A 41948-nucleotide genomic window follows, 5' to 3' on the forward strand; every position below is an offset into this window, starting at 1 on the left:
TAAACAGTTCTCTTTAGAATTGTCCAATAAAGTGTAACCTATCCATAATCATTCCCTAATCTTTTTCTATTTTAATCACATTATACCCCTTCACCACAAAAACGAAGTACCCAAACTTCATACAAAGTCCAAATACTTTTCTAGATATCTTATAAGAATCTAAATTGAAAATAATATTATCGTTTTCTTATCAATCTTGACACACGAAGTCAATTACATATAATTTATTTAAAGGTAATTATTACCGAACAGTACGGCTCCTACCGCCATAAGTGTAGGGCGTTAAAGTATAGAAGGACATGTTCCTTCTTTTTTATTATCTTAAATTTTATAATAACTTTCTATCTTATATTCTTTATCGACAATATTTGATATAATTAGTTTGTTATCGTCCTCCCTGAAAGGAGGTGATGTTAATTGTTTTCTGATTTAGTTGTATCTGTCATGGCAGGTGTTTTAGTTTACTACATATGCAAATGGTTAGACAAAAGATTTAAGCGATAACTAGCCTAGTGTTAGACCACTCTAAAAGTTAGAAAAGGTAAGGATCTTACTCATCCTTACCTTTTCGTTTTGATGCAATTGTTTTCTGATTTGCAACCAAATTATAGCATTTCATATTTTAATATGCAAGTTCATTTCAAAACACAATAAACATTGTACTCATTTTCATTTTACAAAAAAACCCAAATCGAAATATCGACTTGAGTTTTTTGAATTTCTCTGAATAAACGTATAAATTAACGTTTTGAGAACTCCGAAACCTTATAAAATAAGGGTTTTAAAGCCATTTTGTCGCTTACTTGTTGCATTGCCAATGCAACACAAAACATCTTAAATCAATTCTTCCTTATTATCATTGAAAGATAATACAGCTTCAACTTGAGCAATTAATTGTTCCTTATCAGGCACATATGTTACATATTTTGAAGCAAAAATATTATTACTTAAGCCCCCTAATGCATACTGCATATCCACATTACCTTTATCAGTACATAAAATCAACCTAATTGGAGGATTATCATTTTCATCGTTAATCTCTGCTGCATAATAATTCAAATACATATTAAGTTGACCAACTACTTCAGGCATCAATTTAATTGTCTTTAATTCAATTAATACATATGATTTTAGAATCTTATTATAAAAAACCATATCCACATAATAATGCGTATTTCCAAACGTGACTCTTTGCTTGTTCCCACAAACATAAATCCTTTTCCTATTTCCAAAAAGAATTTTTCGATTTGCCTAACAAGTGCTTCTTCTAAATCATATTCCATCATCGGTTTATATTCTGGAAGTCCAAGAAATTCAAAAACATATGGATCTTTTACTATATCTTCCGGTTTAGCAATTTCATTTCCTTTCAACGCTAATTCAAAAACATTCTTTTTATTTGCATCACCATTTGACAACAATAATCTTTCAAATAACGAAACGCTAATCTGTCTCTTTAATTCTCTTACAGACCAATTTGCATTTATTGCTTCTTTTTCATAGAAATTTCGTTTATCGTCATCTGCAATATACAACAATTCACAATAATGTGACCAACTTAATTTGCTAGACAGTGTTTTTGCAATTTGGATATTTCAAATAAAGCAATTTCATAGTTTGAAGATTCGCTCAGGAAAACCCTTTTCCAAATTTATTTGTAAGAGTTTTTGATAGGATAAGTAAATGCTTTTTTCCATATTTACCACGCCCGGATTTTAACTCATTCTCAACTATGATACGCCCTATATTCCAATATGCATTAATTAACTCATTATTTACATTTTAAATAACATTATTTCTAGCATTTGTGATAATACTAGTGATTTCTTTTACCAATACTTCATTGTTTAACAAATTATTCTCCACCACACTCAAATACTCCTTTCAATATGAATTATCACTATTATACTCTTAATTCTAAAAAAAAAAAGAAGTACCTAAACTTGCTCAATCCTCTAGAATACTTCCTAAGATAGGTTGGATTAACATATAAATGTAGAACCGTATACGAGACCAGTACGTATGGAGTAATGAGAGAGGTGAAGATTAAGTTCTTTCCTCTACTCTATTATTGTGTTGATTGCCTTTCAATTATACATGGTGATAACATGATTGTTTCAGGAATTGTATTTTCATAAATCATTTCATGAATTCTTTTTATAGATTTTTTTGCGATGATTTGCCTATTAACTTCTAATGTAGAAAGTGATGGAGTTATACGAGAAGAAAATTCCATGTTATCAAAGCCAATGATTTTAATATTTTGAGGAACTTTATATCCATTGTACTGCAAAGCTTTTATGACCACTGCAGCATTACGATCATTCACACAAACAAAAGCTTCAGGCATTTTCCTATAAGTTAATAGCATCTTTTGAATATACTGATAATCATTATTTAAAACAGCTTGTTCAATACCTTTTGTTAAATATATAAGTTCATATTTTTTAGGATAAAAGTGATTAATCATACATTGTTTATATCCATAGAATCGTTGTTTAAAATTAGGTGATTTTTCAATGTCACCAATAAACCCAATGTTCCTACAACCTTTTTTTATTAAATAATTACAACTTAAATAACCACCTAAAAAATCATTTGTAATAATATAATCTATATTCATATAAGGAATAGAATGATTGATACAAAGAATGTGTTGAGTATACAGTTTGAGCTGATATATGATTTCTTGTGATATTTTTCCTAATAAAATAATTCCAGCAATATGTTGTTCACTGATACATTTAGGTATGATAAAATTATCAAGTGAATAATATTCCTCTAAAATACGATATCCAAAGATATTAGCTTCCTTTTTTAAGTTTTTGAGTATATCCAAATAATAATATTTATCATTTTTCTTCTTATTTTCAATCATAACGCAGATAGTTTTATTTTTCAGTATTGTTTTCGCGTTTAATTTTTTTTGTGAATATCCCATTGTGACTGCTAATTCCAGAATCTGCATTCTCAATTCTTGAGAAACACCATCTTTATCATTCAATGCAAGTGAAACAGCATTAATAGAGATATTTAATTTTTTTGCTATATCTTTCATCGTTGTTTTACTCATCTTATCACATCCTATTTATTATTATAACATTAAAAAGAAAATATAATCAAGAAAGAGGATTAGACTAATTAATTCAAAATTATTATTGTAAAAGCAATGATGATTTTTTAAAGTTTATACATTGTTTTTATAGTGGGGTTTTAATCAATATCATCAAACATTTTATACATGAAGAAAATAAATGTTTCTTCTGTCATGGTTTAGAGTATATTCTTTTTTTAAAGATAATTTGTCAAATTAAATATAACTTACATTAGGTGTTATATTTAAGACATTTTCTTGGTCGATAATTCATGATGGTTAAATAATAGGACAATTCATTTTCATCCACTTTTGATAAATCCATACCTTTAGAATAAAATTCTCTAAGGAAACCATTTGTATTTTCATTCATCCCTTTTTGCCATGCACAATATGAGTCACAAAAATATCTATTACAGTCTAATTGTTGCTCTATTTTTTCACAACCCGAAAATTCCTTTCCTCTATCAAATGTGATGGTTTTAACGAGTTCATCAGGAAAATTTTTTAAGGGTTCGATAATTGCTGAACTTACATGTTTTTCCTTTCTATCAGGTAATAATAGCGCTATATAGTACCTTGATTTACGCTTGGTTAATGTGATAAAACAATATTTACTTTTTCTTTTATGATCAATTTTTCTGGATTCAACAGTATAAGCTTTACAATGTCCTAATTCTTTACGTCGATATACTTCTTTAGGACGTTTTTTATAGTTCTTTCACCATCATTGAATTTGGTACTATGGCAAGATTTCGGACAACTTAAATGGAAGAATTTAATTATTCCAGTAATATTTTTGCTCATATTCATTTGGTGACAGGTAATCACAATGTGAGTCTTTTCAAACAGTGTTGTAGAAACCTTCTATATATTCAAATAAGAGTCGATATGCATGATTCCAATTCTCTATTTTTTGCCTATTTAACCATTCTCGTTTAATTAATGAGTGAAATGATTCTATGCAGGCATTATCCCATAGATTTCCTTTTTTTGAATAACTAGATATCATTCCAACTGTTAGATTATAATATGATTTTGATGTAAACTGGACTCCTCTATCACTATTATACTGAATTCGATATAATTCGGATAGAGGAGCACACTACCGATGGCTAGAATGGATAAAACTTATGGAAGAAAATTCACTAATAAGATTAATGTCCAAAAAGGATGTTCACCAGATAACTCAGCATTGTGAAGGTTTTTTTGGCAGATTGAAAAACGAATTCTATTATCATAGAGACTGGAGAAATATATCAACTGAAGAATTCATGAAACAGTTAAATGAATATATCATGTGGTATAATTCCAAGAGGATTAAAAGCTCTCTAGAATATAAAAGTCCAAAAGATTATCGAAGAGAAGATTACTGGGTTTAAAGTATTAAATTAGTCAAAAAAATATCCGCATCCCCGATTGACAATATCAATAAACTCAGTACGATTGTTGGTTTGCAAAAATTAGGAAACACTCTAGAATCCTGGAAGAAAGAAATTATCAATTCATTCATAAAATATGATAACAGGAAATTATCTAATGGTCCAATAGAAGGAAGAAACAAATATATTCATATTATTTTAGAATTAGCTAATGGATATTCCAATTTCAAAAGATTTAGAAATAGGGCAATGTACATACTCAACAGATTAGAAACATACAACGAAAAAATATTGGATGTGTTTTCTGTAAGAGGAAAAGGAAAAGAATGAGGAAAATACAACACAAAAAAAGCGAGCAAAAAGTGAATCAATTATCTGATTCACTTTTTTAAAACCATATAATAATTTTATAAATTTCTGGCAAATAACTATAAATAAATTTAAAGATTTTTCAAATCCACCTTATGATTATTTAAATTACCAAAATACTCCACTATGAATTAAAAGCTTTTTAGGTTAGACCCCTTCTAAAGATGATTAGACCGTTTTATCAATACAATGTAATAATTTTTAATTTTTTAAAATCATAATATATGAATCTTAAAATAATTTAGAATCTACATGTGAAATTTCAAGATATCATAAAAGCCAATCGTTCAAAAGTAACCAAATTTAAATTTTAACAAGTGATTTTTTTATTTATACTTTATTTTTAAGAAATGCCTTTTTATTTCTTTTTAATTTTAGAATTACAAGTCCAGAAATTGCAATAGCAATTATACCAGGGATAATGATTGAAGAATCACTTGTATCCACTGTATCTCCATTGACATTACGGTTTTCACTATCAGTTTGAATAGAGTCAGAAGGTTTTAGTGGTTTGTTTGAGTCATTTGGATTGGAAGGTATTGCAGGGTTACCAGACTCATTAACTTCAACTTTCTTTAAACCATCATAAGCATCTTTGAGTTGTACATATGACTTTTGAACGTCTTCTTGAGTAGCCTTTTCATTATCGTAAGTTTTTTGAGCTTCGATAAGTGCTTCATTCAATGTCTTGAAAGTTTCAGGAGTATAATCTTTAGAGTTGAGTCCTTTAGCTTTCTTGATTAGTTCTCCTAACTCTGTTTTATTAGCTTTTAAAACAAGCTTTTCAATGGCATCTTTCAATGTTTTTTCTACTTCTTGCACTTCTTCTTGAGTGGCATTTTCATTATCATAGACTTTTTGTGCATTGGACAATACTTTTTTAAACTGAGCATAGCTATTTGGTGTATATTCAGATTCTTTTAAAGTATGAGCTTTATCCAATTGCGTTTTTAAATATGTTTTATCAGCTTTATATTGCAATTGTTCATTAGCTGATGTTAAAGCATCATAAGCTTCTTTAACTTCTTGTTCAGTGACTTCTTCTTTTTCTAATACAGCTTTTGCTGTATCTAAAGCTTTTTTAAATGCTTCAAAGCTTTTTGGTGTATATAATGCTTCATCAGTATCTTTGACTGCATCATATAAAATACGTAAATCTTCTTTTAAAGCTTTTCCATAAACTTCAAATTCATAAATAGAATATCCATATTGAGTAGCTCTTTCAATTCCTTGCATTCTTACATAACGTAAAAGTTTGCTATCAAAATAAATATTGTCTATCTCTCCATCACCATCAGTAACATGTTGAATCTCAAAAAATTCGTTACCATCTAGTGATCCTTCAATCTTATATTCTTTACCATAAGCATCTTCCCAAGCTAAAGAAACTTGATTGACATAGTATAAGCTTCCTAAATCTATAGTTATAGATTCATCGTTGTTTGCATTTGATGCCCAACGTGAGATGTAGTTTGCATCAATAGCATCTATTGCCTGATTACCTCCATCTTCAGATGTAGCAGTTATATTTTTGTTTAAAGCAATATTTTGTGCATCTTGACCAGTTATTTTAATTTCAATACTCTTTTCAACTTGACTTCCATCTGTTGCTTTTGCAACAACTTTAACAATTCCATTTTCTTTAGGAATAAGTTTACCATCAGCAGTAATTGTTGCTAAATCTGTTTCACTACCATCTTTATTGTAGACAGACCATTCTACAGTTTTAACAGTTGCATCATCAGGATTTATAATTGCACTCATTTGCAATGGCTTGTTTTTCGTATTAATTTCATTTTTTCCAGTTTCTGTTCTAATTTCAATATCTTGTACATATGTTTTTTCATATAATGTTCCATATAATTGGAATTCCCAGAGAGAAGGTCCATAATTTGTACCTCTTTTTATACTTTGAATTCTTACGTATCTAGTTGGTGTATCATCAAAGACGATCTCTTCTACTTCACCTTTACTATTATTTTGAACGTAAATATCCTGGAAATGTACATTATCCATTGAGCCTTGGATTTTATATTCACTTAAATATGAATTTTCCCAATATAAAACAGTTTTATTAATATTGTATATATCACCTAAATCAACTGTAATCCATTGATTGTCATCTTGTACGCCTGCAGCCCATCGAGTGTTTGTATCTCCGTCAACTGCATTTTGACCTGGATTACTACCTTCAGAGTTTGAAACATAGACTTTTTTATTTAATGCTAAATTCTCTTTGTCTTGATTTTGTAATATGATGTCCATGCATCCTTCTTTATTGCTTCCATCAACAGCTTTTGCAGTGACTCTTACAGTACCATTTTTTAAAGGAATTAATTTTCCTGATGAAGTAATCTCTGCCAAATCAGTATCAGATCCATCAACATCCGTTACAAACCATTCAACTCTTTTATCAGTTGCATTTTCTGGTTGTACTGTTGCAAATAGTTGAAGTGGTTTGTTTTTTGTAGTAATAGTACCAACATTATTCTCTGAATTTATCTCAATTGAACCTACAGGTACATCAATGTTATATTTTCCATAAACATCAAATTCATATAATGAAGCCCCATAATTAGATTTCTGATTTGTATAAATACGAACATATCTTCCTTCTGATTGTTCTTCGTTAAATTCAAATCTTACAGTTTTTTCAGAGTTTCCTTCATCATCAACAGTAGCTATTGTTCTCCAATCTTGTGCATCAGATGAAACTTGAAGTTCATATTTTGGAGGACGAGCAGTTTCCCAACTTAAAATAATCAAGTCTAATTTTGCTGTCGTTCCCAAATCTACATAAATCCATGGATGGTCTTCACTTGGATTAGCATTCCAACGTGTTGTAGCATCACCATCAACTGCTAAATTCCCATTATGATTATCATTGACAGAAGATGTAACAGTTGGCTTCCCTTGGGACAAACTTGCTAATGTTTGTCCTGAAATTGTAACTAATTTTTCACTTTTTACACCACTACCATCTATTGAATTTGCAATAACTTTAATTTTACCATTCTTTTTAACAGTAACAACACCATCTTTTGATATCTCTGCTTTATCAGTTGGTTGTCCATTTTCGTCAGTAATGCTCCAAATTATTCTTGGATCCATTATATTATCACTTGGAGTTAAAACAGCATTATACTTAGCAATTTGTCCTCTTTGTGTAATTTGATCAGGTCCTTCGATGCTTATATCTGTAATAAGTTCAGTTCCTTGATCTTCTAGTATTTTGGCATCTGAGTGTGCAACAAGCTTATTATTAATATAAGTTGTATTATCTTGATATTCTACTGTACTATTTGGATCAGTTAATACAATAACACGTGCGGAATCAGCTAACATTTTAAATGTTTGTTTTCCTGTAACATTTTTAGCTAAATACATTCCAGCAGCAGAATCATATATATCATAATATTTGTTTCCTAAATCTATTTCAACTTCTTTAGTTTCCATAAATGGATTGTAATATAAATATGTTTGATACATATTATTTTGATAGTAATCTGTTTTGTTGCAATCTAATTTTAAAATACCTTCAACATTTGTTTCTTTAACTAATGCACCTAAGAAACCAGTATAGAAACCACCATATAATCCAAAATTTGTTGTATTTTCTCCGGCCATCCAGCCTCCAGTTGCATTTTGTTTTGCATCTCCTGTTGCATAAAAGTTTTTCCCTTTATCATTTTTTCTAAGTGATTCATATGCTAAAACACTTTCTTCTAATTGACCTTTAAATTCGCCATCTGTCTGATGTTCAGTGCTCCATTCACTAGGTAAGAAATATTTTGAAGCATTAGCAATATTAATCGCCCATTTACCTGCCATTCTTGCATAACTTGGATCATATTTAGCAGCAGGTAAAATTGATGTTAATGGATAGATAGAATTAAAGAAATATGAATATCCGTTATTAGGTTCACCAGTCATTCCATAAACATCTATTCCATCTTGTGAATAATTAACACTTCCCCAATTTCTTACAGAACTCTTAGAAGTTGTTGTAATCCAATTCCAAAACTTTGAAATATCATAGTTTGTTCCTACTTCAGCGTTCATCATTGCAGCTAAGTATACAGCATCAATGAGCATATTTTCATAATATGGATTTGATTCTAAGTCTTGTAAATAATCCATACATTCTTTGGCATAAGTTAAATATTTATCTTCATTAAATATTTTATAAGCATAATAAAGAATACTTGCTGTTCCAGTTGCAGCATCAGGTTGTCTCCATCCAGGTTCAACGGCTTTCATGTTTTCAAAATCGAAGCATTGGATATCGAATAAACCTTTACCAGTCTCTTTGCTTCTTTGTTTTAATACATCAATCATTTCAACCATTTTATCAGCAATTGATCTTTGAATCTCTTTAACTTCTTCTGGTCGCCATTCAGGATTTAATTCAGATAGTCTAAAGAAATTTTGATTAGCGATTAATAAATACCAGAAATCACCATATGCGTTTGAAACATTTGTGTTTTGTAATTTACTATCAGAACCATTAGGCACATTCGTAATAACGCCATCTTTATTCCAATAATATTTTAATTCATTATCTAAATATGTATTAATTTCATAACCATTTTCAATTGTGCTCTTACCTTTTAATTCTTCTGGTAATTCTTTATTCATATCAATTCCTAATAGTGAGGCAGAGATGAGTGCACTCGTAACAGAAATTGATTCTTGATCATCTTCACCATCATGGATTTTGCCATCAATTTCTCTATCAACAATAGGTCTATTTTCTCCGTAAAATGCTGGAATCATATATCCACCATATTTATCATCACGATAAATCGTTGAAAATTTTCGATTATCTTTTACTGAAAATTCGGTATTTTCATCAAAGTTAGTAGCAGTATGATCAAATACAAACTCAGTTAATTTTTTTCCTCTGTCTTCCCAATCAATTAATTTATAGTTACTGGGAATATTAGGCATATCTTCAACTACTTCTAACAATCTTTGTTCAAGATTTCTTCCGATGTTAGGTTCTTTAGCATGTACAATACATGTATTGGATATTGTCATTAAACAAGTCAAAGAACCTATTAATAATTTCCTTTTTAAATTCATTTCAATCCTCCCTTTCTAATATCAATAATAATCATTCGTAAATAAAATCACAACATATATTTACTTGAAAAATTCGATATTTATCTTGAATATAAGTATAATATATGTTTAGTTCATTTATTTATATGGATTATTTGTTAAATTAAATGCAACACCTAATGTAAGAAACATGATTTCTTTAGGTATTTTATATTGAATGCATTTTCTTGGCCAATCATTCATGATGGTTAAATAATAGGATAATTCATCTTCATCCACTTTTGATAGATCCATACCTTTAGGATAAAATTCTCTAAGCAATCCATTTGTATTTTCATTTGTTTCTTTTTGCCACGCATAATATAAGTCACAAAAATATGTATTACAGTTTAATTCTTGTTATATTTTTCATAACCTGTAAATTCCTTTCCTCTATCAAATGTGATGGTTTTAACAAGTTCATCAGGAAAATTTTTTATGGTTTCGATAATTGCTGAAGTCACATGTCCTTCCTTTCTATCAGGTAATAATAGCGCTATACAGTACCTTGATTTATGTTTTGACAATGTGACAAAACAATATTTATTTTTTCTTTTACGATTAATTCTTCCAGATTCGACTGTATTGATTTCCCAAAGCCCTAATCCTTTACGTTGGTATACTTCTTTAGGACGTTTTTTATAGTTCTTCCACCATCATTGAATTTTCTCTTTTTTCTGCAGGACGTTTAAAATGATCCTTTCTTTTTAAATGTTTCATAGTGATTTGCTTAATTTGTTTTCTATGAATCATCCTATAAATGGTAGAAGTTGAAGGTACACAAATTACCTTTTCATTTCCGTTTGCAATTTGTTCAGGTGACCAGTGCAATTTTATTTTTTCTTCAATATAATTTAATACATTAGTATCAATAATTGTCTTACTATGACATTCTTTCTTTCTTGATTCATATAAGTCTTGTGCCTTATGAGGATAATATATATATAATCGCCCTTTACTGCCAGATTCAATTTTATTTCTATTTATCTCACTTGAAATAGTACTTGGTGAACGATGTAAAGCTTTTGCAATTGCTCTTACTCCCATGCGAGAATTTTTAAATTAATAGATATAACAACGTTCATGTATGGTAAGCTGTTTATAGCTCATAGATATTACCTCCTGTTAATTGTTTGTTTAGTCACTTACATTTTAACATAATAATTTCTGTGGGCCTTTTTATATTGTGTTGCACTTGTTATGATAAATTATCTTAATAAAAAAAGAAGCATATTAGCTTCTCACAAAGTCTAAATACTTCTCTAATCTTCTCACAACATTTATTACTAACGTTTTGAGAATTGTGGAGCACGACGAGCTTTTTTAAGACCGTATTTCTTACGTTCTTTAACACGTGAATCACGAGTTAAGAATCCAGCGGCTTTTAGTTGAGGTCTATAATCTTCCCCAGCTTCTAATAATGCTCTAGCTACACCATGACGGATTGCACCAGCTTGTCCTGAGTACCCTCCACCATAAACATTAACACTAACATCAAATTTGTCTTGAGTAGTAGTTAATTCTAATGGTTGATTAACAATCATTAATAATACATCTGATGGTAAATAATCTTTTGCAGCTTGTCCATTGATTACAAAGTTACCTGTACCTGGTGTTAAGATAACACGTGCTACAGAAGATTTTCTTCTTCCAGTTCCTCTATATTGTACGTTTGCCATTATCTTCACCTCTTACCCTTTCACTTTCATTTCAACAGGATTTTGTGCTGCATGAGGATGTTTATCTCCAGCATATACAAATAATTTCATCCCTTGTTTTCTACCTAATGTGTTATGTGGTAACATACCTTTTACTGCTGCTTCAACAAATCCAGTTGGATTAGTTTCTAAGAATTGTCTAGCTGATTTAACTTTTAAACCACCTAACCATCCTGTATGATGGTAATAATTAACGTTATCTAATTTTTTACCAGTCATAACTACTTTTTCAGCATTGATAATAATTACATAATCACCAGTATCAACGTGTGGTGTGTAAGTAGGTTTATTTTTTCCTCTTAACACAGTAGCAACTTCTGAAGCTAAACGACCTAATGTTTGCCCAGCTGCATCAACTACATACCATTTTCTTTCGATTGTGGCAGCATTTGCCATTGTTGTTTGTCTCATTTTTTCTTTTTCTCCTTTGTTTATCCTTACCGGGGACTTAAAAAGGTTTTTGCCTATGAAACCTTTTTAATTATATGAAATCAAAAACTTAATGTCAACAAAATAATACGACAAAATCATATATTTTTACTATTGCGCTGGTTCTTCAGGAATAATGAATGCTGCAATTAAATAAACAAGTAAACCTGTTCCCGCATACATACATAATAATACAACTGCTAACCTTACAAGTGATGGATCAACTTGAAAATATTTTGCAATCCCACCACAAACACCAGCAATCATCTTTTCATCTTTTGTACGATATAACCTTTTTTCTTGCATTAAGATACCTCCTTAAAACTTACATCTATATTTCCTAAATCACAATTAATCTCAATCTTATTTTCTCCATGAACACCATTTCCACCTTCTATATTAATAGAACTCATATCGCCATCTTTATCAATTGTATAATGTTCTCTGCTCTCTGCCATTGATACTTTCATTGAACCAACACTATTATCTAAATCTAAATCCTTACATAAAATATTATTTATTACTACATCTCCAGCATTATTTTCTACATCCATACCTTGATGACATGTTACTTGGTTTATAGTAAGGCTTCCGGCATTATGTTCAATTGATAAGTTGTTACATTCAATCCCTTCCATATTTAAACTTGTCGCATTGATTTCTAAATCTGCATCTTTAAATTGATAATGGCGAGGAATATAAAGCGTTGCTTTAGGTTTATGAGTCATATTAGATTTTCCTTCTAAAATAATATCAATATCACCATCATCATTATCAAAGGTATAATCTCTTTTTACGTTTTTAGCTTCAACTTTAAGAGTTGCACCATCATAATATACAATTTTCGCTTCAACTGCTGATAATTCAATTGAAATGTCGCTATTTCCATCAATAGCCATTTCTTCATTAACATCACATGTTTTTCCAAATGTAAAAGTACGAGCATATTTTTCAACATGATGCGTATCTAATTTAATCTGAGATAATCCATTCATACTTATCCCAATTAGACCTAGTATAATTCCAATAACTAAAAAACATCCAGCTAATTTCTTATATACTTTCATTTATTTCACCACCTTGTGTAGAATTTGACTACAAGCATCAATAACTGAACGAATTGCTTTAGGTAAAAATTTAACCATCCCTATTGTCATTGATGATGTAATATAACTAAGTGATACAAGTAATAAACCTATCGCTAAAATAACAAGTCCGCCACCAATCAATCCACCAGCAAACATATTAATAGCTGCTATGACACAAACAACTGTCACAACAAAAAGTCCAATCGTACCAAACAAACCAATCATAAGTAAAGCCACAAAGATTCCTATGGCAGCAAGTAATAAATGTCCTATGCGCCCTCCAATTGGTAAAAGCACTGCAACCGCTAAAATAATAACAATCAATTTTAAAATATTGTTATTTCTTTCATTAAAGTTTTCTTTTTGTTTAGTATTTTCTACAACATTGTTTTTATGATTGTAATCATCATTATGAATACTTGATTCACTGTATTCAAAACCTTTTTCAAATGATTGATTAAGACCACCTTTAATCATAGCTGCAACTCTTTCAGGTGAACCTAATTCCTCAATAATATCTTGTTCATGTTCTTTTCCTGCATCTTCAAAATAATCACGATAATAATTAAGTGCATCCTGTCTTTCATCCTCATCAATATCTTGCAATAAATAATCTAATTCTTTTAAAAATTTTTCTTTATTCATTATTATCCCCTCCTTTTAATAATGAATTAATCTTATCGGTATATTTTTCCCATTCTGTTCTATACATTTGTAATGTCACTTTGCCATTACTCGTAATACGATAATATCTTCTATTTCTACCATCAATTTGACGATCATAAGTTTCTAAACTTCCATCCTTTTGCAATCTTCTTAAAACCGGATAAAGTGTTGATTCTGAAACATCTAACCCTTTCCTTACATCTTGGGTTATTTTATAGCCATATGTTCCCTCTTGTTCTTGATCTACAACACTTAAAACAATTGCATCTAACAAAGCCGCACCTGTATTAAATATCATTTTGATCCTCCTATTCTTTGATCAACAATATTATATGTCATATAATATTGTATTGCAACATAATTATAAACAAAAAAATAATGTGTATACACACATTATTCTAAAAATTCTAAAGATGATTTTAAAACATACTTAATATCAGGCAAATGATCAAAATTATGATTACCATTTTCAATCGAAATAAACTTTGTTCGATCATGAAATAGTTTTAAGTATTTTTCACTTATTTGATAAGGAACTGTCGTATCTTTCGTTCCATGAATAATGAGTAAGTCGTTTTGATAAGTGTCTAAATCTTGATAAAAATCACGACTTAAAATATCTTCTACAAAAGCATCCGAAATCTCATAACCATTATGATCATAACTTTCACTTCTTTCAACTTGTCCTGTCAAATATTCTAAAGCTGCAGGTAAGTTAAATGCCGGTGCCCATAATACTAACTTTTTAATCACATTTGGGTAAAGTTTTGCCAGTTCACTTGCAACAGCACCACCCATTGAATGACCTAATACATAAATTTCTGTACAATTTTCCATTTTCATTGTTTCTTCAAGAATAACTCTAGCACAAGCTAATTCATCTTTAAAAGTCATATCAACAAAGTTACCATCACTTTCACCACTACCTAAAAAGTCAAAGCGAAAAGAGGCAATTCCTTTAGCTTCTAACATTCTAGATAATTGAACATAACAAAATTTAGTACCTGTTTTTTGACCTGTAAAACCATGAAAAATCAAACATACTGGATGATGATCACATGCTGGTTTATGAAAAAATCCTCTTAATGTTCCTTTAGGTGTGGGAATTTCACAATAATGTTGCATTATTCGTTAACCCCATATGCTTTCTTTACTCTTTCAATACCACCTTTGACAACATATTGACGAGCAATATCTTTAATATTATCATCAGCAAAATCACCACCAATAAACATACATGTATCCATCACTTCATTAGTAATAATTGTAAGTAATTCATCTGACACTTCTTCTAATAAAATATCTTTAACGATTCCTTTACATCTTTCTAAATCTTTTGTTTTATCTAATTGTACAATTCCTTCCATTTCTATACCTCCATTAATTGTTTTGCTACAAAACCTGCAATCATTAAACCAGCAACACTTGGTACAAAACTGACACTTCCTGGAGTGGCATCACCTGTTTTGATAGCTGGTTCTTTTGAATATAAAACATTGACTTTTTTAATACCTCTATTTTTTAATTCTCTACGCATGACCTTAGCAAGTGGACAAACACTTGTTTTTTCGATTGTCGTAATTTCAAAAAGACTTGGATCTAATTTATTTCCTGTTCCCATAGAAGAAATAATAGGTATATTTAAATGATCACAGTTCTCTATTAAAGCCAATTTAGCTTTAACCGTATCAATCGCGTCAACAACATAATCGCAATCAGTAAACATATATTCTAATCCTTGATCAGGTAAATAGAACTGATCATACGTTGTTATTTTAAGATGAGGATTAATATCTAGGCATCTTTGCCTGGCAATGTCTACTTTATTTTGACCGATTGTAGAATGTAATGCATAAATCTGACGATTTAAATTCGTTATATCTACAGTATCATGATCTACAAGTACCAGTTCACCAATACCTAAACGGCATAACGCTTCAACGACATAACTGCCAACGCCACCTAAGCCAAAAACAGCAACTTTCTTTTGTTGTAATATTTCGATTTTTTCATTACCTAATAATTTTATACTTCTTGAAAATTGTTCCATAAATTCCTCCAACAACGCTATTATATCCTAAACAACAAGGATTATAAAGTAAAGACATGTCTTAATTATTAACTAATAAAAAAAGCTGCTAAGCAGCTTAAAATAAACCTAAATGTTCAACTAGTATTTTAACACCGATTGCTATCAAGATAATTCCACCAACAATTTCAGCCTTACTTTTATAACGTATACCAAAACGATTTCCAACAAAAACACCAATAACAGAACAAACAAAAGTAGTCATCCCAATAATTGCAATCGCAATCCAAATATTAACTTGTAAAAATGAAAAAGTAATTCCTACAGCCAGTGCATCAATACTTGTTGCTATGGCTAAAAGTAGAACTTCTTTTAAATCATAACTGATTCCACTATCATCTTCTTCATTTTCAAATGCTTCAAAAATCATTTTACCACCAATCACACCTAATAAAATAAAAGCAATCCAATGATCAATACTTGTTATATAAGAACTAAAAGTTGATCCTAAATAATAACCAGCTAGAGGCATAATCGCCTGAAAAATACCAAAAGCTCCTGCAATCAACACCATATAGCGATAATCTACTTTCTTCATTTTCAATCCTTTACAAATTGATACCGCTGTAGCATCCATAGCTAAACCAATCCCTAATAAAAATAATTGTAAAATTGTCATCTTTCCTTCTCCTTACAAAAAAGACCCATGCACAGTAAAAAACTGTACATGAGTCTCATCATTTAATGCAAACCAGATTTTTCAATCAGTATGTTGACTTGCCACACTTGCGTGTCGACTACTCCCTCATTACGTAATCAATCTTACATGAAAGTCAACTTTTTGACAAGCATTATTTTATTCATAGTCACAAGTATAACCACGTTGATCTAATTCAAGTTTAACAACTTGCCAATCAGTAAGTAAATCACCTAGTTCTTCTTTTAAACGAACTACACCCATTTTATCTTCCTCTTTAATAACAGCCATTAAAGTAGGTCCTGCTCCTGAAAGATAACATCCTAATATCTTTTCATCTTTTTCTAAAGCATCCATAATTTCATGATACCCTTTGATTAAATCACCACGATAAGGTTGATGTAAACGATCTTTAAAACCAAGCTTTAATCCTTCATCATATCCATTGATTAATGATGCAACCATTAAAGCTAAATGAGATACATTTTTAATCGCATCTTGTCTTGGTAAAGTTTGTGGTAAAACTTTACGAGATTGTTCAGTAGATAAAGTAAAAGGTGGAATTAATGCAACAAAACGATATTCATGCTTAACAGGAATATTTAATGTTAAAACATTATTTTCTTCCATAACTGATACTGTAAGTCCACCAAAGATAGCAGGTGCTACGTTATCAGGATGTCCTTCAATCTTTGTTGCAAGTTCTAGAATCTCTTGACGATCTTGTGCTTTATCAAGAAAAGCAAAGGCACCAACAATTCCAGCAACAATACAAGTCGAACTACTTCCAAGACCTCTTGTATAAGGCACATCGCCACTACATTCAATACGTAATCCGTTAAACTCTAATCCACAATGATTAGCTGCTTCTTTAAAAGCTTGGTAAGTCATATTACTTTCATTACAGAATTGTTCTGGACATCCTACAATATGTAATCCTTCATCAACTAACTCAAATGTAAAAGTATTATATAGCGTTAATGCTAATCCAGCCACATCAAATCCGGGTCCTAAGTTAGCACTGGTCGCTGGAACTCTGACTCTAACTTTCATATAAGCCTCCTACATTTTTTCCATTTCAGATTGAATGAATGGAATAATTTCAGATTTATCAATATGAGTTTTGTGTAATACAGGACGGTCTTTAATTCCTACTAATGGTTGAGGAATTTCAACTCCTGTTTTTTCATTTAATTTTTCAATAGCTTCATACACATCTAATGTTTCACCATAAATAGCTTGATATACAGATTCAGGGAATTTATAAGGTGAAGCTGTTGATAATAAAACTGTTTTAGTTTGATCACCTGATGCTTTTTGATATTCTTTTAAAACTCCATAACCACATGCAGTATGTGTATCTAATAAATATCCTGTTGTGTTATAACATTCTTTAATCGTATCTAATACTTGTTGTTCATTTAAATATCCAGCTTTAAATTGATCTTGAATACGAGCAAATGTTTCATCATCTACTTCATAAACACCATTTTCCTTTAACTTGTCCATATATGATTTAACTTTACCCCCATCTTTACCAGACATAAACCATACTAATCTTTCTAAGTTACTTGATACTAAAATATCCATTGCTGGTGCATTTGTTTTATAGAATTCACGATTAGCATCATATTTTCCAGTAGCAAAGAAATCAGTTAAAATATTATTTTTATTAGATGCTGCGATAAATTTATTAACAGGAAGCCCCATATTTTTAGCGAACCATCCAGCTAAACAGTTACCAAAGTTTCCACTTGGTACACAGAAATTAACTTGATCACCTAATTGAATTTCATTTTGTCTTACTAATTCAAAATAACTATGGAAATAATAAACAATTTGTGGAATCAAACGCCCAACATTAATTGAGTTTGCTGAAGATAAGAAAACATGATGTTGATCACTTACAGCCTTTAAGTTTTCATCACCAAAAGCCACTTTTACAGCACTTTGAGCATCATCAAAGTTTCCTTTAATCCCAATAACTTTTACATTATTTCCTGTTTGAGAAACCATTTGTTGTTGTTGAATGGAACTTACACCATCTAATGGATAGAATACTTTAATACATGTTCCAGGAACATTTTTAAATCCTTCTAAAGCTGCTTTCCCTGTATCACCACTTGTAGCTGCTAAAATCATTACTTCACGATCTTCTTTTAATTGTTTTAAAGATAAAGTCATTAAATGTGGTAATAAAGATAAAGCCATATCTTTAAATGCTGCTGTTTGTCCATGGAATAACTCAGCTACATATACATCTCCTGCTTTTTTTACAGGAACAACAACTTCAGGAAATAAACCACTACCATATGCTTTTTTACAAGCATCGTTAATTAATGCTTTTCCTTCTTCTGGTACAAATGTACTAATTACTTCTGTTGCTAAATCCACATAATTTAATGTTGATAACTGCTTTAAATCTAACTTTTGTAATTCAAAATTAGGAACTAATAATCCCCCATCATTACCAATTCCTTGTACAATCGCTTGATAAAAGTTGATTTCATCTTGCTGATTACGGGTACTAATATATGTTTTATTCATCGTTTAATCCTCCAATAATTTAATTCATTATATTGAATAAAATGTTTTAAGTCAATAATTGTATACAATTTATCTTATATTCTTTTTCATTATACCATGATATAAGAAATAATGATGATTATTTCTTATTTATTTGACTGTTGTATACAATCATGATATTATATCTAAAAAATATAAAGAAAAGGAGAATTTTAGCATGATGACCATAAAAATATCGATTAAAAACATGATGTTTTCGATAAATTTATTATAATCATGGTCTATCTTTCTTGTTTTTATGATAAGTAACATTGACCTTATATATAAGGTCAATTTTTATTAAGGGGGCGCAAATATGAAAATTGGTGTAGTGGGTTTAGGTACTGTAGGTTATGGTGTCGTTGAAATTCTTACTAACGAAAAACAAAGATTAGAAAAAACAATTAATCAAGAAGTGACAATTAAATATGGTTGTGGACTTGAGGAAGTAGATTTACCAGAAGAAATTATTTATACAAAAGATTATCATGATGTGATTAATGATCCTGAAGTTGATGTTGTTGTTGAACTAATTGGTGGTACAACAATTGCTAAAGATATTATATTATCAGCTATCAACAATAAAAAACATGTTGTTACTGCTAATAAAGCTTTATTAGCTCATGATGGTAAAGAAATCTTTAAAGCTGCTAAAGAAAATGATGTTCATATTTTCTATGAAGCATCTGTAGGTGGTGGTATACCTGTATTAGTAAGTCAAAAAGAAAGTTTAATTGCTAATAATACTAAAGAAATTGTTGGTATTTTAAATGGAACAACAAACTTTATTTTAACTTTAATGGAAAATGAAAATCTTGACTTTGATGAAGCTTTAACAATTGCTGATGGATTAGGATACGTTGAAGCTAATCCAGCACTAGATTTAGATGGTATTGATGCTGCTCATAAGATTTGTATTTTAGCACAAAATGGATTCCATCAATACATTGATTTTGATAAGATCAAAGCTGTTGGTATTCGTAATATCACTAAAACAGATATGGATTATGCTAAGAAATTAGGTTATCGTTTTAAAATGATTGCACAAGCCAAAGAAGTCAATGATGGCATTGGTATTGATGTTGCTCCTACTCTTGTTAATCGTAATGAGCTTGTAGCAAGTGTTATGGATTCATATAATGTTGTAGAAATTGATAATGATTATGTTAATAATATTATTTATTATGGTCGTGGTGCTGGACGTTATGTTACAGCTTCTGCTGTTGTCAGTGATATCATAAAAACATCACAACAAGAAAAATGGTCTCATGATTATCCAGACTGTCAACATGTTTACCCTATTACCAAATCTAAGTACTATATTCGCGCTTCTAAGCCATTAGATGTAGATTATGAAACATATTACAGCGAAAAAGCAGATCATATCTATATTACTCATGAAATGGAATTAGATGAAATCACAACACGTTTAAACGATGAAGATTATGTTATTTTTAAAGTGAGGGGATAAGTTTTGAATATTATTGTCCAAAAGTTTGGTGGTACTTCCACTCGTTCACGTGAAAGTCGTGCACAAATGTACAATAACATTATTAGAGAAATTAATAATGGAAATAAAGTTGTCGCTGTGGTCAGTGCTATGGGACGTTATGATGATCCTTATGCTACTGATACCTTATTATCTATTGTCAAAAAAGAAGAACTTGATGATGAAGAAATGGATCGCTTAACAAGTGTAGGTGAAACGATTTCAACATTAGTCTGTAAAAGTGAATTTGCTCATTTAGGTTATCGTGCTGCTACTGTAACCAATCATGAACTAGGAATTGTCACAGATACAAAATTCAATAATGCTACAATTTGTCAAGTTGAAGGAAAAGATATTCTTGATAAGTTAAAATATGCAGATGTGGTATTTGCTCCTGGCTTCCAAGGACATGCTCAAAATGGAAAAATAACAACATTAGGTAGAGGTGGTAGTGATTTATCAGCTGTCGCAATAGGGGTCGCTATTGATGCCAGTGAAGTAGAAATCTATAGTGACGTTAATGGAATTTATACTGCTGATCCAAGAATCGTTCCTGATGCAATTAAATTAGATTACATTTCCTATGCAGAAATGTTAGAATTATCAAAAAATGGTGCTAAAGTGTTAAATCATCGTTGTGTTCAATTAGCAGCGAGTCATAATATTGCCATTCATGCGCGTTCTTCATTTGAAGATTGTAAAGGAACATATGTTATAGGAGATGATAGAATTATGAAAGAGCATTTAAATCAATTAGTTATTTCTGGTATTACTGGTTCGCAAAATGAAGCTCGTATTACTTTAGTTCAAGTTGATGCGACAACACAAGCTTCTGGAGTTTTATTTGAACGTATCGCTGAAGCTGGAGTCAATGTCAATGTCTTTAACCATGTATTAGTTGGTGCTGGTAAAATGGATATATCATTAATCATTAATGATGAAGATGTCACAACTGTTGTTGATATCATTAATGAATTAAAACCAATGTTAGCACCTGAAAAAATGATCGTTAGAGGTCATATTGGTAAAGTATCTGTCATTGGTGTGGGTATTAAAAACAATCATGGAATGTTCCAAAAAGCATACAATACCTTAGTTCATAACGGTATTAGTGTAGAAATGACATCATGTTCAGAAATTAATATTTCTTGTTATATAGATCGTGATGATGTAAATCGTGCACAAGTTTTATTACATGAAGCATTTTTAAAAGAGGGGGATAAATAAAAATGAAAAAATTTAAAATTGCTATTGTTGGTGCGACTGGAGCTGTAGGTCGTGAAATGTTAAGATGTGTTTTCCAATTTAACTTTCCTTTTGAAAGCATTAAATTATTAGCGTCTGCAAGAAGTGCTGGAAAAGAAATTGAATATGAAGGACACAAATTTGTTGTTGAAGAATTAACAGAAAATAGTTTTGAAGGTATTGAAGTTGCATTCTGGTCAGCAGGGGGTAGTATTTCAGCTAAATATATGAAATACGCTGTTGAAGCAGGTTGTGTTAACATTGATAATACAAGCCATTTTAGAATGGATCCTGATGTTCCATTAGTTGTACCTGAAGTAAATGGTTATGCTCTAAAAGATCATCATGGTATTATTTCTTGTCCAAACTGTACAACAATTATGATGTGTAGTGCATTAAATCGTTTAGATGAAGAATTTGATATTGAAAGAATCGTTGTTTCTACTTACCAAGCTGTATCTGGTGCAGGTGTTGCTGGTATGGAAGAATTATATCGCCAAAGCCGTGAAGTTTTAGATGGTAAAGAACCAGAAGCAAAAACTTTACCATGTGCTGGAGATAAAAAACATTTCCCAATTGCTTTTAACTGTATTCCTCAAGTAGATAAATTTGATTTATCTAATGGATATAGTAAAGAAGAAATGAAAATGGTTAATGAAACTAAAAAAATCTTTAATAAAGATATTGAAGTTAATGCAACATGTGTTCGTGTTCCCGTATTACGTGGACATAGTGAATCAATTTATATTGAAACTAAAAAACCAATCGATGTTGATAAAGTCTTCGATTTATTAAAACATAGTACAGGTATTGATTTATGTGATGATTTAGCTAATCAAGTATATCCAATGCCAACAAGTTTTATTGGTGATGAATTAACACATGTTGGTCGTGTAAGAAAAGACTTATATAAAGATAACGCCTTAAGTTTATGGATTACAGGTGATCAATTAATGAAAGGTGCTGCTTACAATTCAGTAGACATCGGATTAAAAATGATTGAACTTGGATTATTAAAATAAATGAAAATAGCTATCTGCCAAGCAGATAGCTATTTTTTTATAATTCCTACGCCTATAGGATAAGGTCCTGTATGAACTCCTATTGTGGCCCCTATTTGACCAATACCAATACTTTGATGAAAATCAGGATATTCTTTTAATAATAATTCTTCCAGTTGCTTTTTATATTGAAAAGCCTCATCTTGATCATAACCATAACCTATGGTAAAACGGTAATCATTAGGATCTAATTGATTTTCTTTAAAGTATTTCATCATTTCTTCATTTACTTTTTTCAAAGATTTCTTGCGTCCTCTACTTAATCCTGCATTAAATATTTCACCATCTTGTAATAAAATAATAGGTTTAATACCTAATGCTCCAGCAGCAATCCCTGATAACTTTCCAACACGTCCACCATGTACCAAATAATCCATGCCACCAATAGTAAAGAAAATACGTCCTGTTTCTTTTAAAGCTTGAAGTTGTTTAATTGTTTCATCATATGAGCAGCCTTCATTTTTTAATGTTACAGCTTTTTCTACCATCATTCCTTGATCAATAGTAATTAAAGTCGTATCAATGATTGCCACCTTACAATCCGGATATTTTTCTTCAATCATCATTTTTGCATTATTAGCCGAATTATATGATCCTGAAAACTTTGCTGTAATACAAAGACAAATTATATCTTGTCCTTGCTTAGCAATCTTTTCAAACACTTGAATATAGTCTTGAATTGAAGGCATGGATGTTTTAGGAAATTGTTTAGGATGATCAACCATAAATTGATAAAACTCTCTAATATCTAATTCTTCAATTTCCTTTTGATATAAAGCACTATCCATACTTACATAAAAAGGTACAACTTCAACCCCAAGTTCTTGTGTTCTGGCTAAACCTAAATCACAAGCTCCGTCACTTACTATTTGATACATACACTTCCTCCTTATTATTTATGAGCAAGTATATCATATATTACTTTGAATTACAAACTATTTTTATTATTCTTTTATTGGTAAGATAATTTTAAAAGTTGTCCCTTCGCCAAGCTTACTTTGTAATTGAATTGTTCCTTGATAATATTGAACAATATGTTTAACAATCGCTAAACCAAGTCCGGTTCCACCTGTTTCTTTATCTCTACCTGGATCACATCTAAAGAATCTTTCAAACACTCTTCCTTGATCAATCAAAGAAATTCCTCGTCCAGTATCACTCACTTCAATAACATAATCATGTTCACTTACATAACTATCAATCTTAATAGACCCTTGGTCTTGATTATATTTAACAGCATTATTAATTAAGTTATTCATTAACTGTTGCATATGTTGATGATTAGCTAAATATGTGACTTCTGTTAAATCTGTATTGACTGTTAATCCTTTTTTATCAATTTCTACTTGTAAAGATTCTAAAATATCATCAACAATTGGTTTTAAATGAACTGGATGTAAAACTACTTCTACATCTTTATTTTCTAATCTTGATATCATAAGAATATCACTAATTAAAGATGACATATGATCTACTTCTTTTTGAATCTTATCTAAAGCTTGTTTTTTTACTTCAGGATTATCAATCATTCCTGTTTGTAATAATTCACTATAACCCCTAATTGAAGTCATTGGTGTTTTTAATTCGTGAGAAACATTAGAGAAGAACTCTTGTCTTACTTTCATAGCATTCACTGAGTCGGTAACATTAACAAACAGTAAAGTTACTCCATAATCCACTTTAGCAATATAACAATGATAAGTTTCTTCATCTTTTTTAATTGTCACAATTTTAGGTTCTGCACCTAGTGTATCTAATTGATCAATAATCTTATAATCAAAAATATAATCTTCAACTGAATGATTTAATTCCATTTGGCTATCAAATAACTGCTTAGCTTTAATATTACACATTAATACAGATTGATTTTCATCTAATAAGATAAAACCTTCATTCATTTGATCAAGAATACTATTAATCTTGATCCTTTCATTCTTTAACGATTCCATCGTATTTTGAATCGTTTCTGCCTGTTCTTTTAATTTAGTTGCGATAATATTAAATTCATCATAACTATAATAATTAAAACTCAAATAACGATTATCTTTGATTTTAGATACTTCTTCACTAATTTCACGAAGTGGTTGAGTTAATGTTTGACTAAAACGATAAGCCATCGCTAAAGCAATACATAATGATAAAAGCGCACTAATCGTAAGTGGCTCTACTAATGGTGCCGCATTATCAAAGACACCATTATAAGGAATTGCAATACGCACAATATGTTGACGATGAAAATAAGTCACATAAACCATGTTTTTTCTAAGCGTAGAAGAATAACGGGTAGCATATCCATATTTATGCAACATCGCTTCCTTAAATTCTTCACGATCACTATGATTTTCTTTAATAGCCGTTTTATCTGTATCTGCAAGCACCTTTCCTTTTTCATCAATAATTGTTAGTCGGGTTTGATTGGTATAGGCTAAATCATTAAGTTTATTAATTTGTTGATTTAAAGGTTGTTGGTAATCAATTTGGTTTTCAGCTAATCTTAATGCATAAAACATATCTTTTTTAGTATTAGATAACATTTGGTCTGAAAGAATAACCATAGAGACAGTTGTTGAAAATAATAAAGTTAATATGAGTACTGATGCAAAATACTTAAATATTGCTTTATTCATAATCTTTCTTTCCTTCTATAAAACGATAACCTACGCCTCTGATTGTCTTAATATACTTATTACCATCATCATTTAATTTAGCTCTTAAGGCTCTAATATGCACATCTAAAACTCTAGATTCACCTATAAATTCATATCCCCAAATATGATCTAAAAGTTCATCACGTTCTACTACACGATCTTGATTTTCTAATAAGTAAACAAGTAATTGATATTCTTTATTCGTTAATTCAATGGATTGATTATTTTTCTTAACAACTCTTGTTTGTTTATCTAAAGATAAAGAAGGTGTCATGATAGCTTGATTTTTAGAATGATGGCGTCTTAGTAAAGAACGAACCCTTGCTTGTAATTCTAAAACCCCAAAAGGTTTTGTCATATAATCATCACTACCACTATCTAAACCATTAACCTTATCAATTTCACGATCTTTAGCACTTAAAATAAGAATTGGTAATTCTTGATTTGTCTTCCTGATTTCTTTAATAGCATCTAATCCTGACATCTCCGGTAGCATCAAATCAAAAATAGCTAAATCTACATTCTCTTCTTGCATTTGTTTTAATGCTGGTATGGCACTAGAAAACTGTTTAACAGTATATCCCGCACTACTTAACGCTAATTCTATAATTTCTCTAATATTTTCATCGTCTTCAATAACATATATACACTCTTTCATGCTCTTTCCACCTCTTTACATAATCTTAACATATTTCACATATAGCATTGTTAAGATTACGTAAAGTATTAATGAGTTTTCATTTAAAAACTTATCTTAAATTGAGTTTATTTTACACTCTCCATTAATAGAACCTTTCTTCATTTTTGGTGAACGTTAACAATTAAAATAGAGCTAACAAAATATTAAACTTTAAAACATTTTGCTAAGCTCCACTATATTATTTCACATATAATGTGATAAATTGACAATGAGATAGAGTCTTTGTTGTGATTGAATTGTTTTCAATCTTTAAAGCTTCACCTTTTTCTTCTTTTAAATTTGTATAATAAGCTTCCCGAATATCGAAATTGAATGTTAAAGTTTCATTTCTATTTTCATGATTCTTACCATTAAATAGACGAATAATATATCCTTCACCATCTTCAGCTTTCTTAATTGCACTGACAACCAATTGACTATTTGTTTTAAACATCGAATAAGATTGTGGTAAAGTTCCTTCAACTTCTTGTTGGCTGAAAATCAATCTTCCATTTAAGAACGATGAATAAACATAACCATCAATATGATTATTATAACGTCTTGCAAGTAAATCAATATCTGCTTCGTTTATATTTCCTGTATAAGTGCTTATACCAAAATCAAAATTCATTTCTTTTAGTAATTGTGCATCAGGTGTTTCAATAATTCTTTCCCCTGAAGCACGACCTGGACGATAAAGTAAATTTTCTTTACCCATAAATCCATATGTTCTATATAAAGTTAAACGAATTTGATTTCCTTTTTCACCAATCACTTCATATTCTCTTACACCTTGAGGATATAAAGCCATGCCTCTGGTTCCATCAGTTAATGAAACATAGCTTTGTGTTGGTTCAATGGCAATTGGAGGTTCTTGCCAACTTGATTGGTCATTTGCCCAGTTTGCAAGTTCAATCTCTTTATTATCTTTGATTCCATCTTTTTTACCTAAATCGGCTAAATATAATTTCATATCTTTTTTATAAATGTTTGGACGCTTAATAGAACCGAATTGTTGATCAGCATAGTTAAATTCAGTCACAAGTTCACTATCAAATAGCACACATAATCTATGTGATAAACCTTTATTATCTACATGAACATTGAAATCAATAACCTTACTACCTTTTCTTAATCCTACTTTTAAATTTACAGGTAATATCACTGAAGTTTTCTTTTGAGCACGTTCATCTAAGCTTGCAGGAACTTTCATATCAAAATGAATCAATGCTTCTTGATAAATATCAGAACCAATCACTTCATAAGAGAAAGAAGAATTAGTTGAATAAACTTCCATATCTTTTCTTGGTGGAGAATAGTTAAAGCTATCCCCATCATCGCCATTTTCAACAAGAACTGCTTGATTATGATAAGTATAATGATTTTCTTTATCTAAAATTGTAAGTGATCCATTGTCAGCAATTTCTATATGATAATACTCATTTTCTAATGTATTTTTCTTTTCTATTGTCAATTTTGAATCTTTTGTTAAGTCTAATTGATATTGAACATATCCCATTGCTGGCACATCTTTTGCATCAATTGCAATCACTGCTTCGACAATATTTTCAGGAGTATAAATTTTCTTTGACGGATTTAATTTGATTGTTTGTGACTTGACATAATCTGTTAAGTCTCTTTCACTCACAATTGTATAATCAATCACATTGCCTTGACTGTCTACAAGAGCAAATGATTCTTTTGGTAAATAAACTTTCAATATCACAACATCATTTCTTTGTACAGGTAAGGTATTGAATAATGTAATGCTCATTTTGGCATCACTTTGAATATGCGTTGCGATTAAACGCGAATGAAGTTCAACTAAGTTAACAGCAATATCTCTTGCTTGTTTATAACGGATAAGCACATCTTGGTTTGCTGTATCACTAATACAAGAACCGATAGAATCATGTGCTGCATTTTCAAATAATAATTTCCAAATTTCTTTCACAGCTTCATGAGGATAATCATTTCCTAATTGATAAGACATTGTTAGTAATGGTTCTAAGATATTTACAACATAATTTTGAACTTGTGTATTCATCACTTTTAAATCAGAACGAGATGAGAAAATAGATTTATGAATACGCATGTGTTTTGCAATAACAAGTTCTCCTTGTACTTCTTCTAATTTTGGGTTTTCACTTTTCACATCTTTAATATAGTCTTCAATACAGCTAATGACATATTCATTATCTGGATCTTTTTCATTACGTTCTTTAATAATATCTGGTAAATTTTTACGAATTGGTGCCTGGTCAAACCCATTAGGGAAATAGATATGACGTGTTGAAGAACGACCACCTGCCTTTTCAAAGCATTCTTTTTGCCAAAATTCTTCTTTTCCTTCACCTTCAGGAATATTTCCACCAATGTAGTAACCAAAAGGAATTTGTGTAGCAAATACAACGCTACCATCATCTCCACGCCAATTAAAATCAGTATGGTTTACCATATCGTCACTGACACCTCGCCAGAATAATGTATCACTAATACCAAATTGACGATAGATTTGTGGCATGTTTCCAGCTTGTCCAAATGAATCAGGTACATATCCGACATTCATATATCCACCAAGAGCTTCACATGTTTTCATTCCATAATACATATTTCTGACAATACTTTCTCCAGAAATCACAAGTTGATCACTTTGTGTATACCATGGACCAATGATTAATTTTTTTGCTTTGACTAATTGTTCAATACGCTCTTTATCTTGTGGCATCCATTTTAAATAATCATCTAATAAAGAGCCTTGCGCATCGACCATATAGTATTTAAAATCTTCATTTGATTCTAATGTATCTAAAACATCTTTTAAATCTTTCATCAAATAAACTTTAGAACGAGATGTTGTAAAATACCACTCACGATCCCAATGACTATGTGGTACAACATGAATTTTTCTTTTCATTTCTAACCTCCTAAAATAATAGGAAGATATGCATCTTCCCATTTTCTTTATTCAATTGTAATTTCAATATCATCAATATCAATATCTTCTTCACTAGAATCAGATTCATCATTGAAGTCAACAAGCATAGTTGATACAATCGCAATAAATAAAGCACCTACGATAATACCAACCAAATATGCCCAACCATTTGTAATCGAAATGAACCCATACATTCCTCCAACAGGCGGAATATTTGCTTGAGCACCTAAGATGCTACATAATCCAGCGCCAATTGCTCCACCAATCATATTGATTGGAATTAAAATAGCTGGTTTGACTAATGTGAAAGGAATAGCTCCTTCAGTAATACCGATGAATCCCATAACCCAGTTACCTTTTCCTGCTTCTTGGAAACTTGATGAGAATCTATTTTTCTTAATAACAGTTGCAATAGCATATGCTAGTGGTGGAATACAAATTGCACAGTTGATGTAAACATTAGGTTGATAAATACCTTCAGTTAATAAAACATTACCTGCCATCCATGCTGATTTATTGATAGGTCCACCCATATCTGAAGCGATCATAGCTCCTAAAATTAACGACATCACTAATTGACTTGTTCCACTTTGGCACATATCTCTTAACCAAGATACTAATGCATCATTAATAGCAGCGAGTGGAGTTGCCAAAATAACCCCCATAATAACAGCCACTAATCCAGTTGCAATAAACGGACAAATAACAAGTGGCATCATTTGTTGCATAGATTCAGGTAAATGAATGTGTTTTTTAGCCCATCTTACTGAATATCCTGCAATAAATGCAGCAATAACTGCACCTAAAAAACCTGCTTTTGTATTACTTGCTAAAGCACCACCAATTAAACCTGCACCAATTGCTGGTTTATCAGCAATACTATATGCAATAAATCCTGCAAGAACTGTATTGACTAAACCAATACCTGTCCACCCAACTTGTTCTAATAAATATAATACATGTAAAAATCCTTCTTTTTCTGCATAAGGATCTAAACTGTTAATCCCCATTGAAACTCCTATTAATTTAGGAATTGCAACAACTAATGATGCTCCAATGATAAGTGGAAGCATATAACCTATACCAGTCATCAAATGGCCTTTAGCTTCTTTTAAAAATTTTTTCATTTTTTCCTCTCCTTATTTATAAATTTGCGCTATAATGAGAGCGTGGACTTCATTATAGTCTATAAGTAACAATGCACGCCAATTGCTTGTTACTTTTTTATTTTTTGTTTGCAACAGCTTGAATGCATTTTTTAATCACTGCTTCAGGTGCTTTGATACAAGTTGTAATATCTACACGAATAACAGGTTTACCATCAAAACGTTCCATACCAACAATTTTTTGATCAGATGCAATAATCACAAAATCAGCAGTTTTTGCTTCTTCATCAGTAATTGCATTGACTTGTCCCATACTTCCTTGTTGTTCCATTTTTAAATCATAACCTAATTTTGCACCAGCTTTTTCTAAAGCTTTTGCAGCCATTGGTGTATGAGCCAACCCTGCTGGGCAAGCAGAAATACCGACAATTTTCATTTAATCTTCCTCCATATTTTTGATAATATATTTTTTTAACTCTGTTTTATCTTCTGATGATTTCACCATATCTTTAAAATCATCTTCTAATAAACAAGTAGCTAACTTAGATATCATTTGTAAATGCACATTTCCCTCATGATGAGCAGGAACCAATAATGCAAAAATATAACGAACTACTTGGTCGTCTAAAGTTCCCCACTCGATACCATTTTTCACTCTTAAATACATAATAGCAATTTGGTCAACTCTCTCACTACGAGCATGAGGAATTGCAAATCCATCCTGTAATCCTGTTGGGAATTCCTCTTCACGATTTAAGAAATCTTGATATAAACCATCTCTATCACGAGTAATTCTTTGTTCATATGCATGATCACAAATAAATGAAATTAATTCTTCTTTTGTGTTTGCTTCAACGTCTAAATAAATATTTTTTTCATCTAACATTTCGTCACCCCCTGACTACAGCTTATAGTTTACACGAAACGGAATAAGGGCTCAACCAAATGAATTTCCAGTTTCAAATGGAAATTCTATGAAAACTCTTTCATCATTTCCACATAAAAGTGGAAATTGTCGATACATCCAAATATTTGCGATTTTTTTAAAATCCTATTACTATATTGAATAGGGATATGAAAGGAGGTTTTTTCACTGTTTCCATATAATCGTTTAAATGAAATTTTTTATTATATAAAGAATCATGAATTTACCAAAGCCCAATTATTGGCTTCACAATTAAATATTACTGAAAGAACAATTAGAGGCGATATTCAAGTGATTAACGATATATTAGAACCTTTTCAACTTCAAATCAATCTTAAAAGAAAATATGGATATTATCTAGAAATCAGTAATCAAGAACTTTATGAAGAATTTTTAGTGCAACTTGATTCACAAAAAAAATCAACACTTGATACACCAAGTGATCGTATCAAGTATATTTTAAAGACATTACTTTATCGTAATGATTACATCACACTAGAAGAGTTATCACAAGATATTTATATTAGTAAAAACACAATTCAAAATTATATCAAGCAAATTAAACAAACAATTTCTACTTATAATTTAGAATATATTACCAAAGTTAACTATGGTGTAAAGGTTATTGGAAATGAAGATGACAAAAGGAAATGTTTAATTGATCAAGTATTTGCCCATGATTTTGAGAACTATGTTGTTGGATTTTCTCATGAAGAACGTGCTATATTTAAAGGGATTGATTTAGAGTATATTCAAAAAGTAATTATTCATTCTTTAGATGCTCAAAATATAAAAACAACTGATTTCAGTTTAAAAAATTTAATTATTCATTCCGCATTAATGATTTCGCGTATTCAAAATGATTGTTATATTCATACAAACAATCAATTAAAAATCCCAAAAAAAACATCATATATCGTTGAGAATATCTGCAAACAATTTGAAGATTATTTTCACATTACAATTAGCAATGGTGAAAAACAATATTTTTATTTACACTTAGTTGCAAATACAGATTATGAAGTGTCCTCACTTAATGTTGATGATATTAGAAGTAAAGTCAAACATCTTTTAAATATTGTTTATTTTGATTACAGTTTTGATTTAAGAAACGATGAAATTTTAGTCAATGATTTATTTTATCACTTCCAATCGATACTCACAAATAAAACGTTTTCTATTAATAAAAGAAATCCTTTATTAAATACAATCAAAGCGAATTTCCCACTTGCTTTTGATATCACTTTAACATCAACATCCAAAGTGTTTTCCTCTCCACCTTATACATTGAATGAAGATGAGGTCGGTTATGTTTCCTTGCATATTGGTGCTGCTATTGAAAGATGCTTTTCCGGACAAATTCAACGTAAGAGTACAATTTTAGTTTGCGGTTCTGGACAAGCAACAACACGTATGCTAGAAGCAAGATTAAACGCTTACTTTAATGATAAGATAACCATTGTTAGAAAAGCTTCATATAAAGAATTTATATCATATACTGAAAGAGAATTAAAAAATGTTGATTTTGTGATTTCTACAATTCCTATTGAAAGTCCATATATCCCTGCAATTGTGGTAGATTTCTCACTTACAAATGATGATATTGAATCCATTTCACATTTTTTATCAAATATGTCTATTGATAAAACACAGAAAACAAGTCAATTCTTTGATGAATCACTTTTCATCAAATTAAAAAGTGTTAAAGATAAAAATCATTTGATTCGTATGTTATGTGAAAAACTAGAAGAAAACCATATTGTCAATAAAAATTATTATGAAAGTGTTATAAAAAGAGAAACACTAGCCAAAACAAATATGTCCGATTTTTTCGCACTTCCTCATCCAATGGAAGTTTGTGCTAATGAAACAAAAGTTGCCGTTGCCTTGTTGGATGACCCACTATTATGGGATGAGAATGATACCGTACAAATTGTTTTCTTAATTGCAATTAAACAAGGTGAGCAAAATGATATTGAGCATTTATATGATGTCTTTATTGAAATAGTCAACAATAATAAACTCCAACAATCCATTACTCATTGTCAAAACTATCAACAATTTATAGAGATTCTTTCTCAAAATATTGATTAAAAACAGGTTAACGATATGTTGTGAACTCCAAAATTTGGCAATAAAATAGAGTCAGAAATAAATAAATGATGATATCATGAAAAAATATATTTTATCAAAGATAATAATGATACAGCACTGAAGAGCAAATTTTTTCTAATTAATAACGTGATAAAATAACATTGAAAAGGGAGAATATGAGAATATATTCTCCCTTTTTTTCCAGTAAAACAAAAAACGAAGGTGAATGGTTGGATTGTCAACACTTTTTTGGACACTATCTATGAGAACGTACGATACTCAACAGTTGTCTTATGTCCTAGTGAACTATGAATTCTAATATTATTATACCAATTTACATAATCAAACAATTCTCTTTCTAATTCTTCAAAATCATTAAATATGTACCAAGTAAAGATTATAAGAAATTCACACAATCTTTAAAACGAATTTATGGTGCTACTAATATAAAAATTGCAAAAACGTCTTTTGAAACATTTCAAAAAGAATAGGCTCAATACCCAGGTGCCGTAGATGTTTGGAAACGAAATTTCATACATGTTGAACAGCTTTTTAACTATGGAAGTGATGTTAGAAAAATCATGTATACGACTAACGTAATTGAATCAGTTAATTCTCGTTTTTGAAAGCTTACTAAAAAAGGAACATTTCCTAATGAAAATGCATTGTTTAAACTATTATATCTAAGAATTAAAGAATTCGAAAACAAATGGGAAAATGGACATACTAGGAATTGGTCAATGGTATTAAATCAATTGATGATAGATGATCATTTTACAACTAGAATCAATCAATATTTAATTAGCCAATCTTAACAAAAAAAGATGCAATTATACGTATATTGCATAACCTTTTACATACTCAAAAAGCAGCAGTATTAAAGATATGTTTTAACACTACTGCTTATTAAATACAAGTTTTTTTAGTGACATTAAAAGAAATAATCACAAACTTAAATAACCTATTTTTTAGTAATTTTAAAATTACTTACACACTTTTCTTGACAAAGCCGTTCTTTTTTTTATTTTCTAAATAAGTCTTTGATTATTAAGTTTACCTGTTTGATTAAATTCAATCCATTCACATATATTAACAACATGATCACCAATACGTTCAAAGTATTTACCTATCATTAAGAAGTTAATCGTAAGATCTCCTTTATCTTTCGATTCTTTAATCATTTGAACAATATCTGCTCTTACTTTTTCAAATAAACGATCCATTTCTTGATCCATATCTTTTACTTTTAAAGCATGTTTTAAATCATGATGATGGAAAGCATCTAAAGATTCCTTAACCATCTTTGTTGCAACTTTAGCCATTTCTTGAATATGACCAATCATTAAGAAACTATCAATCTCTTGCATTTCTAATATAAGTTCCGCAATATCAGCACTTTGATCACCAATTCTTTCTAAATCAGTAACCACTTTTAAAGCTGTTGATACATCTCTTAAATCAGATGCAACTGGTTGTTGTTTTAAAATCAATGATAAACATTCTGCTTCAATTGATCTTTCTACATCATTAATTTGTTTATCACCACGAATAATATCTTTTGCTAGTTCATAATCTTGTTCTTTGAATGCTGTAACACAATTTTCAATAGCACATACAACTAAATGACACATTCTATCTAAATCAACATGCATTCTATTTAATTCTTGATCAAATTGACTTCTAAGCATGATTCTTCCCCCTATCCAAAACGACCAGTAATATAATCTTCTGTTCTTTTATCTTTTGGCATTCCAAAGACATCTTTAGTTTTACCATATTCCACCATTTCTCCTACTAGAAAAAAGGCAGTATAATCAGCAATACGACTTGCTTGTTGCATATTATGAGTTACAATCGCAATCGTATATTTTTCTTTTAATTTAGATAAAAGTTCTTCTATTTTTAATGTAGAAATAGGATCTAAGGCACTTGTTGGTTCATCAAGTAAAATCACTTCAGGTTCTACTGCCAATGCTCTAGCAATACACAAACGTTGTTGTTGTCCACCAGATAAACCTAATGCACTTGAATGAAGACGATCTGAGACCTCATCATATAAAGCAGCTGCTTTTAAACTATCTTCAACAATACGGTCTAATTCTTTTTTATTTTTTATTCCATGAATACGTGGTCCATAAGCAACATTATCATAAATAGACATAGGAAAAGGATTAGGTTGTTGAAAGACCATTCCTACTTTTTTTCTTAATAATGTTGTATCTACACGACTATCATAAATATTTTCATCATCTAATGTAACAGTACCATCAATTTTAACATTATCTACATAATCATTCATACGATTTAATGTTTTTAAAAATGTTGATTTCCCACAACCTGATGGACCAATAAAAGCTGTAATCTTATTTTCTTTAATATCTAAATTTACATCTTTTAAAGCATGTTTTTCACCATAATATAAGTTTAGATTTCTCGCTTGTATTTTATTTTCCATATTTATCTATTCCCTTCATTTACATCGAATTTACGACTAATCCATTTAGCTAACATGTTCAAACCTAATACAATAACCACTAATACTAAAGCAATAACAAAAGATACTTCATAATTTCCTTTAGCCATTTCTAAGTATAATTGAATAGTAAGGGTACCCCCACTGCTAAGTAAGTGACTAAAAATATTTTTTGGTAGTAGTGAAACAGATCCTGCTGTAAAGAGTAAAGCTGCCGATTCAGCAACGATACGCCCCATAGCAAGAATAACCCCTGTAAGAATACCAGGAATCGCACCAGGTAATAAAACCGTACGAATCATATACCACTTTGTTGCACCAATTCCAAGTGCTGCCTCACGATAGCTTTTAGGAACACATTCTAACGCTGTTTGCGTATTACGAGAAATAATTGGTAAAATCATAATCGCTAGTGTAAGAGATCCTGTTAGTATCGAAAATCCAAATCCACAAAATGATCCGAAAAACAACATTCCAAATAAACCATAGATAATAGACGGGATTCCCGCTAAAACCTCTGTAGTAAAGGAAATGATATTAACAAATTTTTTATTTTTGGTGTATTCATTTAAATAAATAGCACCACCAATACCAATAGGACAGGCTACAAGTAAAGTCACAATAACAATATAAACTGTATTAATAATATTAGGAAGAATCCCTACTGTATCATTAATAATACTTGTAGTATTAACTAAATATGAAAAGTTAAATGCCGGTACACCACGATATAAAATATAACCAATAATAATGAATAATATAAAGATAGCAAGAAACGAACTGAGTTGAATCAATGCATATAATACTTTATCGCTTAAACGATTCTTTTTTTCAAGAATTGTCGTACTATTCATCTTGATCACCTCGTTTCAAAATATAAGTTAAAACTAAATTAATAATCATAATAAAGATAAATAAAACTAAACCTATCGTAAATAAAACTTGTCGATGAAGTCCACTTGCATATCCCATTTCTGATACAATCGCTGTAGTTAAAAAACGAACAGAATGGAATGGATATGGTAAAGAAACTGCATTTCCGGCTACAAGTAAAATAGCCATTGCTTCACCAATTGCCCTTCCGACTCCTAAAACAATTGCTGACATAATACCTGATTTAGCACTAGGTACAACGACTTTAAAGATTGTTTGAATCTTACTTGCTCCAAGAGCTAAAGAACTTTTACGATAATCATCAGGAACGGCTTTTAATGCTGTTTCTGAAATATTAATAAGGGTAGGTAAAATCATAATTGCTAAAACAATAATAGCAGATAATAAGTTAGCCCCTCCTGTAAATTGGTGAGTTTTAGATCCTTTATAGATAAGTAATTCTAATTTATACATCATTGGATTAACAATTAAAATTCCTAATAATCCATAAACAACAGAAGGTATTCCAGCTAATAATTCAATTGCTGATTTTAATACTTTTCTTATTTTTTCCGGTGCTATTTCAGCTAAATTAATAGCTGTAAATAAGCCAATAGGAACCCCAATGACAATAGCCAAAAATACACCGACTATTGATGTCAAAATAATATAGGCAATCCCAAAATGAGGATGCGCCGCTGTTGGTGCCCATGTTGTAGAAAACAAAATTCCTGTAATTCCTTCTTTAAAAATAGCGGGTGTCCCCGATATAATCATATATCCTGTAATTGAAATAACAGCAATTACAGAAACAATGGCACAGCCACGAAATATCATCGCGGCTGTTTTTTCTACAAGAGATTTTGTTTTCTTATGGTTCATTACTGATAATATCTGTTTTTCCATAATAAATCCCTTCTTTATTTATTTGGTGTTACTAATCCTACTTTTTTAATAATCTTTTTACCAGCATCACTTTTTACGAAATCGAATACTGCTTTAACTTGTTTAGATTGTTTACTAATTTTACCTTTAGTTGCCATGACGAATGGTCTTTGTAAAGTATAGCTTCCATCTTTAACAGTTTTTTCACTAGGTTTTACACCATCTAATTTCATTGCTGTAACTGTGTCATCTAATACATCTAATGATACATAACCAATTGCTCCTGAAGTTTTAGCAACTTTAGCTAAGACTGCACCAGTTTCATTTAATTCTTGAGCATATTTACATTGATCTTCGATTTTTAATAATTCTTCAAATGCTCCACGAGTTCCTGAACCAGCTTCACGTCCAATAACAACGATGGCTTCATCTTGTCCACCAAGTTCTTTCCAGTTAGTAATTTGACCTGTGTAGATTTTAGATAATTGATCTTGAGTTAAGTTTGTTACTTTATTTGATTTGTTAGTAATCATTGCAATACCATCAATAGCAACAACGTTTTCTTCTAAGCCATTTGCTTTTTCTTCATCAGTTAATGCACGAGAAGAATCTCCGATATCAGTAGTTCCTGATGCTAAAGCTTCTAACCCAGCTCCTGATCCTGTAAATTGTGCTTCTAATTGTAAGTTTGGATATTCTTCTTTAATTCCTTCTGATAAGGCATTAACGAATTTTTCCATTGAAGTTGATCCGTTTAAACTTACCTTTCCACTTACAGCACTTGAAGCACTATCACTTGATCCAGTACTTCCACATCCAGTTAAACCTAGACATAATGTTAAAACCATTAAAAATCCTAATACTTTCTTTTTCATTCTGTTTCCCTTCCTTTGTTTTCTTAAGACAACTACATCATATTCGTTTTCTCCCTTTACGAAAATCAAAGAAGCGTATGGTTTATGTTAAGATTATGTAAAGTGAAAAAAGTGTAACTTTCGTTACACTTACAATAAATTCATGATACCACTGATACCAATAACAACATATATGATTTTCTTTACATTCTTTTCATCTATATAATCAATTACTTTTCTAGCAATAATTGTACCTATCATAATACCTATGGCACCAACCAAAATAAATGTAAACTGATGAACTGTTAAAATGCCCTTAAATACTCTAAAGCCTGTATTATAAACATTATTAATTAAAAAGAATAATTGAATACACCCTAAATATTCCTTTTGTCCTTTCGTTTTATTCATAAAATATAAAACCATTAAAGGACCACCAATACCAAACAAACCATCACAAATGGCAGAAATAACAATACATAAAATACTTAAATATATATTCATTTTTATCTGTTTATTATCTCTTTGAATAAAAAGATAATAAACAGCAAGGAATATTAAAAATACGCCTAATGCTTTCTTTAAAAATAATGCATTTAACATTGAAGCATAAGAAATCGTCAGTGTACAAGTAAGCATATATAAAACTAAAGGTATCATTACCTTTTTAATATTGATAGTTTGACGATATTGGTAAACCATCGTTGCACTTAAAGCAATACAAATAGCACTTGTTATCGCAGCACTATGTGTGATTGAACAAACATAGGGTAAATACATCATTAAGACAATACCTGAACCAAAGCCTGTTATCCCTTGTAATAAACCCGCTAATAATGAAATCAATAAAATCATTTTGATTCCTCCTATCTATTATCATATCTGATTTTAATAAAATTACAAATATTTATATTTTATGATAAACTATAACTAACAGTTATAGGAGGATATTATGGAATTACGTCTTTTACATTATTTTTTAGCCATTTGCAAAGAAGGCAATTTAACTCATGCAGCTTTACAACTTCATATTTCGCAACCAGCATTATCTAAACAACTTAAAGAATTAGAAATAGAAGTGGGTGGTCCCTTATTTATTAGAAGTAAGCAAAAAATGATTCTTACTGATAAAGGCATATTATTTAAACAACGTGCCAAACAAATTATAGCCTTAACTGAAAAAACACTCGATGAAATGCATCAAGAACAAGATATTGTTGGTAATCTCTATATTGGCACAGGACACACGGATCATTTATCTAAAATCCTGAAAATAATTCATGATTTTCAAGTAATCCATCCTCATGTTAAATTTCATCTTACCAGTGGTGATAAATATACATTGTTAGAACAAATAAACCAGGGGTTACTTGATTTTGGTATTTTTATTCGTGAATTTGACAAAACAAAATATGACGGTATCCCTTTAAACCTCACTAATCAATTAGGTATACTTGTAAGCAGTGATCATCATCTTGCATCTAAAGATATCATTAATGCTCAAGATATTGAAAATGAAGCCATTATTGTATCCAGACAAGCTTTAAACGATGGTGAAGTTCCTTCATTTATTAATGAAGATCATATTATAGGAACTTATGATCTTCCAGAAATAGGAAAAACAATGGTGAAAGAAAACCTAGGCATCGCTTTAATCATTGATAATAAAAACACCGATCCTCTTTTAAAGTTTATTCCTATTGAACATATGCCTCAATTTAATTGGTATATCATATGGAAAAAAGACTCTAAAACAAAACTCCAACAAACTTTCATTGATGAACTATATAAAAAAGAGACTGAAGATCCTAAACTAAAAGGTTAGGTTCCTTCACAGTTACTTTCTTATTTACATTCTAATAATATTTGATAAACTTCATCTTGAGTTAAAGTACGAGGATTTGTTTTAATAATATTTGTTGTATTGGCTACTTTCTTTAATAAATCATCTGTAATAACAACCTTTGAATGAAGTTCTTTGAGAGTTGTTGGTAAATGACATTCTTTAATAAATTCTTGTAATGCCTCTAAACCAGCTTGAGCTGTTTGTTGATTAAAGACAACTTGAGCAAACTTTGTTAGCTTTTCATGAGCATCATCTAAAATATGATAACAATAAACCGGTTGAATAACCGCAAGTCCTTGACCGTGATTACAGTCTGTAAAAGCCCCTAATTGATGTTCAATTTGATGCACTTGGAAATCCGTTTGACGTCCACATTTTTAAAATACCATTTTCTGCCATCGCTGAATTCCACATTAAGTTACTTCTAGCTTGTTCATCATGAATATCTTTTAATAAACGTCTCATATTCACAACTGTATTTTTCATGACTGCTATAGCAATATCATCAGAAACATTATCTTGATCAGAATTTCCTAAATAGGTTTCTAAAGCATGACTTAATGTATCAAATGCTCCTGATAATACTTGCATTGTTGGAACTGTCATTGTATAAGTTGGATCTAATACTGCAAAATCAGCAGTTGAAGCAAAGATACCACCTTTCCAATTCTTTTCTTCATGTGTAATAACAGCTCCGCCATTCATTTCAGCACCTGTTCCTGAAGCCGTCACCACAGCCCCCATAGGAATCCCTGTTGTAGAAAATTGACCCTTAACATATTCTAAATCCCAAATATCTTCATCTATCGTAGCTTGGGTAGAGATGACTTTACAACAATCAATAACACTTCCTCCACCAACAGCTAAAATAAAATCAATTTTTTCTTTTTTAACCAATTCTACTCCTGCTTGTACTTTTTTATAAGTTGGATTTGACATAATTCCATTAAATTCAATAATTTCTTTATTTTCTTCTTTTAATGCAGAAACAATTTCATCATAGATACCATTACTTTTAATAGAACCACCACCATAAGCTAATAAAACTTTACTTCCATATTTCTTTAATTCATTGGAAAATGCTTCTTTGGCACTTCCTTTTCCAAAATAGACTTTTACTGGATAAGAATAATTAAATGTATTCATTTTATAAGCCTCCTTTATATCTTATCTATTACATAAATGATTATAATTTACGGTTGTAACTATCGGTCAAGCATTATATAATTTTTTTGAGGTGATTTGATGTATACCATGATGCAAGTATGTCGTGAACTTGATATGACTTATCAAACTTTAAAATATTATTGTAATGAGGGACTTGTCCCTCATGTCAAAAGAGATAAAAATAATCGTCGTATTTTTGATGAACATGATTTAAAATGGATCAAAGATCTTTCATGTCTTAAAAAATGTGATTTTAGTATTCAAGAAATGAAAGAATATTTAAAACTTTGTTTAGAGGGTGAAAAAACAATTCCTATTCGTCAAGAAATGCTTTCTAAAAAAAGAGCTAATCTTGAAAATACGATTAAACAATTAGAAAAAAGTATGGATTATATTGACTGGAAACAAAGTTTTTATAATGATGTCTTAACTGGAAAAAGACCTTATATAAGTAATCTTATCAATCTAGATAATAAAAAAGGGCGCTTTAAATAATCGAGTGCTTTTATGAAAATCGCTATAAAA

At 30.2% G+C, this 41948-nt stretch carries 40 protein-coding genes and 6 pseudogenes; 10 read left to right on the plus strand and 36 right to left on the minus strand.

From position 1 onward, the window contains the following. Positions 1–834: 834 nt before the first annotated feature. From DWZ53_RS11510 to DWZ53_RS11520, 5 genes and pseudogenes are all read right to left on the minus strand, one after another. Positions 835–1538 (minus strand): annotated as a pseudogene (locus DWZ53_RS11510) (PDDEXK nuclease domain-containing protein). A gap of 91 nt (positions 1539–1629) precedes the next feature. Continuing rightward, positions 1630–1770: pseudogene (locus tag DWZ53_RS11440) on the minus strand (DUF1016 N-terminal domain-containing protein); the annotation flags it as partial. A gap of 298 nt (positions 1771–2068) precedes the next feature. Then, positions 2069–3073 carry a LacI family DNA-binding transcriptional regulator gene (locus DWZ53_RS08350; protein ID WP_118433433.1) on the minus strand — a complete coding sequence of 335 codons (1005 nt, stop codon included), beginning with the start codon at positions 3071–3073 and terminating at the stop codon, positions 2069–2071. Between the two features lie 253 nt (positions 3074–3326). Beyond that, positions 3327–3749 (minus strand): annotated as a pseudogene (locus DWZ53_RS11515) (IS30 family transposase); the annotation flags it as partial. 189 nt (positions 3750–3938) lie between these two features. Beyond that, positions 3939–4106, minus strand: a complete 168-nt coding sequence (locus tag DWZ53_RS11520) for an integrase core domain-containing protein (protein ID WP_118433437.1) — start codon at positions 4104–4106, stop codon at positions 3939–3941. 73 nt (positions 4107–4179) lie between these two features. Here DWZ53_RS11520 and DWZ53_RS11525 point away from each other — a divergent pair. Together DWZ53_RS11525 and DWZ53_RS11530 are read left to right on the plus strand one after the other, a co-directional pair. Further along, positions 4180–4476: pseudogene (locus DWZ53_RS11525) on the plus strand (IS3 family transposase); the annotation flags it as partial. Between the two features lie 63 nt (positions 4477–4539). Continuing rightward, on the plus strand, positions 4540–4806 hold the full coding sequence (locus DWZ53_RS11530) for a transposase (RefSeq protein WP_369831770.1): 267 nt from the start codon (positions 4540–4542) through the stop codon (positions 4804–4806). A gap of 369 nt (positions 4807–5175) precedes the next feature. Here the strand turns inward: DWZ53_RS11530 and DWZ53_RS11205 are convergent, their stop codons facing one another. The 15 genes from DWZ53_RS11205 to thrC all read right to left on the minus strand — a co-directional run bounded on the left by DWZ53_RS11205 (position 5176) and on the right by thrC (position 19122). Then, positions 5176–9930 carry a discoidin domain-containing protein gene (locus DWZ53_RS11205; protein WP_199589159.1) on the minus strand — a complete coding sequence of 1585 codons (4755 nt, stop codon included), beginning with the start codon at positions 9928–9930 and terminating at the stop codon, positions 5176–5178. A 117-nt stretch (positions 9931–10047) separates the two neighbouring features. After that, positions 10048–10188: a hypothetical protein gene (locus DWZ53_RS11210; RefSeq protein WP_233541868.1), complete on the minus strand. Its 141-nt coding sequence runs from the start codon at positions 10186–10188 to the stop codon at positions 10048–10050. A gap of 399 nt (positions 10189–10587) precedes the next feature. Further along, entirely contained in the window at positions 10588–10995 is a 408-nt protein-coding gene (locus DWZ53_RS11215) for a helix-turn-helix domain-containing protein (protein ID WP_199589163.1), read from the minus strand. Between the two features lie 239 nt (positions 10996–11234). Next, positions 11235–11627 (minus strand): 30S ribosomal protein S9, encoded by a 393-nt coding sequence (rpsI, locus tag DWZ53_RS08405; protein WP_118433443.1) that lies wholly within the window; start codon positions 11625–11627, stop codon positions 11235–11237. A gap of 12 nt (positions 11628–11639) precedes the next feature. After that, a complete protein-coding gene (gene rplM / locus DWZ53_RS08410) occupies positions 11640–12077 on the minus strand; it encodes a 50S ribosomal protein L13 (RefSeq protein WP_118433445.1) in 438 nt (145 codons plus the stop codon). Between the two features lie 129 nt (positions 12078–12206). Further along, positions 12207–12401, minus strand: coding sequence for a PspC domain-containing protein (locus DWZ53_RS08415; protein ID WP_118433447.1), 195 nt, complete (start codon positions 12399–12401; stop codon positions 12207–12209). Further along, positions 12401–13162 (minus strand): DUF4097 family beta strand repeat-containing protein, encoded by a 762-nt coding sequence (locus DWZ53_RS08420; RefSeq protein WP_118433449.1) that lies wholly within the window; start codon positions 13160–13162, stop codon positions 12401–12403. The genes DWZ53_RS08415 and DWZ53_RS08420 overlap by 1 nt, the downstream gene beginning before the upstream one ends. Next, a complete protein-coding gene (locus DWZ53_RS08425) occupies positions 13163–13828 on the minus strand; it encodes a DUF1700 domain-containing protein (RefSeq protein ID WP_118433451.1) in 666 nt (221 codons plus the stop codon). After that, positions 13821–14147 carry a PadR family transcriptional regulator gene (locus DWZ53_RS08430; protein ID WP_118433453.1) on the minus strand — a complete coding sequence of 109 codons (327 nt, stop codon included), beginning with the start codon at positions 14145–14147 and terminating at the stop codon, positions 13821–13823. Before DWZ53_RS08430 ends, DWZ53_RS08425 begins: the two co-directional genes overlap by 8 nt. Before the next feature lie 95 nt (positions 14148–14242). Continuing rightward, complete coding sequence (locus DWZ53_RS08435) at positions 14243–14974, minus strand: alpha/beta hydrolase (protein ID WP_118433455.1); 732 nt, start codon at positions 14972–14974, stop codon at positions 14243–14245. Further along, positions 14974–15216, minus strand: a complete 243-nt coding sequence (locus DWZ53_RS08440; protein ID WP_118433457.1) for a hypothetical protein — start codon at positions 15214–15216, stop codon at positions 14974–14976. Before DWZ53_RS08440 ends, DWZ53_RS08435 begins: the two co-directional genes overlap by 1 nt. A 2-nt stretch (positions 15217–15218) precedes the next feature. Beyond that, positions 15219–15899 (minus strand): ThiF family adenylyltransferase, encoded by a 681-nt coding sequence (locus DWZ53_RS08445; protein WP_118433459.1) that lies wholly within the window; start codon positions 15897–15899, stop codon positions 15219–15221. A gap of 97 nt (positions 15900–15996) precedes the next feature. Beyond that, entirely contained in the window at positions 15997–16557 is a 561-nt protein-coding gene (locus tag DWZ53_RS08450; RefSeq protein ID WP_118433461.1) for a manganese efflux pump MntP family protein, read from the minus strand. 177 nt (positions 16558–16734) lie between these two features. Continuing rightward, a complete protein-coding gene (thrB, locus tag DWZ53_RS08455; protein ID WP_118433463.1) occupies positions 16735–17628 on the minus strand; it encodes a homoserine kinase in 894 nt (297 codons plus the stop codon). Positions 17629–17637: 9 nt separating this feature from the next. Continuing rightward, positions 17638–19122: a threonine synthase gene (gene thrC / locus DWZ53_RS08460; protein ID WP_118433465.1), complete on the minus strand. Its 1485-nt coding sequence runs from the start codon at positions 19120–19122 to the stop codon at positions 17638–17640. A gap of 334 nt (positions 19123–19456) precedes the next feature. Here thrC and DWZ53_RS08465 point away from each other — a divergent pair, with 334 nt between their 5' ends. From DWZ53_RS08465 to DWZ53_RS08475, 3 genes are read left to right on the plus strand one after another with little or no spacing between them, the layout of a single operon-like run. Next, the gene (locus DWZ53_RS08465; RefSeq protein WP_118433467.1) at positions 19457–20611 is read left to right on the plus strand and encodes a homoserine dehydrogenase; all 1155 of its coding nucleotides are present in this window, start codon (positions 19457–19459) and stop codon (positions 20609–20611) included. A gap of 3 nt (positions 20612–20614) precedes the next feature. Further along, a complete protein-coding gene (locus DWZ53_RS08470) occupies positions 20615–21856 on the plus strand; it encodes an aspartate kinase (protein ID WP_118433469.1) in 1242 nt (413 codons plus the stop codon). A gap of 2 nt (positions 21857–21858) precedes the next feature. Beyond that, the gene (locus DWZ53_RS08475) at positions 21859–22896 is read left to right on the plus strand and encodes an aspartate-semialdehyde dehydrogenase (RefSeq protein ID WP_118433471.1); all 1038 of its coding nucleotides are present in this window, start codon (positions 21859–21861) and stop codon (positions 22894–22896) included. A gap of 29 nt (positions 22897–22925) precedes the next feature. Here DWZ53_RS08475 and DWZ53_RS08480 read toward each other — a convergent pair whose 3' ends face one another. From DWZ53_RS08480 to DWZ53_RS08510, 7 genes are all read right to left on the minus strand, one after another. Continuing rightward, positions 22926–23813, minus strand: a complete 888-nt coding sequence (locus tag DWZ53_RS08480; RefSeq protein WP_118433473.1) for a DegV family protein — start codon at positions 23811–23813, stop codon at positions 22926–22928. Positions 23814–23879: 66 nt separating this feature from the next. Further along, positions 23880–25562 carry an ATP-binding protein gene (locus tag DWZ53_RS08485; protein ID WP_118433475.1) on the minus strand — a complete coding sequence of 561 codons (1683 nt, stop codon included), beginning with the start codon at positions 25560–25562 and terminating at the stop codon, positions 23880–23882. Then, positions 25555–26241, minus strand: coding sequence for a response regulator transcription factor (locus tag DWZ53_RS08490; protein ID WP_118433477.1), 687 nt, complete (start codon positions 26239–26241; stop codon positions 25555–25557). The genes DWZ53_RS08485 and DWZ53_RS08490 overlap by 8 nt, the downstream gene beginning before the upstream one ends. A gap of 220 nt (positions 26242–26461) precedes the next feature. Next, on the minus strand, positions 26462–29179 hold the full coding sequence (mngB, locus tag DWZ53_RS08495) for a mannosylglycerate hydrolase (protein ID WP_118433479.1): 2718 nt from the start codon (positions 29177–29179) through the stop codon (positions 26462–26464). 47 nt (positions 29180–29226) lie between these two features. Further along, positions 29227–30327, minus strand: coding sequence for a PTS fructose transporter subunit IIC (locus DWZ53_RS08500; protein WP_118433481.1), 1101 nt, complete (start codon positions 30325–30327; stop codon positions 29227–29229). Between the two features lie 97 nt (positions 30328–30424). Next, on the minus strand, positions 30425–30742 hold the full coding sequence (locus DWZ53_RS08505; RefSeq protein ID WP_118433483.1) for a PTS fructose transporter subunit IIB: 318 nt from the start codon (positions 30740–30742) through the stop codon (positions 30425–30427). Further along, positions 30743–31192 carry a PTS sugar transporter subunit IIA gene (locus tag DWZ53_RS08510; RefSeq protein ID WP_118433485.1) on the minus strand — a complete coding sequence of 150 codons (450 nt, stop codon included), beginning with the start codon at positions 31190–31192 and terminating at the stop codon, positions 30743–30745. A 234-nt stretch (positions 31193–31426) separates the two neighbouring features. Between DWZ53_RS08510 and DWZ53_RS08515 the strand changes: the two genes are divergently transcribed. After that, complete coding sequence (locus tag DWZ53_RS08515; RefSeq protein WP_255415319.1) at positions 31427–33325, plus strand: BglG family transcription antiterminator; 1899 nt, start codon at positions 31427–31429, stop codon at positions 33323–33325. 260 nt (positions 33326–33585) lie between these two features. On the opposite strand, the pseudogene DWZ53_RS08520 reads toward DWZ53_RS08515, so the two are convergent. Next, positions 33586–33708 (minus strand): annotated as a pseudogene (locus DWZ53_RS08520) (IS3 family transposase); the annotation flags it as partial. Positions 33709–33831: 123 nt separating this feature from the next. Between DWZ53_RS08520 and DWZ53_RS08525 the strand changes: the two are divergent. Both DWZ53_RS08525 and DWZ53_RS11105 read left to right on the plus strand, forming a co-directional pair. Next, positions 33832–33951: pseudogene (locus DWZ53_RS08525) on the plus strand (hypothetical protein); the annotation flags it as partial. A gap of 39 nt (positions 33952–33990) precedes the next feature. Continuing rightward, positions 33991–34140: a hypothetical protein gene (locus DWZ53_RS11105; protein WP_158568220.1), complete on the plus strand. Its 150-nt coding sequence runs from the start codon at positions 33991–33993 to the stop codon at positions 34138–34140. A 213-nt stretch (positions 34141–34353) separates the two neighbouring features. Here DWZ53_RS11105 and phoU read toward each other — a convergent pair whose 3' ends face one another. The 6 genes from phoU to DWZ53_RS08555 all read right to left on the minus strand — a co-directional run bounded on the left by phoU (position 34354) and on the right by DWZ53_RS08555 (position 39265). Beyond that, entirely contained in the window at positions 34354–35013 is a 660-nt protein-coding gene (gene phoU, locus DWZ53_RS08530; RefSeq protein ID WP_118433489.1) for a phosphate signaling complex protein PhoU, read from the minus strand. 11 nt (positions 35014–35024) lie between these two features. After that, a complete protein-coding gene (pstB, locus tag DWZ53_RS08535) occupies positions 35025–35780 on the minus strand; it encodes a phosphate ABC transporter ATP-binding protein PstB (RefSeq protein WP_118433491.1) in 756 nt (251 codons plus the stop codon). A gap of 2 nt (positions 35781–35782) precedes the next feature. Then, on the minus strand, positions 35783–36652 hold the full coding sequence (pstA, locus tag DWZ53_RS08540) for a phosphate ABC transporter permease PstA (protein WP_118433493.1): 870 nt from the start codon (positions 36650–36652) through the stop codon (positions 35783–35785). Beyond that, positions 36645–37577: a phosphate ABC transporter permease subunit PstC gene (gene pstC / locus DWZ53_RS08545; RefSeq protein ID WP_118433495.1), complete on the minus strand. Its 933-nt coding sequence runs from the start codon at positions 37575–37577 to the stop codon at positions 36645–36647. The genes pstA and pstC overlap by 8 nt, the downstream gene beginning before the upstream one ends. Positions 37578–37591: 14 nt before the next feature. After that, positions 37592–38431, minus strand: a complete 840-nt coding sequence (locus DWZ53_RS08550) for a phosphate ABC transporter substrate-binding protein (RefSeq protein ID WP_118433497.1) — start codon at positions 38429–38431, stop codon at positions 37592–37594. A gap of 129 nt (positions 38432–38560) precedes the next feature. After that, positions 38561–39265 (minus strand): sulfite exporter TauE/SafE family protein, encoded by a 705-nt coding sequence (locus DWZ53_RS08555; RefSeq protein ID WP_118433499.1) that lies wholly within the window; start codon positions 39263–39265, stop codon positions 38561–38563. 97 nt (positions 39266–39362) lie between these two features. On the opposite strand from DWZ53_RS08555, the gene DWZ53_RS08560 reads away from it, so the two are divergent. Next, the gene (locus DWZ53_RS08560; protein WP_118433501.1) at positions 39363–40235 is read left to right on the plus strand and encodes a LysR family transcriptional regulator; all 873 of its coding nucleotides are present in this window, start codon (positions 39363–39365) and stop codon (positions 40233–40235) included. Positions 40236–40255: 20 nt separating this feature from the next. Here DWZ53_RS08560 and DWZ53_RS11445 read toward each other — a convergent pair whose 3' ends face one another. Both DWZ53_RS11445 and DWZ53_RS08565 read right to left on the minus strand, forming a co-directional pair. Continuing rightward, entirely contained in the window at positions 40256–40606 is a 351-nt protein-coding gene (locus DWZ53_RS11445) for an iron-containing alcohol dehydrogenase (RefSeq protein ID WP_199589165.1), read from the minus strand. Next, positions 40593–41402 carry an iron-containing alcohol dehydrogenase gene (locus DWZ53_RS08565; protein ID WP_199589167.1) on the minus strand — a complete coding sequence of 270 codons (810 nt, stop codon included), beginning with the start codon at positions 41400–41402 and terminating at the stop codon, positions 40593–40595. Before DWZ53_RS08565 ends, DWZ53_RS11445 begins: the two co-directional genes overlap by 14 nt. Before the next feature lie 99 nt (positions 41403–41501). On the opposite strand from DWZ53_RS08565, the gene DWZ53_RS08570 reads away from it, so the two are divergent. Continuing rightward, positions 41502–41918, plus strand: a complete 417-nt coding sequence (locus DWZ53_RS08570; RefSeq protein WP_118433503.1) for a MerR family transcriptional regulator — start codon at positions 41502–41504, stop codon at positions 41916–41918. Positions 41919–41948 lie beyond the last annotated feature (30 nt).

The sequence above is a fragment of the Coprobacillus sp. AF33-1AC genome (assembly GCF_003475785.1).
Classification (GTDB): Bacteria; Bacillota_I; Bacilli_A; order Erysipelotrichales; family Coprobacillaceae; genus Faecalibacillus.

Excerpts from the sequence above, each read along its gene's own strand:
- DWZ53_RS08350 (WP_118433433.1), bottom strand. The coding sequence starts at position 3,073 with ATGAGTAAAACAACGATGAAAGATATAGCAAAAAAATTAAATATCTCT.
- DWZ53_RS11520 (WP_118433437.1), bottom strand. The coding sequence starts at position 4,106 with ATGATATCTAGTTATTCAAAAAAAGGAAATCTATGGGATAATGCCTGC.
- DWZ53_RS11205 (WP_199589159.1), bottom strand. The coding sequence starts at position 9,930 with ATGAATTTAAAAAGGAAATTATTAATAGGTTCTTTGACTTGTTTAATG.
- DWZ53_RS11215 (WP_199589163.1), bottom strand. The coding sequence starts at position 10,995 with ATGGGAGTAAGAGCAATTGCAAAAGCTTTACATCGTTCACCAAGTACT.
- rpsI (WP_118433443.1), bottom strand. The coding sequence starts at position 11,627 with ATGGCAAACGTACAATATAGAGGAACTGGAAGAAGAAAATCTTCTGTA.
- rplM (WP_118433445.1), bottom strand. The coding sequence starts at position 12,077 with ATGAGACAAACAACAATGGCAAATGCTGCCACAATCGAAAGAAAATGG.
- DWZ53_RS08415 (WP_118433447.1), bottom strand. The coding sequence starts at position 12,401 with ATGCAAGAAAAAAGGTTATATCGTACAAAAGATGAAAAGATGATTGCT.
- DWZ53_RS08420 (WP_118433449.1), bottom strand. The coding sequence starts at position 13,162 with ATGAAAGTATATAAGAAATTAGCTGGATGTTTTTTAGTTATTGGAATT.
- DWZ53_RS08425 (WP_118433451.1), bottom strand. The coding sequence starts at position 13,828 with ATGAATAAAGAAAAATTTTTAAAAGAATTAGATTATTTATTGCAAGAT.
- DWZ53_RS08430 (WP_118433453.1), bottom strand. The coding sequence starts at position 14,147 with ATGATATTTAATACAGGTGCGGCTTTGTTAGATGCAATTGTTTTAAGT.
- DWZ53_RS08435 (WP_118433455.1), bottom strand. The coding sequence starts at position 14,974 with ATGCAACATTATTGTGAAATTCCCACACCTAAAGGAACATTAAGAGGA.
- DWZ53_RS08440 (WP_118433457.1), bottom strand. The coding sequence starts at position 15,216 with ATGGAAGGAATTGTACAATTAGATAAAACAAAAGATTTAGAAAGATGT.
- DWZ53_RS08445 (WP_118433459.1), bottom strand. The coding sequence starts at position 15,899 with ATGGAACAATTTTCAAGAAGTATAAAATTATTAGGTAATGAAAAAATC.
- DWZ53_RS08450 (WP_118433461.1), bottom strand. The coding sequence starts at position 16,557 with ATGACAATTTTACAATTATTTTTATTAGGGATTGGTTTAGCTATGGAT.
- thrB (WP_118433463.1), bottom strand. The coding sequence starts at position 17,628 with ATGAAAGTTAGAGTCAGAGTTCCAGCGACCAGTGCTAACTTAGGACCC.
- thrC (WP_118433465.1), bottom strand. The coding sequence starts at position 19,122 with ATGAATAAAACATATATTAGTACCCGTAATCAGCAAGATGAAATCAAC.
- DWZ53_RS08465 (WP_118433467.1), top strand. The coding sequence starts at position 19,457 with ATGAAAATTGGTGTAGTGGGTTTAGGTACTGTAGGTTATGGTGTCGTT.
- DWZ53_RS08475 (WP_118433471.1), top strand. The coding sequence starts at position 21,859 with ATGAAAAAATTTAAAATTGCTATTGTTGGTGCGACTGGAGCTGTAGGT.
- DWZ53_RS08480 (WP_118433473.1), bottom strand. The coding sequence starts at position 23,813 with ATGTATCAAATAGTAAGTGACGGAGCTTGTGATTTAGGTTTAGCCAGA.
- DWZ53_RS08485 (WP_118433475.1), bottom strand. The coding sequence starts at position 25,562 with ATGAATAAAGCAATATTTAAGTATTTTGCATCAGTACTCATATTAACT.
- DWZ53_RS08490 (WP_118433477.1), bottom strand. The coding sequence starts at position 26,241 with ATGAAAGAGTGTATATATGTTATTGAAGACGATGAAAATATTAGAGAA.
- mngB (WP_118433479.1), bottom strand. The coding sequence starts at position 29,179 with ATGAAAAGAAAAATTCATGTTGTACCACATAGTCATTGGGATCGTGAG.
- DWZ53_RS08500 (WP_118433481.1), bottom strand. The coding sequence starts at position 30,327 with ATGAAAAAATTTTTAAAAGAAGCTAAAGGCCATTTGATGACTGGTATA.
- DWZ53_RS08505 (WP_118433483.1), bottom strand. The coding sequence starts at position 30,742 with ATGAAAATTGTCGGTATTTCTGCTTGCCCAGCAGGGTTGGCTCATACA.
- DWZ53_RS08510 (WP_118433485.1), bottom strand. The coding sequence starts at position 31,192 with ATGTTAGATGAAAAAAATATTTATTTAGACGTTGAAGCAAACACAAAA.
- phoU (WP_118433489.1), bottom strand. The coding sequence starts at position 35,013 with ATGCTTAGAAGTCAATTTGATCAAGAATTAAATAGAATGCATGTTGAT.
- pstB (WP_118433491.1), bottom strand. The coding sequence starts at position 35,780 with ATGGAAAATAAAATACAAGCGAGAAATCTAAACTTATATTATGGTGAA.
- pstA (WP_118433493.1), bottom strand. The coding sequence starts at position 36,652 with ATGAATAGTACGACAATTCTTGAAAAAAAGAATCGTTTAAGCGATAAA.
- pstC (WP_118433495.1), bottom strand. The coding sequence starts at position 37,577 with ATGGAAAAACAGATATTATCAGTAATGAACCATAAGAAAACAAAATCT.
- DWZ53_RS08550 (WP_118433497.1), bottom strand. The coding sequence starts at position 38,431 with ATGAAAAAGAAAGTATTAGGATTTTTAATGGTTTTAACATTATGTCTA.
- DWZ53_RS08555 (WP_118433499.1), bottom strand. The coding sequence starts at position 39,265 with ATGATTTTATTGATTTCATTATTAGCGGGTTTATTACAAGGGATAACA.
- DWZ53_RS08560 (WP_118433501.1), top strand. The coding sequence starts at position 39,363 with ATGGAATTACGTCTTTTACATTATTTTTTAGCCATTTGCAAAGAAGGC.
- DWZ53_RS08565 (WP_199589167.1), bottom strand. The coding sequence starts at position 41,402 with ATGAATACATTTAATTATTCTTATCCAGTAAAAGTCTATTTTGGAAAA.
- DWZ53_RS08570 (WP_118433503.1), top strand. The coding sequence starts at position 41,502 with ATGTATACCATGATGCAAGTATGTCGTGAACTTGATATGACTTATCAA.